A 57,671-nucleotide genomic window follows, 5' to 3' on the forward strand; every position below is an offset into this window, starting at 1 on the left:
CCCACTCCTCGTAAAGCCCAAATGAGGCAAATTTGCCGCTGATCACAATGTCCCGAACCGTTTCAGCGGGATTCAGACGCTCTTCCAGGACGGAACTGACCCAGCCAATCGCTTTTCGCACCTCGCGCAGATCACATCTTCCATACTGGTTGCCTAGAACGGTAATTCTGCCTTTAGACGGCCAGAGATAACCGGCCACCATCTGCAGCAACGTGGTTTTGCCGGAGCCGTTGAGCCCCAGGATCGCCCAGTGTTCCCCTGATTTGACCTGCCAATTGATATTTTTCAGGATATGCTGTTCCCCTCGCCACCACTCTACCTGTTCGACAAGCACAGCTGTTTGGGATGCGTTTGCCATGATTCTTTCCTCCATATATCACGAAAGATAGATAAAACTATTTTCGAGATTTGCCATTATTTCCAAAAAAGCGAAGTAAGAGCATGAAGCCCCCAGCTGAACAAACCCATCAACAGTGCGCCCCAAAATGCGCCGGCAAATCCGTCGATCTGAAAACTGGGCAAGATCCACGCAGTGATCGAAAAGGTCAACGCGTTAATGACCAATAAAAAAAGCCCAAAGGTGAGAAAAGTCAACGGGAGTGTAAGAATGACCAGCAGCGGGCGAATCAATGCATTGACGATTCCCAGAATCAAGGCTGCCAGTACGGCCGTGCCGATTCCCTGAAGATGGACACTCGGCAAAACGGATGCGACGAGAAACAGCGCCAATCCGTTCAATAGGACTTGAACCACCCATTTCAATTTGCTCCCCCCTGACACATGATGGTTTCAGTCATTTTCCTCTCTTCCTGCGGTTGGTTCTCTTAACTGATTTTAAAAGATTCATAGAGCCTGATTGACTTGAATTCCCATCGTAAGCCATACTATTCGTAAAGATTCTCATCCGAAGATTTTGTTTTTCTGCAGTCATCCAAGTAATGGTAAGGAGTGATGAGCATGGCTATCCAATTCCGAGTCGAAGAAGAATGGACGGAGTTTTACGACCCGACCAGGAATTGGGAACCGTTTTCCCGAAAGACGGAGGTTCGTTATTGCCCGCTGACAGGGGACACATCGCGCATCCTGGAATATCCGCTGGGACAGCTAAACCCGCCTGATTATCGCGAAATCGCTGAAAAAACCAGACAGATGGGCTGTCCTTTTTGTCCGGAAAATCTGTTTCAAGTCACGCCCCGGTACCCGGAAAAGATTCATGAAGATGGCCGGTTCAAACGGGGAGAGGCGGTCGTGTTTCCCAACCTGTTTCCTTACGGCAAGCATAGCGGTGTGGCCATCTTTTCCGGCCGCCATTATGTTCCCCTGGATGAATTTACAGAAGAGATGCTGACGGACGGTTTTCTCGTGGCCAAGGATTGCCTGGAAGCCATCCATCGGGTAGATCCTGCGTCGATCTATACGTCCATCAACTGGAACTATATGCCAATGGCAGGCGCCAGCATTATCCATCCACACCTTCAGGTGGTGGCTACCCCACATCCGAGCAATTATCAACGGAAAACGCTGTCGGCAGCCAGACAATTCTTGGAACATCATGGAATCCATTATTACACGACGCTGATTCAGGAAGAAAAGAAGCGGGGGCAGCGGTGGATTGGCGAGAACGAAGCTCTGGCTTGGGTACATAGCTTTGCCCCGCAAGGTCAAATGGACATCCTGGGCATCTTCAAGGAGGTGGAAACCCTGGCTCAACTGACTGAAGAAAAGATCCGGCAGATGGCAAGAGACCTCTTGGTGATTTTTAGTTACTTGAAAGAAAACCGGTTTGTCAGTTTTAACCTCGGCTTTTTTGTGCCGGTCATTCCCTCCCCTGGCTACCGCGTTCATGTCAGGATCATCCCTCGAACCACATTGGGCATGATCGGAACAAGCGAGATCAATTATTTCAAGGTGCTTCACAATGAACCGCTTTCCTTGAAAAAACCAGAGGCAACAGCCCAGGAACTGCGAAAACTGTTTGAAAAACGAGAAGCTGTCAAATGCAATCCGTGATTTAAAAAACCGTTGTCTTCCGATTGAAGGCAAGCTGGACAGGATGACATGCATAGATAGACGCCCATCGGGAGAAGAAAAAAAAGCCAGCTTGCCTGCATTCAAATGCGATGGATGTGAATGAGGGCGGATGTCACAGGGTTCGACAATATTGTCGAACAATTAACAATCTTGCGCTTGCCTGGGAAATGAGGAATAGGGAAATCATTGCCCAGGATGTTCTTCTTCCAGCCAATTATAAAACGTAAAATCTGGCGGACCCCCGCCTCGCAGCCGCCGTTCGCGGAAACGCAAGGCATGGGCTTGCGCCTCTTTGGGTGTACGGATATTGTTTCGCTGCCATTCGAAGAGAATCCGATCAATATACCGGAAGTTCAGTTTTCCGCTCAGCACAGCCTCTTTCAAGGCGGCTTTGACCAGTTCTTCCGAACAGCCGTCACGATCCAGCCAGGAGTTGAGCATTTCGCATTCCATCGGGGATAGAGGGCGGCCAAACTCCTCTTCAAAAATCGTGAAGATGGATTTTCTTTTCTCTTCTTCTGATGGTGGCGGCACCTGTTTGCCGGCTTGGTATGCCTGCCATTTTTCAAACAGGGGTTCCAGCCGGTAGGATTCGGTGGTCATGCCGCTTCCCGGATCCTGATGCCGGGAAATGGTAAGGAGCCCCTTTTGCATCAGCCGCTGAATGCGTTGCACGACCTCTTGCCGATCGCAGGAGAGACAGCTGGCCAGTTCGTCGAAGGTCGGGAAGGCGTTTCTTTCCATTTGCCGGAATGCCAGCAGCTGGATGATCAACATCATCTCCTCGTCCTGGATGCCCAGGTGCTTGTAATTCTTGAGCAAGGAACCCGGCAAGGTGACGCAGGGGTCTTGCCATGTCTGCATGAAGAAATGATTCTCCGTTTGGCGCCTGTTCATCTTCCTGCACCCCAAGTGAGGTTATCCCTGCACAAAACGTGCAATCCTCTCCATCCCTTTATCGATCTGCTCCAGACTGGTCGCGTAAGACAGCCGGATATGGTCCTTCGTGCCAAAGCCGGAACCGGGCACCACAGCCACCTTCTCCTGTTCCAGGAGCGCCTTTGCCCATTCGTCCGCATTGGCAAAGCGCCCATGTGCCGTCTGATAGGTGGACTTGATGTTGATATACACATAAAAGGCGCCCTGCGGCGGAAAGACCTTGAACCCCGGGATCCGGCCGATCCAATCCAGCATTTTCCGGCGCCGTTCTGCAAAGTGCCGTTTCATCTCTTCCAACGGTTCCTGTGTTCCGGTAATCGCTGCCAGCGCCGCGTATTGGGCGATGGAGGTGGGATTCGAGGTGCTATGGCTGGACAGCCTTTCCATCGCCTTGATGACCTCTTTCGGCCCCGCTGCATAACCGATGCGCCAGCCGGTCATGGCATACGGCTTGGAGACTCCGTTGACAACAATGGTGTTTGCCTTCAGTTCCGGACTGAGCGAGGCGATGCTGATATGGGCGGCATCGTCATAGAGCAGCTTTTCATAGATCTCGTCCGAAATGATCACGAGCCCCTTGCGCAAGCATACTTCCCCCAATGCCTCCAGTTCCTGCTTGCTGTAGATCATTCCGGTGGGGTTGCTGGGTGAGTTGAGCAAGAAGATTTTCGTCCTCGGCGTGATGGCCGCTTCCAGTTGTTCCGGCGTGATTTTAAACTGGTTTTCCTCTTTTCCTTCGATGAAAACGGGGACCGCTCCCGCAAGTTTGACCTGCTCAGGATAGCTGACCCAGTACGGGACAGGGATAATCACTTCATCCCCCGGTTCACAAAGCACTTGAAACAGGTTATACAAGGCATGCTTGGCTCCCGCCGTGACCACCACTTCATCGGCGGTGTACTTGAGCTGATTATCCTGTTCCAGTTTTTCAGCGATGGCCTGCTTCAGTTCCGGAATGCCGCCAGCCGGAGTGTATTTGGTAAATCCTTTTTGCATCGCTTCCGCCGCAGCCTGAATGATGTGATGGGGCGTGTTGAAATCCGGTTCGCCAGCGCCGAAACCCACTACATCCAGGCCTTGTTTCCTCATTTCCTTTGCCTTGGCCGTGATGGCTAATGTAGGTGAAGGCGAAATGTTTCGCACACGTTCAGATAGGTTCATGTCTGTCCCCCATTTCACGATTTAAACAGTCATCCTCTATTTTACCTGTTCTCCAGAGAAAGGAAAAGCCAGACCGGTTAACCGGCCTGGTCTGCGAGATACGCCTGGAATAATTTGCGGAACGTGGCTCCGCTTAATACTTCCTCGTCCAGGAGGATATTCAGCGCCTGCTCAAAGAGAGGGCGATGTTTCTTTAACAGATTCACCGTTTGTTCGAAAAGTTGGTTGAGAATCTGGTTGCATTCCTTGTGCAGCGTCTCTTTGGGCAGGAGGTTGACATCCACGATCCCGAGCGAGCTCAGGCCCGTGTCCACCATGCTCTTGACGATGCGGATCGCCTGTTCATAATCATTTTTGGCCCCGGTGCTGCGGTTTCCGTAAATCAGTTCCTCTGCCGCGGCTCCGGCCAGGCAAATCATGATTTGCTGTTCCAGGTGCTGCCGCGTGTAGAGGTACCGGTCCTCACCGGGCGACTGCCGGACGTATCCCAGCGCCCCGCCACGCGGGCTCAGGGCCACCTGGGATACGGAGCCGGGACGGAGAATTTCGGAAATGGCTGCGTGTCCCAATTCATGCACTGCCACTCGCCTGCGTTCTTCTTGCGTGGACTCCTTATCCGTCTGTTCGCCCAGCATCACCTTGTCAATCGCCTGCGCGATGTGTTCCGGCTGGATGGTTTCGGAGTCATCCCTCATCGCGTAAATGGCCGCTTCATTAATCAGGCTCTCGAGCTGGGCCCCCGAAAAGCCAAACGTTTCAGAGGCAATTTTTTCCAGATCAATCTGTTCAGACAGCGGCTTGTTCCGGCTGTGCAGCTTCAGGATCTGCAAACGGGCTTTTTTTTCAGGCAGATCCACTTCGATTTGCCGGTCAAAGCGCCCGGGCCGCAGCAAGGCCTCGTCGAGCATGTCTTTCCGGTTCGTGGCGGCGATCAGCAAAATCCTCGGATGATCGGAGGTGCTGATCCCGTCCATCTCCGTCAACAGCTGATTCAACGTCTGGTCATATTCGCGAGACTGTGAACCGTCCCGCTTGCCCGCCAGGACATCAATCTCGTCGATAAAAATGATGGCGCTGTCCTTGTTTTGCCTGGCCGCCTGGGTGCGAGCCTCTTTGAACAACTCACGCACCCGCTGGGCGCCGACACCGACATACATTTCGATAAATTCACTCCCTGAGGCGGCCAGAAAGACAGAATCCGTGTAATTGGCCGCAGCCTTGGCCAGGAGTGTCTTCCCGGTCCCCGGGGGTCCGCTGAGCAAAATCCCCTTGATCGGGCGGATGCCGTATTTTTTCACTTTGTCATAATGTTTGAGAAAGTCTAGCGCTTCGATCAGTTCACGCTTGACCCGTTCATTGCCGCCAATATCTTCAAAAGCGACAGAGGTGTTCTTGACCAGGTATTTCCCCCGTTCTTTCAGTCCAAGGTTCAGTTCTCCCCTGGCATGCAAAAAAAAGATGGCGGCCCCAATGAGGATTGCCAGTAAAACCAGCGGCATCACATTGACCCCCATGGCGCCGAGAAAAATCAGGAGGGCGGGGATGATACCAAGTGCCAATTCTTTACCCATGGATCTCCTCCTCTCCCGCTCTGCGTGGATATACTTTGTAGAGCCGATATTCTCCTTTTTTAAATTGAAAATAGACATAACCCGCATTGATATCTACGATGGCCTGATCCAGCTGCAGCTGTTCTTTAAAAGATTCGGCCACCTCGGGCAATTTCCGGTATTCGTGCCGGCTCAATGCCTCCTCGACGAGAAACTGGGTTTTTTGCCATGCTTCCTGCATCGGTTGGCTGGGATGATCACGAAACTGGATCGTTAGTTGGCGTTTTTTGGCGATTGGCTTGAGAATGGCCAAAGCCGTCTCATGGACCGATTTGAGTTCGGCATCTTCAGTCAACGCAAGCTCGACACGTACCTGTTCTCGTGACGTTTCAAGGTGGACTTCGCCTACTCCCTTGATCGTCGCCAGTTTATTTTCCACTGGCCGTTCAACGAACCAGGTCACATACACGAACCAAACCGCAAAAAGCAGCACCAGGGTGGAAACAAATGACGCAAGGATGAGGCTAAGCCGCAGTTTCACACATATTCCATTCCTTTGCCATTGTTTGTCACTGTCAAGTTGGCTATCGTGCGTGTCATCAGCCTAACGGCAAGACTGGTATCAGTATACCATGTCCACGCGGGTAATGAAAACGACAAAACCTGTTAACGGAGCTTCAGCTCTCGGACCACCGCTCCATCGGTCATTTGCATGTACAGATAGACATATCCTTGCGTGCGGCCTGTCTCCTTCAGGAGGGCGACCCAGACGGGACGCTGCTTGAAAAGCCCGGGAGTGATTCGCAAGAGCCGCATCTGGGGATAAAGCTGCCGTACCTTTTCCACCGCTTTCTCAGATGGAATCAGGCCTTCCACAGGGGTTTCGTACATTTCCTCCCCGTCGTACCAGATCCATTTTTCGATCCCTTGCGCATCAAGCCCCCTGGCGACATGATAGGCCTTTTCTCCAGCGAAAAACGACACTTCAGAAACGGATTTCAGCCATTGGTTCCTGGTGACCTCCTGAATAATTTGCTCCTGTTTTTCACGGATCTGATAAAGCCCTTTCAAGAGTACGGTCAGTCCTGTTCCGATAAACAAACTCAGCAAGACCGTCAGGATCAGGAAGGCCTTTTTCATGCTTCTCACCTTTCGGCACAGGCGTCTTTGTGCAAAGCGATCTGGTCTGATTGCATCATTCTGTTACTCATAAGGCTTCGGGAAACCCGCATAATAAAAATGGACTCAGGAGCAGGAGGTGTAGATTGGATAACGCACACCATTTCCCGAATCCTGAAGTGATGCATGCCGTCATTCCTGAAACAGAAAACCCTGATGAGGGAATCAAGGTGGATATTGAGTCCGAACTTCGGTCGATGCGCTACCGTCAAAGCCTGCTGCAGTTGCTTCATCAGCTGGGCGCAGAATAGAAACTTCCCCTCTATCCCCGCTTTTGCCTGCCCCGTGCAGGCCTGATTTTTTTCGCTTGATTTTTTTAAAAACGCTCACCATCGCTGAACGATCTTTTTCACTTCATGGAGAATCCGTTCCTCATCCAAAGTAAGCATCTGGCGTCCCTTCATGAGCGGCTTGCCCTGAACATAGACATCGCTGACATCTTCTGCCCGCGCGCTGTATACCAAATGAGAGATGGGATCATAAAAGGGGTGCATGTGCGGTTCCGAAACGGAGACGACGATAAAATCCGCCTCTTTTCCGGCTTCCAGCGTGCCGATCTTCTGCTCAAGCCCAAGGCTTCTCGCCCCTTCCCTGGTTGCCATGGCCAAGGCTGTTTGTGCAGGAACGGCCAGGGGATCCAGCGTGTTTCCCTTATGGATCAGGCTGGCCAAACGCATTTCTTCGAAAAGATCAAGGTTATTGTTGCTGGCCGCACTGTCGGTACCCAGGGAAACGGTGATGCCTCGCCTGATCATTTCCGGAACCGGCGCGATCCCGCTCGCCAGCTTCAGGTTGCTGCCCGGATTGTGGGAGATCGAAACCTGGCATTCGGCCAGGATATCCAGTTCCTCCGCCGTCACGTGAACGACATGCGCCGCCAGCGTCGGCCGTTCGAACAATCCAAGTTCATGCATGAGGAACACCGGCGACTTGCCGTACTGTGCCAAGCAATCCTCAACCTCTTTCTTGGTTTCCGACAGGTGGGTGTGGATCGGCAGGGAAAGCTGTGCAGAGATCTCGATGATCTGTTCGATCACGGGGAGCGGACAGGTGTAAATGGCGTGCGGGCTGACCATTGTCGTGATCCGGCCGTCTGCCGCCCCTTGGTAACTGCGTGCAAAATGTTCCATCTCCTTGATTTTTCCTTTCACCACTTCCGGTTCCCCATAACCGATCACACCCCGGGCAAGACTGGCCCGGATACCCGACTCCTCTACGACACAGGCCACCTGGTCCATGTGATCGTACATGTCCGCAAAACAGGTGGTCCCGCTTTTGATCATTTCAAGAATCGCCAGGGCGCTGCCCCAATACACTTCCCGGTTTGTAAATTGCGCCTCAATCGGCCACATTTTTTCTTTCAGCCACTGTTGCAATGGCAGATCGTCAGCATATCCACGCAGCAGTGACATGGCCGCATGGGTATGGGTATTGATGAAGCCTGGGAGGATGAGCTTCCCCTTCATGTCATGAATCTCGTCAAACGGCACCTGCTCATCCTCTGGGCGCGGGTTTCCGACGTAGCTGATCTTTCCGTCCTCGATGATCAGCCAGCCATTTTCGATCGTCTCACCGGTACCTGTGATGATCGTTGCGCCGCAAAAAAGCTGTTTCATAATCTCATCCGTCTCTCTCCAAAAAAATACATCCATAATAATACATCCATTTAAACAAATGCCTCATCGATCGTCAAGAACGGACCTTGAGGAGGTCCAGGATTGGCGTGATCGACTGGGTTGCTTCGCTCGTCAGAGGAAGGAACAGATCGCCCATTTTTTCAAGGCGGTCGTGGATATTATTGAGGTGAAATTGTTCCGGATCGATGCCCTTGTCCAATTCCGGCCAGTTGAGCGGCGCGGAAACGGGAGCGCCTGGCCGGGCCCGCGGCGAATAGGCACAGATGAGCGATTTTCCGCGCCACATCTGCAAATAGTCAAAATACACCTGTTTCCCTCTCTTTCTGACCATGCGTTCCAGAGTAAACAGCTGCGGATATTTCGACTGAAAGTATTCCGCAAAGAAGCGATTGACCTTCCTTGCCTCTTCATAGGGGCAGGGAGCGATCGGAATAAAAAGCTGCAAGCCGGTAGCACCGGAGGTTTTGACATAGCTCTTGAGTGCCAGTGACTGAAGTTCTTCACGAATAATCAAGGCGGCCTCGGCCACGCGGGAAAATTCGCATTGATTCGGATCCAGATCAAAGACCAACGCATGCAACCGGTCTTCGTGACAAAAAGAAAAAGAAACGTGAAATTCCAGACATGACTGGTTGGCCAGCCAGACCAGGGTTTCAGGGCGGTTCAACAGGATATGGCGGGTGTTTTTCCAAACGGTCCGATCCACCCATTCCGGAGCATAGGAAGGGATATTTTTCTGGTAAAAAGAGGATCCGCCTAGCCCTTCAGGAAAACGAATGGTGGTCAAGAGGCGATTCCGGGCATGGCGAATCAGATGCGGGGCCAGCCTTGTCAGATGCAGGATGTAATCCCACTTCGTCAATCCGATGTCCGGCCAGAGGACTTTGTCCGGGTGTGTTATCCGAATTACCCGCCCGTTGATTTCAACCCATCTTGAAGCGGCATCCGTGATCATCGACTGCCTCCTCCGCTTACATGGCGATCGGTGAATGAACAAGAGGTATTATGATGAGAATAAATGCGCAAGATAGCGGCAGGTGAGGAATATGACTTTGCCGTTTTTGCCGATGGAACCCATTTTGATGGAAGAACCTTTTCAAGATGCCCGGTTTCGGTATCAGGTGAAATGGGACGGGATCAGGGCCATCGTCATCCGTGACAACCACATCCTTCGCGTTTTTCTGCGCAAAGGCGGTGAAATCACTTCCCATTTCCCGGAATTACAGGGTTTGCGGCTGAAGCAAGCCGGAGATTTCATCCTGGACGGGGAGCTCATCGTGCCGGATGAGGACAACCGCCCAAGCTTTTCCCGCGTGGTGAGACGAATCCGGATCCGCAAGCCCGATCGCATTGAGAAGGCGCAAAAAACCGACCCGGCCGTCTTGATGGCGTTTGATTTGATGAAACTGGGGGAAAGGGATGTGTGCCATCTGCCATGGAGTCGCCGGCAGGAATTGCTTGAACAGGCCCTGCTGCCCTCTGAGCACGTGCAGATCGTGGAAAGTTTTGCGGATGGCCTGGGGTTGTACCAGGCGACGAAGCAATGGGGTTTGGAAGGCATCGTCGCCAAACGGATCGACAGCCAGTACCTGCCCGGGAAGCGGCATCGGGCATGGTTCAAAATCAAACACTGGCAAGAGATAGAAGCGGTGATTGGCGGACTGGAGCTGAAAGAGCAGGGAATGATCCGTTCCTTGTACCTTGGCGCGGCAAATGGCAAAGGAGGGCTGCGCTTTATCGGCCAGGCGTCCAGCGGACTGCGCCAAGCGGATTGGCATTTGATTCAGAAGGAAATCCCCAGGCTGCAACAGAAAGATTCTCCTTTCGCTGCGCTCCCCCATACGCCTCGAGATGTCATCTGGCTGAAACCCGAACTGCGTGCAACTATCCGGTTTCAATCTTGGACGGAATCTCATCTTCTCCGTTCGCCCGTGATCCTGCGGATTAAAAAATGATCCGCTAATGTGTCACCGCCGGTTCCTTTTCTTTTCGTCTCTTTCCGCTCTCCTTCCCCCGCTTCTTTTTGCCGGCGTTGCCGGCAGATTCCAGGCTGGCTTTCAATGCCTCCATCAGATCGATGACTTGTCCGGCGGCCGCGGCCGGCGGCGGCGCCTGCACATCGATTCCGTCCCGTTTCTTCTCGATTAATTCCAACAGGGCATGACGATAGTCGTCTATATACTTTTCAGGCTCAAAGGGTGTGGTCAACTGCTCCACCAACTGGACCGCCAATTGCAGTTCTTTTTCTTGCAGATTTTCCTGTTGGGGTACTCCCGGCACCTGTTCAACTGGACGTACCTCATCCGGATATAAAATGGTTTCCATCACCAAGATGTTCCGATAGACACGCAGGGCCGCTAAAGAACTTTTGTTTCGCAAAATCACCTTGGCTATGGCGATTTTTCCCGTCTGTTCCATCGCCGTACGGAGAAGTGCATATGCTTTGCCGCCTGTTTCCTGGGGAGAAAGGTAATAACTTTTGACAAAATAGATGGGGTCGATTTCCTGCAAATGGACAAAGTCCATGATCTCAATGTTTTTATTCCGTTCAGGGGATAAATTTTTTATTTCCTCATCATGAATCAAGACATACTGCCCCGGCTGGAATTCATATCCTTTGATCAGTTCTTCCGGCGGTACGGGTCGTTCGCAGGTAGGGCAATGGCGCTGGTAACGGATGGGAGTATGACAGGGTTGATGCAGCGTTTTGAAGTGAATATCCTTTTCTTCTGTTGCCGCGAACATCCGTATCGGGATGTTGACCATGCCGAAGCTGATGGCCCCTTTCCACATCGTATGCATGGGCGTTCCTCCCATTCTCGATGAGACATCTTTAATGATCATGATGTCCATCTGGATGCCCTCGCATGTTGCCATCTTCAGGGATGCCATCCATCCGGCCTCCGACGGCGGAAAACATGGTGCGATGAAGAAAAAAAGATGACCAATGGCTACTTGGTCATGACGGACACTTCATTATCCTGGTTATTGACCGTTCCGTTCAATGTGCTCACACAATCGCTTCAACTGGGGATCGGATGGATTCAGCGCGATGAGATTGCGAAGCAGGTAACCTGACTCCTTGTGCATGCCCAGGTGATGATAGCACAAGGCCAGATTGAAAATGGTTTCCTCCCTTGACGGATCCGCTTGGTAAAGTTGTTCGAATTGTTCTTTGGCCTCTTCCCACTGCCCCAATTTTGCCTTCACGCAACCCGCAAGGTGTTGGGCAAAATGGATGACTGGCGCATAATTGACGACAGGCAAAAGCAGCGTCAAATGATGGGCGGCTCTTTGGTAATCGCCTGTTTCATAACAGACTGCGGCTAAGAGGAGACGAACGAGGATGGCGTCGGGAACGTGCCGCAGGATCTCTTCCAGCCGTTCTTTGGCTTCTTGGTACATCCCCAGATCAAAAAAACCGATGACTTTTTCAAAATGCTTCCGGCTTTCCTCATGGTACTTCTGAAAAAGAGCCAACTGTTCCAGCCGTTTCTCCATGTCCAGCCATTCGGAATAAATCATGCGATGAATTTCATGAATCCAGGCCAGACGGTCTGGCTGCAGCGGCCAGGAGGCTTCGATTGCGTCCAATTTGCGGTGCAACGCGTCGTAAAGGCTGAATATTGGCACGTCCATTCCTGAAGACCACCTTTAAAATTGGTATCTTCATTGTCTCCTCTTGGCCGGAGATTATCCATTGCAGGATCTGCCGGATCCTTAAAGGATTTCCCCATGTTTTTCTTCATGGATGATTTCTTGGATGCGGTTGCCTTCGCCGATGATCGCCACCTTGGGGACGTGCCTCTTGGCTTCTTCATCGCTCATCCAGGCGTAGGCAATAATAATCACGGTATCTCCGGGCTGCACCAGCCTGGCCGCTGCGCCGTTCAGGCAGATCACCCCGCTTCCCCGTTCTCCGGGAATGACGTATGTCTCCAGGCGGGCGCCATTATTGTTGTTGACGACCTGCACTTTTTCATTCGGCAGCAGGTCGACAGCCTCCATCAATTCCTGGTCGATGGTGATGCTGCCGACATAGTGCAGATTCGCTTCTGTCACGGTGGCCCGGTGGAGCTTGCTTTTCATCATCTCGCGAAACATCTGGTCCGTCTCCTCCCATCCACGTGGTCTTCGAACGTTGTTGCCATGCATGATTTCAGTTTTTTAGATTTCGATGATCGTGTTGTCAATCAGCCGTGTTCGACCCAGCCAGGCGGCGACAGCCAAAATCACCTTGCCGCCGATCGCATCCAGCGGCTCCAGGTCCGGGTAACTGAGCAGTTCCAGGTAATCCAGCCGGAAAACTTTCGCCCGCTCAATCTGCTGCCGCACCGTCTGCAGAACCACATTGGGGTTGCGTTCGCCGCCGCGGATCAACCTTTCCCCTTCCTGCAGCGCCTGGTAGAGTGTGGGAGCGGCTTTCCGCTCTTCAGGGGTGAGATAGACATTGCGCGAACTCATGGCCAGGCCATCCGGCTCCCGGATGATGGGACAACCGACCACCTTGACGGGGATGTTCAGATCCTCTACCATGCGCTCAATGACCGCCAGCTGTTGCGCATCTTTTTGGCCAAAGTACGCCCGGTCAGGGCAGACAATGTGAAACAGCTTGCTGACTACAGTGGCGACACCATCAAAGTGACCCGGGCGCGAGCGGCCGCACAACCGCTCCGTCAGCCCGGCAACATGGACCGTGGTCAAGATGCGGCGAGGATACATCTCTTCGACGGAGGGATAAAACAGCAGATCCACCCCGGCTTCCTCCGCCATCGTTCGATCCCGTTCAAAATCACGCGGATACCGGTCAAAATCCTCGTTTTCGCCGAACTGCAGCGGGTTGACAAACAGGCTCATGACCACACAGTCGCATTCTTCCCTGGCTTTGCGGATCAGACTGAGATGCCCTGCATGGAGGTATCCCATCGTCGGAACCAGACCGATTTGTTTTCCGGCCTGCCTCTCCTGGGCGAGACGGGAGCGAAGGGCTTCAATCGTTGTGATGACTTCCATCGGCCTTCTCGCGCTCATGACCTAATCTCACTCCTTCGATGACGCAGTTGGCGAAGGACGCTTTCATCCATTGAAAAGGTGTGTTCAGGCCCGGGAAATTTCCTCTCTCTGACTTCCTGTGCATAGCTGGCGATGGCGTTGCGAATCGTCGCGCCAACCTCTGCATACGCTTTAACGAATTTCGGCGTAAGGCCTGAGGCGTACTGGAGCAGGTCATGAAACACCAGAACTTGCCCGTCGCATCCCACGCCTGCGCCGATGCCGATGGTGGGGATGGACAGGGTCTCGGAAACCAAGGAAGCAAGCGGTCCAGGCACACACTCCAAGACGAGGGCGAACACACCTGCCTCTTCCAGGGCCTTGGCATCTTCAAGCAGTTTTTCGGCAGATGCCAGCTCCTTCCCTTGCACGCGATATCCCCCGATTTGGTGAATGGACTGCGGAAGCAACCCGAGGTGCCCGACAACAGGGATGCCGGCCTGGACACAGGCGCGCACTTGCGGGAGAATCTCCTTTCCGCCTTCCATCTTGACGCCTTGCGCCAATCCCTCTTGCATCAGCCGTCCCGCAGCCTTGAGCGTCGGCTCAACGCCCAAGTGAGCTGTCAGAAAGGGCAGATCAGCGACGACAAACGCCTGTTTGGCGCCTCGTGTTACCGCTTTCGTATGATGCAGCATGTCTTCCAGTGTGACGGGCACAGTCGACTCGTAACCGAGCACGACCATGCCCAGCGAATCCCCGACCAGGATCATGTCGACGCCGGCTTCATCGGCCAGCCTGGCGCTCGGGTAATCGTAGGCGGTCACCATGACGATCGGGGTCCGTTCCTGTTTTTTCTTCTGCAGATCGGTCAGCGTGATTTTTTGCTTCATTGGAACCTCCCATCTTCTCCCTGAACCGCGCAAGCAAAAAGCCCTCCGAGATGGAGGGCGTGGCATTCTTCGCATCGATCCTCAGTCCTCTGTCTCGGTCCTTACGGCTCAGAGCAGAATGTCCTTTTTGAACTTTTCACGCTCTTAAATCTGAATAAGGAAAAAGGAAACCTGATGATTCCCGGCGAAGTATGGTTCGCAAGCGATACCATCTTCCCATAAGAGGATTATATCATGATAAACGGCGTATTGTCACGATTTTTTCACAACTTGGCGTCCAGGCCAACCCATGTCACACCAGAACATCACCGGAATGGATCATCTCCAACTGCCCGTTCGGATGGCCAAAAAGCAATGCGCCCTGTTCTGTAATCCCTTGATAGGTTCCGGAAACCAATTGGTCTTGGATATGCACCTGGATGGGCGTACCGATAGGAAAGGCCCGCTCTTCCCAGAGGCTTTTGATCGCCTGAAAACCATGCTGCTGAAAGGTTTCGTACAATGTTTCAAAACGGGCGAGAAAGGCTGTCACAAGCTTGACCCGGTTCCAGGGCGCGCCACTGGACAAAGCCAGGGAAGTGGCCTTGTGGCGCAGCTCCTCTGGAAAGTCTTGTGCTTTTTGGTTGACGTTGATTCCGATCCCGAGGATACAGTAATTGACGCGGTCAATCTCAGCGTTGACTTCCGTGAGAATGCCGCAAACTTTTTTGCGCTCTTTTGGGTTTAGGACCACATAAACGTCATTGGGCCATTTGATCCGGATTGTCTCTGGCGGCAAGGGGTGCGCATGGCGCCGGAGTTCGTGCCGAATGGCGTCCACGATCGCCACGGCGGTTACCAGGGTGATTCTGGGCAATTGTTCCAACGGCAATTTTGGCCGCAGAATCAGGCTCATCCAGATGCCGGTTCCTTCTGGCGAATGCCACGGACGGCCAAGGCGGCCCTTGCCGCCGGTCTGCTCCTCTGCAATGACCAACGTGCCTTCCTCTGCCCCTCCCTTGGCCATTTCGTGCGCTTTTAGTTGCGTGGAGGGAATGCGGGAATGATACTGGATGTGCCGGCCGGCCCAGGCGGTCGTCAACCTGGCCTGAATTTCATGCGGATAGAGCCTGTCGGGAGTGGAGAGGAGCCGATAACCCCGATTGGGAACCGCTTCAATCTGGTAACCTTCTTTTCGAAGTTCTTCAATGGTTTTCCAGATGGTTGCCCGGGTGCAGTGAAAACGGCGGCTCAATTTTTCGCCAGAAAAAAATTGCGATGGTTCCTGATAGAAGTACTGCAGCAGTTCCTTTTTCACGTTTGGCCTCCATCAAACTTCCATCAAACTTCGGAACGGCAACGGTCATACAGTCTGGTTGCTCGCGCCAGGATGGTTTGTTTGTCATTTGGGAGCTCTCCCAACGCCACTTCCTCATACAGCCGTTGCAGCAGTTTGTGAATCCAGGGACCCGGCGCCGCCTGGATGACATGCCTCAGATCATCGCCATTAACCTGCATCTGCCGCGGATCCCGGATCACGAGTTGAGAGGCCGCAACATCGACGTCGGCCACTTGTCGTTCCAATACCTGCGGCGGTATTCCCTTCACCGCACCGTACAGGCAGATGGCCTCTTTCACGCGTTGGTCTTCATGATAGAGCAACAAACGGTGAATGGATTCTCCCCGTTCCCGCGCCCGAACCAGCCGAATGGCCCCTTGGACCTCCTGAATCAGCTTGCGGGAACAGCGCAGGGCACGCAAGCCGCTGCGGGCAAACTGTTCAGGGTTCGCGTCAACGTCTGGGCGCCGGCTGTGGAGCAAAAACAGGTAGGCCCACCTGCTTGCAAGCGGCGCCAGGCGAGGCAGCGGCGCCAGCTCCTCCATCGTCCAGGGCCCCAGTTGACACAATGGTTGGATATATCCCTTCAACCCGCCTTCCTGTAACAGGAACAAGCCGTTATCCGGATGCGGGGATGCCAGGATTCGCTGCACCTCTTGTTGGATCCGCTCGACCGATATCTCCCTCAGCAGATGGGCGTGAGTGCGAATCGCCTTCCAGGTCAGGGGCTCAATCCGAAAGCCTAATTCAGCGGCAAACCGGATGGCTCGCAACATCCGCAGGGCATCCTCTTCAAAACGCCGGGCGGGATCTCCCACCGCGCGGATCGTCCGATTTTCCAGATCCTGTCGCCCGCCGAAAGGATCAATCCAGTCGCCTTGACGGGACAAGGCCATCGCATTGATGGTAAAGTCACGCCGTGCAAGATCCGTATGCAGTTGATTGACGTAGACCACCTCGGGCCAACGATGGCGGTGATAGCCCACTTCTTTGCGGAAGGTGGTGACTTCATAAGGTTCGTGTTCGATGATGACGGTTACCGTCCCGTGCTGCAGGCCAGTCGGAACCGCCGACGGGAATAACCGCATCACCTCTTCCGGCCGGGCGTCGGTCGCGATATCGTAATCGTGGACGGGCCGTCCGAGCAAGAGGTCACGAAGGCAACCGCCCACAAGATAAGCCTGGAACCCGGCCTCCTGCAAACGCGCCATGATTTGGTGCGCTTTTTCCCGCTTGCGATCGGTTTGCGGCACATGTTCACCCCGTTGCTCCATCGGTTGCCACATTTCCTTTAATCAACCTTTTTCTTCCGCCGAACGTTTGCTTCGAAGCGCCTTTGATGTTCCAATTGTGCGATGAAGGGATATAATGATACTTGAGATGCTTTACCGGCGAAACACGCGCGACATTCGTTCAGGAGGGATGAAAATGCGTTATCTGGCCACTTGCGCCGTCATCTTGTCGAAGCTGATTCAGCACATGAAGCGCATGAAGGCGCCATTGCGCTTTTAGCCGCTTAGTCCAGTTCCAGCAGGTGTTCCAGTCCGTAAACCATCCCTTGAAGCGTCATCACTTTTTTAATCGCCAGATTCACCCCTGGCATGAACGATTCCCGATTCATCGAATCGTGCCGAATGCTCAGCGTCTGACCCGGTGCGCCGAAGAGGACTTCCTGGTGCGCGACCAAACCGGGCAGACGCACGCTATGAATCCGAAACCCGTGATAATACCCGCCTCGCACGCCGTCCAGCCGTTCTTCCTCCTGAGGATGCCCTTGCCTCATTTCCTTGCGGGCCATTGAAATGAGTTCGGCTGTTTTCAAAGAAGTCCCGGAGGGCGCGTCCAGCTTTTGATCATGATGATATTCAATAATCTCCACGTGCGGAAAATATTTTGCGGCCAATGCGGCAAAATGCATCATCAACACAGCGCCAATGGCGAAATTAGGCGCGACGACCCCGCCGATCCCTTGTTGCCGGCAGCGGCTGTCCAATTGTTCGATCTCCTCAAGCTGCAAACCGGTGGTGCCGATCACCGGGCGCACGCCGGAGTCAATGGCGACCTCCGCGTTGGCCTTGACCGTATCCGGAACGGTAAAGTCGACCAACACGTCCGGTTTGGTCGCATCCAGCGCATAGGACAGTGAACGATAAAACAAAACGGGTGTTTCCAGACCGAGAACTTCAGAGACAGGAACCCCGTCCAGCTTGGAATCGATGGCTGCAACCAACGACAGTTCGGGATCATTCAGCACCATCTTCACCACTTCCTGCCCCATCCGGCCTTTTGCTCCGGCCACCGCCACCCGTATCCCTGACATGCTGATTCTCCTTTCACGTCGTCCTGAGGCTTCTCCATTCATTTCATTGTCCATGGTAAAGGATTTTAGGGAAAGATGCAATGAGATACAGTCACCGAGGAGGGATATCTTGTCCGTCAAAAATGTACTGGCCATCGCGGTCGGAGGGGCCATCGCCGGTTTTGGGGTAAATTATTTTACGATTGCCAATGAATTGGGCGAAGGCGGATTTACCGGCGTGGCGATCCTGCTGAAGTATCTTTTTAACTGGTCACCCGGAATCACATCCCTGTTGCTGAACCTCCCTCTTTTTTTGGTCGGCTGGATCTACCTGGGAAGACGAGCGATGGGATACACCATTTGGGGAACCATTTGCTTTTCCTTTTTTTTATGGCTGTTTGAAGACATGGGTTCCCCGATCGAGGGAGATTTGTTGCTGGCTTCTCTGTACGCCGGGGTGACGATCGGCCTGGGTTTGGGGATAATTTTCCGCTTTGGAGGGACAACGGGCGGTGTCGACATCCTGGCCAGATTGGCACATAAGTATCTCGGTTGGAGTATCGGCCGGACGATGTTTACCTTTGATTTGTTCGTCATCGGCGCTTCGTCCATCTATCTTGGCCGGGAAAAGGCGATGTACACGCTCATTCTGGTATTTCTGGCAGCAAGAGTGATTGACGTCGTCCAGGAAGGAATGTATGCGGCCAAGGCGGCCATCATCATTTCTGAGCGTGCCCAGGAAATCAGCCGCCTGATCGTGGAGCAAATGGATCGAGGAACCACGTTGTTGAAAGGCAAAGGGGGTTTTACGAAGGAAGAGAAAGAGGTGATTTATGTGGTCGTCTCCCGTCCAGAACTGAATCGTTTGAAAGGGATCGTCCGTCAAGTGGACCCGCACGCTTTTGTCGTGATCAGTGATGCCAGCAATGTCCTGGGTGAAGGTTTTTACCGGGAAGAGCAGCATCAATGAAAAAGGGAGGCAGGTTTGGCCGGTTTTATGTGTCCTGAAAAGCGCGGTAGCACCACGCGGCATAGGCCAAGGATAAGATGACAAAGGAGGATAAGCCCAGGATCAACTGATTCAAGGGGGTTTTCATGACCTCGGCAAAGGTGGGCCTGTCTTTGCCGGTGTAGGCTTGTTTGAAAAGATCTTCCCATTGCGTGAGAACCATCGACAGCTCCTGAGGCGCTGGTGCGTTTTGGAGATACAGCTGTTTCATGCGTGCGAAAAGCGCATCCAGTTGCGCAACCAGTTCCGGAGGTTGACTGACCAGCAAGGCGGGACGGATGTCGGTATAACGCTCCTGCAACTGTTGAAAAGATTGTCTGTCGGGATGCTGCTCGCGCATCGTTTGCACCAGCGACAACATCTGGCGGGCATGTTCTTTCCACAAAACTTGCTTTGAGGACTGTCCGGAATGGACCAACGCATCCGCCGCAATGGTGAGTTGACGCGCCGTTTTCCGGATTTTTTCCGGTTGCAACTGAACGTCGGCCAAAAGATGCTTCAGTTGAATCATGGTATCGGAAAGGGCCTGTATTCCCTCAACGGTTGTTTTCCGGTCAAACGGCAGTTGTGTAAACATTTGATTCAGTTGCATGAGCAGTTGTCTTGCCTCAAGAAAACGGTCCTTTTCCAGGAGTGACTGCAGCTGGTGGGTTTTTTCGAGAAATTGTTGTTCATGGACGGCGCCATCTGCCTGTGGCGGGGATGGCACAATGCCGGGCAACGCCGCACACGCAGGCAGGACGATACATGAGAAAGCAAACAATCCGCACAGGACATAGTGCCGCATCTTCTTCATCATGGCCTTCCCCCCTCCATACATCTCTATGAAGGAAGGACAAGTTTATGCCATGCCAAGCGGGGACAACTTTACCGCATGCTCCGCAGTTGACGCCTGTCGACGGTTAGAGAAAAGACGGTCAAGCTGAGCACACTTAACCACAGCGTAAAAAAACCCAGCTGCGCCATAAAGGGATCCAGGGAAGGGTGAACCCATGGATGAAGGTCAAAGACGTAGTCCATGAAATCATTGGCAAAAATCCAAATCGAAACCACCAGCAGGTGCCGGTACCCGAAAGTATAGTAACGCGTGAACAGCAGGGCTTCCAAGGCCATCCCGGCATGTGAGAAGACAAGCATCCAATTGGCCGCCGGAATGGTCTCGAACAACAACATCGCCCTGACAGACGGCTGCACCAGCCAGGCGCCGGCAAATATGGCCGCGACGGCCCATATCCCGTATTTGAACAGGGTCACCGCGGCAAACGCCTCCAGGTAGGGATTGCGCCTGCCCATGATGAACAAAATCAATACCGTTGTAAAAAACAGGCTGGCTGTCGGACTGTCCGGGACAAACGGCAAGTAGTAAAAAGGCGTTTCTGCGTACTGATACCGGTACCAGTAATAACCGTAGACGGTGCCTAGAAGATTGATGACGAACAGGATATGCAAAAAGGGACGGCGAAAGACGGCCTGTGCCAACCAATTCCAAGCGTTCATCAACCACTCTCTCCCTAAAAGAAAAACTGGCCTGGAGGGCCAGTTCTTCGCAATGCTTCCATTCGTTCATGCTCCATCGTTGATGTTTCCAACTTCGATTCCAGCTTATTTTTCTTCTTTTGCCTCAGGATTGGCCTTCTGTTTTGCAAGCCATTCCACCAACGTGTTCAACTCCGCATCAGAGCCGGTAAAGGCGCCGGGAGGCATTGCTCCCCGCCCGTTCTTGATCACATCGGCAATCTCTTCTGCGCTCAAGCGATCACCGACACCCAGCAGCGACGGACCCATGCCACCTTGCAAGTTGGCTCCATGACAGCCGGTACATGAGGACTGGGAGGCGAAAATCTGCGCCCCTTCACTGTCCGGCTCCACGAGTTCGACTTTGGCCTTTTCCATCGGCGTGCCGCTTCCCGTTTTCCCTGACGCAGCCTCCATGGCCTCATGCTGAGCCACTGCAGCCCATGTCAGATAGATGATGGCGGCCAGCGACAGCAGCATGACGCCACTGGCAATGGGCCGTTTCAAGGCGCGGCGATGCGGGCTGCGATCCAGCCAGGGCGCCAAAAGCAAGGCGCCAAATGCAATCCCCGGGATGATGACCGTACCGACAACCACAAAAGGCCCTGAGGCGAATGGATATTTCAGCAACTGGTAGAGAAACAGGAAATACCAGTCAGGCAAAGGCGTGTAGGCCGTATTGGTCGGATCGGCCACTTCTTCCAATGGGGCAGGGTGTAAAATCACCAACAACATGAAGCCCACCAGAAAAACGGCAGCCACCATCCATTCTTTGAGCAAGAAGTCTGGCATGAAGGCTTCCGTCTTGCCCGGATATTCATCGTAATCGCGCGGAATGTTCGGCCGGCGCTCCGCACGAACACGAGAATCTCCGACATAGACAATCTCTTTTGGTTCTCGTGCCATCAGTTCCCCCCCTTATCTCCATGGACTCCAAAGCGGGCATGAATGTGCCATCATAGCGGCCCGGAAATTCCTTGTCGGCGGATCAGCACAAAGTGGGCTCCCAGCAAGAGCAACAAAGCGGCAGGCAGGAAGAATACGTGAATCGCGAAGAAGCGCGTCAACGTGACGGCGCCGACGATATTTCCACCGGTCAGCAACGTTTTAATGAACCCGCCCAAGAAAGGCACGCTGCCGGCAATCTCCACCCCGACTTTGGTCGCAAAGTAAGCCTTGTTGTCCCAAGGCAACAGGTAACCGGTAAAGCCCAAACCCAGCATCACGAAGAAAATCAGGACGCCGACGACCCAGTTCATTTCTCTGGGTTTTTTGTAGGAACCGGTGAAAAATACGCGCAACGTGTGCAGCAGCAACATGACGATGACCACACTGGCTCCCCAGTGGTGCATCCCGCGAACGATTTGACCGAAGGCCACCTGATGTTGCAAGTAGTCCACGCTAGCATGCGCATTGACGATATCCGGCACATAATACATGGCCAGGAACATACCAGAGAGGATCATGATCATCACAACAAAAAAGGTCAACCCTCCGAAACAATAGACAAAAGCCGAAAAATGGTGAGCCGGGTTGACATGCTCCGGAACCTCATGGTCGGCCAGGTCCCGCCAAATTGGAGTGATGTCAAGCCGCTCGTCCATCCAGTCATACAATCGTTGTATCACGGTTTATCACCCCCTGACCAGGCGGTTCGGTATGATTTTTCCAAGGTACAGTTTCCCGCCCTCCACCTTCGTTTCGTACTCATCCAGCGGGGCTGGTGGCGGCGTTCCGGGAACGTTCTTCCCGCTCTTTTCGTAAAAGCCGAAGTGACATGGGCAAAAATAATGATTCGGCCTGTCGGGTGAACCGTTCCAGTTGACCGTGCAGCCCAGGTGCTTGCAAACAGGAGAAAGCGCGAGGACTTTCCCGTTTTCCACCATAATCCACGCGGACAGCACAACTTCCGATTTGTACCAGCCGTCGACCTGTTTCACCTTAAAGTCTTTCTTTTTCGGTTCCGGTCCGAATTCACTGATGTCTCCAACTGGAACCCAATCGGAATCGTCCTTGGCTTTTAAGGCGGGATCGATGGCAAAACGAACCAGTGGGGTGAGGATGGTTGCTGCCAAGAATCCTCCTGTCCCCATCAGGGAGTACATCAGGAAGGTTCGCCTCGAGATCCGTTTCCTGTCGCTCATTGCCTAACCCCCTCTTCTTTGAAATGGCTGGCCGAACTACCACATATGTACTAGGACATAATCCATCATAGCCCCTTGCATGTAGGGTGTCAAGTTATGACAAATGTGGTTCATATTTAAGGTGAGCATGGAACCTTCCAGTTATGCATGCGCTCCATTCCCGCCCGCCGGTTGGCCCTCACCTTGCCTGGGACCAGGTGCGGATCAGAAACTGATAGACATCCGCAGGCGCCAGCGGTTGGGCCAGATCGACAAGGTAGACCTCGGCATCCGGACGGAACCGGCGGAGAGGCTCCCGCTCATTCTTCCCCAATCCAGCGCCAACGAATACCAGGTAACGGAACGGCTCTTTGAGCAGCATCCTGCTCCATTGATCAAGTTGGTTTTCCCAGTCTTCTTTTGTCACCCAAAACTCCGGCAACAGAATCACCCTGCCCGTCAGGGGCTGTTCAACTTTTTGACAGAATTCCAACAGTTGTACTGACTGCTCCTGGATTTGCCGAAATTCCTGCGAAACATCCACCCAATGCAAAGGCGCCAGCAGCGTATCCAGGTACTCGGCATGTTCTTTGTACGTCTCCTGTTTCAGTTCATAATAATCCATATTTCCGGCCTCCTCCTGTCGCCATAAAAAAACGGGTTGCCAGCGTCTGAGACTGGTTCCCGAGAACAAGATAAAGGAAAATCGGGCAAACTTCAAACATACGCACCGCAAACATGCACACCGGCAGACAAGGACCCGTTGGCTTAATCGGGAGCGGCATGCGTCGGGATCGGCGTTGCCTCAAAACTCCTCACCTGTTCGAGCAGCCTCTTTCCAACTTCGCTCAGACGGATGGCCGCCCCTTCAGGTAAGGTTGCCATCTGCAGCATTCCCATGTGGACCATCATTTTGATGATCCGTTGTTCAAAAACTTGTTCCGGGGAGTCGTAATAAAAAGGAGCGATCCAAGGACGCATGACAGCAAACAAGGAAGAAAGGCTCACCCATTGGCCGTCGCATAACAACCCCACGAGGTTTGTAAGGATGGGCAGAAGCGGGATCGGATGTTTATAGATCCGGATCCATGTCCTGTATACCGGGACGAGGCTCAAAAGTTGGGGAGAGGCAAGATAAAGCTTGCCCTTCTCCGTCAGTTCGACAAATTCACGTTCCTCTTTGATCAGATGCAATATCAAACACACATCATGAATGAGGGAAAAGCGGTCAGGATAGTATCGGAAGTGGAAGCCATAGCCAAATCGCCAGCCGCTTTGGGCAGGGATCTCTTCCCGGACGGACATTTGCGTCAACATCTGTTGCAGATGCCGCTTATAAATCACCTTTTCGGCGGTGAGCCGCACTTCCGTGCGGTGAATATAGTTTAAAAACAACAGGATGTCTGACAAAAGGCTATCCCCTTCATCCCGATAAACCATCGGAGGTAGGCGAAGCGTTTCCAGGTGCCGGCCGTACTCACGACGAATTTGGGAAATCACTTCATCATTCAAATCACGGGGAATACGGAAGAGATCCTGCGTGTTGCGGCTGACGCCACGAAACAGCCAGCCGCTGGCCAGCGCTTCCGTGATGAGATGCCTGATCGGTCTGGAGGATTTTGTATGAGTCACAGACAAGGTCGCTTTGGCCGTCAATTCTTCCAAGGAGAGCCAATCTCTGCGATCGAAGGCCAGCAGCATTAAAAAAAGCAGTTCTTCTTTCGCCAGTTCATTTAGTTCGGTGCCATAGATCCCTTTTTGTTTCATCCGGATGAGAATGGATTGAATGAGTTGCTGCTTTGAATGGGTGTCGCAGACACACTCCAGCCGCTGGGCCATCCGGTTCAGTTGATGAATGTCGGCATAACTGAGCAAGTCCGCTACATTCAAATCACACAACTCCTTTGCCATCCTGATCCTCGCAGTGAAACGCACGTCTTTCTTGTTTGTTCCATGTTAGTATGTTGCAGTTGCGGCAGAGGTTATGCAAACAGGCAAAAAAAAATAGCCACTCATTTCTGAGTGGGTAGATGGATAGGAGTGGAGAGAAACCATACTGTAAGGAAAGTATAATACAGAAAACGCTTACAGTCAACGGAATTTTTGTTCCAGTTAAAAGTTTGTTGCATTAAACGTGTCCAGCAGCTGCCCCGTGCTGTTCTCAGCGGAGCAGCTGCCGAAATTGTTCGGCAAACCCGGGAAAAGAAACGTTGATCGCTTCGGCATTGCAAATCCGTGTCCTCCCTGAGGCGATCAGCCCGGCGACAAACGCCGCCATGCCGATGCGATGGTCGCCGGATGTATCAACAACCGCCCCTTTCAGCGGCGTGGGCCCATGAATGATCATGCCGTCTGCAGTGGGTTCCACATTCGCACCCATGTCTTTCAAAAAGCGGCTGACGGTGGCAATGCGATCGGTTTCTTTGACGCGCAATTCCTGCGCGTCACGGATGATGGTTGTCCCCTCTGCCTGCGTGGCCAAGACGGCGATGACAGGTATCTCGTCGATGAGCCGCGGGATCAGATTTCCTTCGATCACGGTGGCCTGCAGGTCAGATGCTTGAACGAGCAGGTCTGCCACCGGTTCATCTCCCCAGGTTTGTCGGTTCAGAATCTCTACGCTTCCTCCCATCGCCTGAAGTACATCAAGAATGCCTGTTCTCGTCGGATTGATGCCGACCTCTTTCAGGAGGAGGCTGCTTCCCTTCACCAGGCTGGCGGCCACCAGGAAATAGGCGGCGGAAGAAATATCTCCCGGTACCCGGAGTTGCACGCCTCCTTGCAGGCGCTGCATGCCGTCGACGATGGTGGTGCTTCCCTGCCTTGTCACGGTGACGCCAAAGGCAGACAACATGCGTTCCGTGTGATCGCGGGAGGGGCAGGGTTCATGCACCATCGTCTTGCCGGTGGCTTGCAGGCCTGCCAAGAGGATGGCGGATTTGACCTGCGCACTGGCCACCGGAGAGGTATATTCGATGCCGGTCAGGCTTCCGCCCCGCACGGCCAGCGGAGCGTAATTTCCTTCTTGCCGCCCATCAATATGCGCGCCCATTTCCCGCAGCGGTTTGACCACCCGTTTCATCGGCCGGCGTGCAATCGATGCATCCCCCTGAATCACGCTGTGAAAGGGCCTCCCGGCAAGGATCCCCAACAGCAGGCGAATCGTGGTTCCCGAGTTGCCTACATCCAGAACGGCATCCGGTTCGCGAAGTCCCTCCCAACCTTTTCCATCCACAACCACTTCATCCGCTGAGGGCTGACTGATCGCGACTCCCATTTTACGAAAGCAATCGACTGTCCTGAGGCAATCTTCTGCCACCAGAAAACCGTGGATGCGGGTCGGTCCGTCAGCCACTGAACCCAGCATGATGGCGCGGTGGCTGATCGATTTGTCCCCTGGCACCCGCACTGTTCCAGCGAGCGATTTGGCTGCTTCTTCGACGTGTAACTCGGTCATCGGCTTCCTCCAAAATAAAAGATCTTCTTTTGCAAACCTGCACCTGCTATCTGCGATACACTTGGAATCCTTTGCTCTGAAGCGCTTCGATCGCTTTCTCCAAATCTTCCTGTTGGCGAAAAGAAAGCCTTAAAACCCCCGGGATGTCGGCTCGGTTTTCAATGATCTGGATATTGGTCAGGTTGATTTGCCTGTCGCCGAGAATGGTCGCCACCTCACCGATGATGCCCGGACGATCGGGAATATCCACATAACATTCGTAAAGAGGGGGCAAGATTCCCTTTTTCCGTTCCGGAATCTGCTCCCGGAAGGTTCGTGCCTCGTCAAAAAAATGATAAATGGCTTTTTCATCTCTTTGTGCAAGCAAGCGCTTGATCCTGGCTATTTCCCATTGCCACTCATCCAGCAATTGCAACAAAACATGTCCATTTTGCAACAGGATATCCCGCCACATGATGGGATTGCTGGAAGCAATGCGGGTCAGATCACGGAAGCCGCCTGCGGCCAATTGGCTGTACCATTGGTTTTCTTGGTCATGACGGGCCACCTGCCGGACCAGGGCGGCGGCAATGATATGCGGCAGATGACTGATCAGGCCGACCACCTGATCATGTTCTTCCGCCGCCATTTCGACCAGTGTCGCCCGCGTGCCCGCAAGCAAGGACATGAGCCGCCTGCGGGAGGATTCCGGTGTATCGGGATGAGGCGTCAAGACGTAAAAGGCATTTTCGAAGAGCCGATCGGAAGCGGCCTCTACCCCGGAACGATGCGATCCCGCCATTGGGTGGCCGCCAATGAACCGCTCCTTCCCCAAAAGCGAGACGCCTGTTTCAACCACCTTGGTTTTCGTGCTTCCGGTATCAGAAATGATGCATCCTGGTTTAAGCGGAAGATTGGCCAGTTCCTTGAGAAGGTGAAGGATGGTGTCCACCGGGGTGCACAGAAAAATAAAATCGGCCTCTGCCGTCGCTTCGTGCAGGTTCATGGTTCCATGATGGATGATGCCCAATTGTTGGGCCAGCATCAACGTGGATGGGTCAAGGTCATACCCCGTGACCCGGATATTCTGCTTTTCATCGTGCTGCAAAGACAATGCCAGCGAGCCGCCGATCAAGCCCACTCCCAGGATGGCAACCCGGATCATATCACTCTGCCCATCACTGCAGCCATGTTGCGAACTTCATCCATCATCTGGCGGTAGGCATCGGGATTCAGGGATTGTGGGCCATCCGATAGCGCCTTTTCCGGTTGGGGATGAACCTCGACGATCAACCCGTCGGCGCCGGCGGCAACAGCAGCACGCGCCATTGGCAGCACATATCGCCACTTTCCGGTACCGTGGCTGGGATCGACGATAATCGGCAAATGGCTGAGATGTTTGATTACGGGAACGGCGCTAAGATCCAATGTATTTCGCGTATAGGTTTCAAACGTCCGGATCCCGCGCTCGCACAAAATCACCTGATGATTGCCTTCATTCAAGATGTATTCGGCGGCCATGAGCCACTCTTCAATGGTGGCGGCCAAGCCCCGTTTCAACAGGACAGGTTTGTCTGTCCGTCCGACGGCCTTCAGCAAGTGGAAGTTTTGCATGTTTCTGGCGCCGATTTGCAGGATGTCAACGTATTCGAGCAGCAAAGGGAGGTTTTCCGGATCCATCACCTCGGAGACGATTTTCAGCCCCGTTTTTTCCCGCGCTTCAGCGAGAATCTTCAATCCTTCCTCCCCCATCCCCTGAAAGGAATAGGGAGAGCTTCGCGGTTTGAATGCGCCGCCGCGCAGGATCTGCGCACCGCCTGCCTTGACAATCATGGCCGTCTCCAGCAGCTGTTCACGGCTTTCAACCGAACAAGGGCCTGCCATCACAACCAGCTGTTCCCCCCCGATTTGGATGTCGCCCACCGTGATCACCGTGGGTTCGGGGTGGAACTGTTTGTTGGCCAGCTTGAAGGGGGCTTCGATATGGACGATTTTTTCCACATCATCCATGACCTCAATGGCCTGGATGTTTACTTTTCGCTTGTCGCCAAGCACGCCGATAATGGTCCGGTTTTCCCCAGTGGAAATATGTACGCCAAGCCCAGCCGCCTCCAAACGCTCTTTTACCTTTTCAATCGACTCTTGTCTAGCCTGCGGGCTCATCACGACAATCATCTTTCTCTCCTCCCATCCGTTTCTCGCATCCCCCAGACCGGTTTGATGTCAGGACAAAGGGCGAGCCTCAAGAACCGATTCCAGCGCTTCCAGAAACCGCAGGTTTTCCTCTCTGGTGCCAATGGTCACGCGAATGGTCGTGGGAATGCCCAAGGCCTCACCGGAACGGACGATGATTCCTTGCCGGAGCAGCGCTTCAAACACGGGACCTGCTGGCCGTTTCAGGTCGATCAGGAGAAAATTGGCTTCCGAAGGGTACGCTGTCAGGTTCATTTTCTGGATCCGCTCTTGAATCAGCTGCATTCCCTCCCGGTTTTGCGCCCGGCAATGGCGGACAAAGTCCTGATCGCTCAATGCCGCCAGCGCAGCCACCTGTGCCAGGTGGTTGACGTTAAACGGTTCGCGCACCCGGTGCAATGGATCCAACACTTCAGGGTGTGCGATCGCATATCCGACACGCAGTGCCGCCAGCCCGTAGATTTTGGAAAAGGTTCGCAAAACGATCAGATTTGGATATTCCCTGAGCAAGGACAAGGAGTCCGGATATGCCTCATCCACGACATATTCGTAATAGGCTTCATCGGCCACCACCAGGACGTGGGCCGGTACCTGCGAGAGGAACGCGCTGAATTCCGCTTTTGTCACGATGCAACCGGTCGGATTGTTCGGATTGCAGATCCAGATGACGCGGGTTTTGTCAGTGATGGCTTTCAGCATCTCCGTCAGATCATGACGGCCTTCGCGGGAAGGAATTTCAATCACGTCGGCCCCTTCAATCTGAGCGTTGGTTTTATACCGGGGAAAGGTGATGTCTGCCATGATCGTCTCAGTGCCCGGTTGCAGATAGGCCCGCGCGATCAGTTCGACAATCTCGTCTGATCCGTTGCCCACAATGACCTGCTCTTCGCCGATCTGATAAAATTGCGCAAGGGCCTGTTTCAGTTCCCGAAAGGCGCCGTCCGGATAGACAGGCAGGTGATCCAGAGCCTGCTGGATTGCCTCTTTCACCTTCGGCGAACAGCCGAAGGGATTTTCATTCGAAGCCAGCTTGATCACGTCACGAAGTCCGTACTCCCGTTGCACCTCTTTGATCGGTTTGCCGGGCTGATACATCGGTAGGCCAATGACAGTAGGTTTGGGTCGAATCGATAGGGTCATCCAAATCACCTGATCCTAGTTTGATATGTTTTTATCATTGAATCATGTTCTCAAAAAGATTTCAACGGGTTGAAATCACGATTTATCTGCCGGTCAGTTGCCTGACAAACGCGGTGATTTCCGCTTCAGCGCGCAACTGGTCCGCGGGCGATTCGGAAAGCAATGCGCAGGAATGACGATCGATTTCCCGGACGATGGCGCTCCCCACGACCACGCCGTCACAGAGGCCGGCCAGTTCCTGGTATTGACGGGCACTGGAAACGCCGAAGCCGACCACCAGCGGAAGCTTTGTGCGTTGCCGCAGGGACTGGATGAGGTGTGTGAGCGCGGCGTGAAACTGCTGCCTTTCGCCCGTTACGCCCAAAGAGGAAACGCAATAAATCATCCCTCTTGCCTCCTGGACGATCCGATCCAGACGCGGCAGCGAGGTGGGGGCAGCCAATGGGATCAGGTGAATTCCTCCCTGTTCCGCCAACTCCCCCAGCTGCCGGCTTTCTTCCACCGGCAGGTCCGGGACGATCAATCCGTCGATGCCGATCCCTTTCATCGTCTCAATCAGCCGTGGCACACCATACTGGAGCAGAGGATTGAAGTAACTGAAGAGGATCAGGCCCGCTTGCAGGCCTTCCGCCCTGGCCTGGGCCGCGACCTCCAAGACATCCTTAAGACGCGTGCCGGCGGCCAGAGCCCGCTGGGACGCCTGTTGAATGACCGGACCGTCTGCCAAAGGATCGGAATAGGGAACGCCCAGTTCAATCAAGTCGGCGCCGTTTTTTTCCAACAGGTGAAGGAGCCTGCGGCTAGCCGCCAGACTGGGGTGGCCGCAAGTGAGATAGGGGATGAAAGCCGCTTTGTCCCGCGGCTCGGCGAAGAGCTGATCAATGCGGTTCATGCTCCCCCTCCTTCAGGGCCTGCATCACCGTGGCCATGTCTTTGTCCCCTCGTCCGGAAAGGCAGATCACCAGTACCTCAGTCGGCTTCATCCGGGGCGCCATCTTGATCGCCTCGGCCACCGCATGCGCGCTTTCCAAAGCCGGGATGATCCCTTCCAGTCGGCTTAACATTTGCAGCGCGGAAAGAGCTTCATCATCACGAATCGCCGTATAGCGTGCCCGTCCTGTCTCCATCAGCCAGGCGTGTTCCGGCCCGACTCCCGGATAATCCAGTCCCGCCGAAATGGAATGGGCCTCCTGAATTTGCCCATCCTCATCCTGCAGCAGATAGGTAAAGGCGCCATGTATGACCCCAGGGCGCCCCTTGCTCAAGCTGGCGGCATGAAAGCCGGAGTCCAGCCCTTTTCCGGCCGCTTCCACGCCGACCAGCCGGACCGCTTCCTCTTCAATAAAGGGATAAAACAGCCCCATCGCGTTGCTGCCGCCGCCAACTGCCGCTACCAGGACATCTGGCAGACGGCCAAGCTGCTCCAGACATTGCTGTTTGGTTTCATCACCAATGACGCGCTGAAAATCCCGTACCATTTGCGGATACGGGTGAGGCCCGCCGACGGAACCCAGCACATAAAACGCCTCTTCCACGTGGGCCACCCAGTACCGGATGGCCTCATTCATCGCGTCTTTCAGGGTGCGGCTGCCGGATGTGACCGGGATGACTTCCGCACCCAACAAGTTCATCCGGAACACATTTAACGCTTGCCGCTTCGTGTCCTCTTCGCCCATGAACACCTTGCATTCCATCCCGAGCAATGCGGCGACGGTCGCCGTAGCCACACCATGCTGCCCGGCGCCGGTCTCTGCCAGCAATTTCCGCTTGCCCATCCGCTGGGCCAGCAACGCCTGTCCCAGCGTGTTGTTGATCTTGTGGGCGCCGGTGTGGTTGAGGTCTTCCCGCTTCAAGTAAATTTGTGCCCCGCCCAGATGCTGGCTGAGGCGACGGGCATAGGTCAGCGGTGTCGGACGACCGGAATAAAGGCGCCGCAGCTCATCCAGCGCGCGGTGAAACGCCGGATCGGACATCGCGTCCAGATAAGCCTCTTCCAACTGGTGCAAGGCCATCATCAATGTCTCCGGCACGTATTGGCCGCCGTATCTTCCAAACCTGCCTCGGGCAGCCGGTTCAGTTGGTTGCGTCATGCATTCTCACCTTTTCTACAAACTGAGCAATCTTATGGATGTCTTTGCTGCCGTTGGTCTCCACTCCGCTCGATACGTCTACGCCGTAAGGACGGTACATCCGCAACAAATCCCCGACATTCTCCGGGTTCAAGCCGCCGGCAATCCAATAAGGGGTTTCTCCGATCAGAAATTGAATCTGCGGAATCAGGTCCCAGGAAAACCGCCTCCCGGTTCCACCGCTCTGCGACGGATGAAATGTGTCAAAAAGAAAACCGTCGACGGTCCCCTTGTATCTGGAAATATCCGCCTCCAGCTCAGAAAGGTTTTTGACCGGCAACGCTTTAATCACTTTCACCCTGTACCGGCAAGACAGTTCCGCGCAAAACGCCGGAGCTTCTTGGCCATGAAGCTGGAGATGGGTCAGAGGCACTTCAGCCAGGATGGCATCCAGCTCATCACGCGTCGGGTTGACAAAGACGCCCACCTTGCCCATCGAGGAGGGAACCTCTCTCACCAGCATCCTGGCCTGTTTCAGCGTGACCTGCCGGCGGCTTGCGGCAAAAACAAATCCGATCAGATCGATTGGCAACGCTTGTATAGATTTTAGCACTTCAACGCTTTGCAGTCCACAAATTTTTATCTTTGTCACAGCGCACGCATCAGCTCCCGAATGGCTGCCGCCAGATCCTGTTGGCGCATCAGGTGTTCACCAACCAGCACGGCCCGCACTCCCAGTTCGGAAAGCCAGCGGATATGTTCAGGGGTGGAAATGCCGCTTTCGCTGACCACCAAAATATCATCAGGGATATACGGGAGAAGCCGGGCTGTGGTCGCCAGATCGGTGTGGAAGGTCCGCAAGTCCCGGTTGTTGATGCCGATGATTTTCGGTGCCAGGGGGAGCACCCGCTCCAGTTCTTCCTTGCTGTGGACTTCAATCAGCGCCTGCATCCCCAAACCCTGCGTCAGTTGATAGAGTTCGCTCAGCTGTTCGTCAGACAAAATGGCTGCGATCAAAAGCAGCGCGTCCGCTCCTGCGGCGCGGGCCTGGTATACCTGCAGTTTATCAATGATAAAATCTTTGCGAAAGACCGGGACACTCACCTGCTTCTTGATGGCGGTCAGGTACTGAAGGTCGCCTTGAAAAAATTGCTGATCGGTGAGGACGGAAATCGCGTCGGCTCCTCCCTTTTCATAAGCTTGGGCGACGGCTACGGGATCAAACTCCTGCCGGATGACGCCTTTTGAGGGAGAAGCTTTTTTGACTTCAGCAATCACAGCCATGCGGTGATTGGGATTGCGAAGCGCCGCAATAAAATCAAGGCAGGCGGAAGCCTGCTCGGCCTGCCGCCGCACTTCTGGTTCGATCGCATAGAGTGCCGCCAATTCCTGTTTTTTTGTCTCCACAATCTTATCGAGAATCATCTGCCAAAGCCTCCGTCACTTCTCTAATCTCCTGCAACTTTTGATAGGCGCATCCCGAATCCAGCAATTCTCTGGCCAGTTGAACCCCTTCCTGCCAGGTGCGGGCTTTTCCTGCCACATACAGGGCCGCCCCCGCATTGGCCAACACAATGTCGCGCGGTCCGCCTTGAACCCCTTTAAAAACCTCCACAATGATCCGGGCATTTTCTTCAGGACGGCCGCCGGCGACGCTGCTGATGGGAAAACGGTCCAATCCCAAGTCTTCCGGGGACATCGCGTAGTACCGGATATGGCCATCCTGCAATTCCGCGACATGGGTTTTCGCACTCACGGACACTTCGTCCAGGCCGTCTTCACTGGCCACCACGAGCGCCCTGCGGACACCAAGATTGGCCAGCACTTTCGGCAACGTTTGGAGCAGCCGGGAATCGTAGACGCCCAAGATCTGCGCTTCGGCGCCGGCCGGGTTGGTCAACGGGCCCAGGAGGTTGAACACGGTCCTGATCCGGATCTCTCGTCTGGGCCCGATGGCATGTTTCATCGCCGGGTGAAAATGCGGTGCGAAGAAAAAGGCAAAACCCGTCTGCTCCAGGCATTGACTTACCTTTTGCGGCGGGAGATGGGTCCGAATCCGCAATGCCTCCAACACATCGGCGCTGCCGCTTTGGCCAGAGACCGCACGATTCCCGTGCTTGGCCACTTTGGCTCCCCCGGCAGCGGCCACAATGGCTGCTGCGGTGGAAATGTTAAAGGTGCGGCCTCCGTCACCACCTGTCCCGCAGGTATCCAACAAGCCTTGACGGGCTGCCGGGCGATGCTGAATGCGCTCGCGCATCGCCAACGCAAAGCCGGTCACCTCTTCGACTGTCTCGCCTTTCATCCGCAAGGCTGTGATAAAACTGGAAATTTGCGCTGGCGAAGCTTCGCCATCCATAATCTGCCCCATCACATGGAATGCCTCTTGACATGTCAGCGCCTGCCCTTCCACAACCTTGCGGATCCCGTCGATGATACTGAAAGTTTGAACAAGGCTCATACGTGCACACCCTCCCTGATTTCTTCCGCCATTTGGATAGCCAGAAGCTTCACCGCATCCGTTGCCGGAGGAGATCGAAAACGCGTCTGCAGTCTGGCAAGATCATTATGAAAATCCGGAAATGAAAATCCGGAAAATTCGGCCCGTCGTTCAAAACAAAAAAACCAAAGCCGAAGCTTTGGTTTTGGGTACACACGTGTCCCATCCCTAACGCTCCGCTCAACTCAACTCTTCTCCGCTTGACTCAGACTCGTCTCAGCTCAACTGAAAAAAGGGATGATCGAGGATATTTGAATTCTGTTGGATTTGATCTGCTGGATTTGGTTTTTAGGATAGATGAACAGTCCGCGTCTGTCAAGAGGACGGGGCAACATTTTGGCTCAAATCCGGACGCAGCGTGACCGCGTCGTTTAGAAAAATATGCCGTATCTCTTGTTGCGGCTTGTCGGTATGTGCCAGCAACATCACCCGAATGCATCGGGGGAGTGAACCGGGAACGGGAATCTCCTGGGCGCACATCAGAGGAACCCACTGCCATCCCGGAATTTGGCGGACAGCTTTCGCGGGAAAAGCAGCATTTAAATCTTCCGTCGTCGTCAACCATACTGCGGCAACATCTTCCGCCACCAGTTGGTTTTCCCGGATGAGGGCTTCCATCAAAGTTTTGGTCGCTTCGAGGATCGCCTCCGCCGAATTCTCGGTCACCGTAGTGGCTCCCCTAAACCCGCGCAAGAAAGTCATCTGCTGCTTTCCCCCTCTTGTGCATAGATCTCATCGACCGGGTCACTTAAGCCCTGCGGATTTTCCTCCTGCAATTCCTGCATGGCCTGGATGAGGAGTTCCGGCGGAACCACTTGATCAATCTGGACCTGTCCGATCTTGGTTGGCAGGACCATGTGGATATGGCCATGATGGACTTTTTTATCGTGATAGATGAGCTCCAGAATCTTGTTCAGATCGGCATCTGCAGGAATGCGGACGGGCAACTCAAAACGCATCAGCAGTTCCGTCAGCGCCTCTTCGACGGCCTTCACTTCCGGATTAAGTTTGCCGCCAATTCGCGAGGCCACAACCATGCCGATGGCTACACCTTCCCCGTGCGCCAATCGCCGGTAACCATAGTAGGATTCCAGGGCATGGCCGACCGTGTGGCCAAAGTTGAGCACTTTGCGCAACCCCGCTTCACGCTCATCCTCGGAAACGACATGGGCTTTGATCTGGCAGGAACGGAAAAGCGCATCCTCCAGCAGGTCATTGCGCAACTGGAGCAATAAATGGGCTTGTTCAGAAAGCCATTGGAAAAATTCCGCATCCCAAATCGCGGCGTGTTTGATCACTTCCGCAAACCCTGAAAGAATTTCCCGCTTGGGCAGGGTGCGCAGGGCCTTCAAATCGTAAATGACCATTTTGGGCTGATGGAAGGCGCCGATCATGTTTTTTCCCAGAACGTGGTTGACGGCCACTTTCCCGCCCACACTGCTGTCATGGGCGAGCAACGTCGTCGGCAGCTGGACATAGGCGATGCCACGCATGTAAGTGGCCGCTACAAAGCCGGCCAAATCGCCGACCACGCCTCCTCCCAGCGCGACGATGACGGATTGCCGATCCAGGTCGTATTCGAGGGCCTGGGTGATCACCTGTTCATAAATCTTCAGGCTTTTCGACTGCTCTCCTGCGGGCACAATACTGGAATAAACGCGATACCCGTGACTTTGCAACTGTTCCATAACCGTTTGCAGGTAAAAAGAGGCCACATGTTGATCGGTGACGACGAGAATTTTCCGTCTCCGATCGATGCCGGCGTTTCGGAAGAGATCGCCCAGTGACTTCAACAGCGATTCGCCGATCAGAATCGGGTAGGAACGTTTTCCAAGCGAAACGGTGAGCTGTCTCATGGCTAAAATCCCCTTACATACGTCTGATAAGATTTATAATTTTGCTCCATTTCCTCCAGAGAGTCACCGGCAAACTTTTCGCGAAAAGCGACCCCGAGCTCCCAAGCAACTACCGCTTCGGCGACCACGCTGGCCGCAGGAACGGCACAATTGTCGGACCGTTCAATACTGGCGAAAAAAGGTTCTTTGGTGTCAATATCGACGCTCTGCAGAGGCTTATAGAGCGTGGGAATGGGTTTCATCGCACCACGAACGACCACCCGCTCACCCGTTGTCATTCCTCCCTCAAATCCTCCCGCATGGTTGGTCTGCCTGTAAAATCCGCGTTCTTTCGACCAATAAATCGGATCGTGCACCTTTGAACCGCGCATTTGCCCTGCTCTGAAACCTTCGCCGATTTCTACCCCTTTAAACGCCTGAATGCTCATGATCGCTTGCGCCAGGCGGCCATCCAGCTTGCGATCCCAGTGGACATGGCTGCCCAGGCCAACCGGCAAGCCATCGGCCAATACCTCGACAATCCCTCCGAGGGAATCCCCCTCTTTTTTGGCCAAATCGATCTCAGCGATCATCGCTTGTTCCGTTTTTTTACAGATGCAGCGAACGGGAGAAAGTTCGGTGATCGACTGAAGTTCTTCAAGCGGCATCGTCAGCGCGTTTTGATGGTCACGATCGCTAATCCGGGCGGATCCAATCTGGATGACATGTCCGGCAATCTTAATATCAAAACATTCCAACATTTGCCGAATAAGCGCGCCACATGCGACACGCGCAGCGGTTTCCCTTGCGCTGGATCGTTCCAAAATATTCCGAATATCTGATTGCCGATACTTGATTGCTCCGTTTAAATCGGCATGGCCAGGCCTGGGTCTTGATACGCGCCGCTTATCCCGCACCTCCTCGGGGGGCGGCTCCACACCCATCAACTCCTGCCAATGGGCCCAGTCTTTATTTTCGATGACCATGCAAACCGGCGCGCCTGTCGTCTTGCCGTGGCGGACGCCTGCTGTGATATGAACGGTATCCTGTTCAATTTTCATTCGCAATCCGCGTCCGTATCCCTTTTGCCTTCGGGCCAGCTGCTCGTTGATTTTATCGACGTCGACAGGGACATTACTCGGCATGCCCTCGACGATCACCGTCAACTGGGGACCGTGAGATTCACCAGCGGTTAAATATCGCATGTACTCCCTCCTTCACTCCTATCCGCTTCCTCATCAAACCGTCTATCCATTCTCTGTAATATAACATATTGATCATTATAGTATAGCTGTTTCCTAGCAGCAACGGGAAACCCGTTCAAGGCGGATGGCCCTATGTATGGACATCCTGCTTTTGATAAAAAAAGGGTGCGACCGAGTGCAATCCGTACTGATGAGGGTGGAAGATCTGTTCCGTGCTTCCGACGAAGAGGATCCCTTTGGGAACCAGCGCGTCAGACAATTTCCGGTACAGGCGATCTTTCGCTTCATCGGTGAAATAAATCACCACATTCCGGCAAAGGATCAAATGAAACTCCCTTGGGAACAGATCATGGAGCAAATCCAGTTTGCGGAAAAAAATCTTCCCCCTGAATTGTTCTTTTCGCAAGAGATAGGTTTCTCCTTTTTGAGTGAAGTAAGTCTGTCTTTTTTCCGGGGGCAGGTTTCTGATCGCCTGGGCGGGATAGACGGCCTCTTTTGCACGTTCCAGGACAAAAGGATCGATGTCTGTGGCCAGAATCTCATACTGACGGACACCCGCTTCCTCCAGGACCATGGCCAGGGTGTACGGCTCTTCTCCTGTGGAACAGGCCGAACTCCAGCAGACAAGCCGTTTGTTTTCAGGATAAATCCGCGGCAGAATGGTCGTGCGGAGCGTGTTCCACTGTTCCGGATTTCGATAAAATTCGGTGACATTGATGGTGATGCGCTTGAGCACCACATCCTGCAGCGCGCTGGAATGCCGGAGGTCGGCGAGAAAACTCTGGAAATCAGTGTAGCCTAACTTGTCGCGAAGCGAAGTGAGCCGCCGTTTCATCTGTTTTTCTTTGTAAAAGTTGAGATCAATACGCAAAATTTGCTTCAACCCTTGGACAAACAATTGGTAATCATTTGCCGATGTCACGCTTATTCTTGGCCTCCATTTTGTCAAGAAAAAAGACTGGGCGATACATGTCACTGAAAAAGAAGCCCTTCCGGGCTTCTTTTTATCCTTATGTAAGTGGGTCTACCGAATCCAGGATTGAATGGTTTTTTCGTATGACAGCAGCTCCTCCGGCTTAAAAAACAGCTGGATTTCCCGTTCGGCGCTTTCCGGTGAATCGGAACCGTGGATAATGTTCATTCCGACCGTAATCCCGTAATCGCCCCGGATGGTTCCTGGCTCGGCCTCCAAGGGATTGGTTTTGCCCAGCATTTTCCTGGCAGTGGCAATCACCTGTTCACCTTGCCAAACCATTGCAAATACGGGTCCGGAGGTGATAAAATCCACCAATTCCCTGAAGAAAGGCTTCTCTTTGTGCTCAGCGTAGTGCTGTTCCGCCAATTCGGGGGAAATCTGCATCAGTTTGGCGGCTACCAGTTGATAACCTTTTTTTTCAAAACGCGTGACAATCTCGCCAATCAGATTGCGCTGTACCCCATCCGGTTTCACCATGACAAATGTACGTTCCATTCCAATTCCTCCATCCTCTGCTTTTATCCAAACGGGATAAATTTTACCAATCCGCAACGGAAGTTGCAAGGCAATCAATATTGGCGCCTGGCAATCGCGTCAGCAACATGGATCAGGCGCTCCCTTTCACGCGAAGGCGGAAAGCTGCTCAGGGCATTTTTGGCTTTGATCAAATAGCGGTTGGCCAATGTTTCGGCATACTGGATGCCACCGGCTTCTTTTACGATCTGGATCAGTCGCCGCGTCAGATGATCCAGTTGATGGGCGCTCTCAGCGCGTGAAGGGGAAGATGAGGTGATCTCCTGTATCTGCCGGATCAGCGGCAAAACCTGTGATCGCGACTCTGACTGGTTGAGGGCATAGATTAACGGAAGCGTGATGTTTCCCTGCCGGACGTCACTGCCATGCGGTTTGCCCGTCGTTTTCCGATCGCCGATCAGATCCAGCAAGTCATCTGTGATCTGGAACGCCATGCCTGCGTAATAGCCAAACAGGTAAAGCTTCTGGACGGCATGGGCTGGCAGCTGGCTGACCTGGCCGCCGAGCTGGCAACTGACAGAAATGAGCAAGGCGGTTTTCCGCTTAATCCGCTGCAAGTATTGACGCAGGTGCTGGTTCACGTTAAAAAAATCGCGGAGCTGGTAAATTTCTCCAAGCCCCATTTGAACCAGCGCCTGGGAAAGGATTTGATGCACACGCGCTTCTTTCAGTTGAGATATGTACTGAAGGGCCTGGGCCAGAATAAAGTCGCCTGTGTACAGGGCAATCTGGTTATCCCATTTCGCCCGGACGGTGGGCTGGCCGCGGCGGAGATCCGCATCATCAATGATGTCATCATGGACCAGCGTAGCCATGTGGATGAGTTCCAACGGAACGGCCACCAGTTTGAGATGCTCCAACCGGTAATTCCCCAGGCAACCGCTGAGCAACACAAACAAAGGGCGGAGACGTTTCCCCCCGGCTTTGAGCAAATGAAGAGCGGGTTCTGCAAGGCTGGAATTACTCCGTTCAATGGCTTGATACAACTCCTTTTCGATCAGGAGCATGTCGTCTCGCATTTCCTGGTAAATCTCATGCAATTCCATCTGTCCACCGACTTTCAGCGATCAAGTTTCCTTCCGATATGCAGTGCAGCAATTCCACCCGTCAGGGAATAAACCTCCACCTGATGACAGCCTGCCTCTTTGAACCAATCAGCCAATTCGTGCCGTTCAGGGAATGTTTTCAGTGATTCAGGAAGCCACCGGTATTGGTCATACTTACCTGTCAACCACTTGGCGATGAGGGGCAGGATGCGTTGAAAATAAAGCCAGTACAACTGCCGGAACACCGGCCAGGTAGGGTGAGACAGCTCCAGTGAGACCACCTGGCCGCCAGGTTTGGTCACCCGAACCATTTCTCTTAATACCTGTTTTACATCCGGCACATTGCGCAATGCAAACCCGATGGTCACCGCATCGAAACAGTGATCGGGAAAAGGGAGCTTCATCGCGTTGCCCTCAACCAGGGTCACCTGGTCGGCAAGACGGTAATGCTCCAGTTTTTGTTTTCCGATTTCCAGCATCTTTGGGCTAAAATCAAGGCCGACCACGCGGCCCGTGCTGCCCACCGCCTGCGCCAGGCTGATGGTCCAATCACCCGTTCCGCAACAAAGATCCAGGGCATGTTGTCCAGGCTGGAGGTTCATTTTCTTCATGGCAAATCGCCGCCAGTATTTATGCATGCGAAAACTGAGCACCGAATTCATCATGTCGTATTTCGGCGCGATGCTTTCGAACACCTGATACACAAACTTTTCTTTGGAGTGCGGTTCCATGACCGCACGCTGCTGCTCCCTTTCCCCGCTCATCCCTGTACCTCCATCACAAAACCGGGCAATTGGCGACGGGCATGAAGAACACGCTCCTGAAGACGGCTGGCAATGGCCGCATCTGTTGTAGCCTGGCGGATCACCCTTTCCGCATCATGCAGCCAGGATGTGAGCAGCGTCTCCCATTCCGGACGCAGAAAACGCTCTCTTTCGGTGCCGGCAAACAGCTCAAAGATCTTTTCAGTCACGATCAGCCGTTCAATCAGCATTTTCCACCATTGTCCCCGCTGGGGGTTCAATGGGGTAAAGCTGGAATACAGTGCGCACTGAAGCACGGTAAACTCCTGAAGGAATTGAGAAAAATGATGCTGGTTCCATCCTGTTTGGTACAACCGCATTTTGGAATGATTGATCTCGGAGACCGCCTGGGCGATAATCGGGATGACACTTAGATCACCAGAACTGGCAAGCAACCAGTAAAACTTGCTGCTAAAAAAATCGCCAGCGAGAATGGACAACTGCCGATTTCTTTTTTTCTTCTCGTCCAAGGGATTCATACAGCCAATGTTCTCATGGATATCTAAGCCCAGTTGAGCCAGTGCCGTAGCGGTGCACACCCGCTTGCGCTGTTCCTCGTCCCAGCCAAGATCCTTCAGAAACCAGTTGAGCAACTCCAGTTTTTGAATATCCACTTGGGGATATTCCAGTTCTTGCAAAAGATCGGATGTGCGGATCACTTCCTTGATTTGCTGTTCCACATCGTGTAGCACATCTTGTGCCCGTTCCATGTTCTGCCCCATCTTGCGACCTCCAGAAATCGCCTTGTACACATCGTTTACCAGTATATCATACTTTCTTCGTCGATCACACAGAAACTTGTCGTTTCGTGCACGACGATGCACGGATCTAAAGGCGGGACGATTCAGAAAAACGGTGGTGCCAAGAAGCGGTTTTGGAAAATTGAAAAAGGTGGGATAGGTATAGATCCAGATCCAGCTGCTGAGGGTTGCTCATTCGCGAATCTTTTGCCAAGTCAGTTCGGTGGGCGACAAGGGAGGCTAGCAGCAAAGGCGGGTCATCGGGTTGCTCCGACAGAACGCGAATCAGGAGCTCCTCTACATTTGTCGTGCCGACCAATGCATGCGAAGCGAGGTGATAAAGCGCACGGTATATGTCATCGGGGCCTGTGGAAGATTGCGCTTCGACCATCAGGTCAATTTCCAGCGCCTTTTCCCGCCAGGTCACACGATGAATGCGAGGCTGAATGGGAACTTCAGCGAGAAAATCCACCAAATTCCCTTTCTCCAGCGTGAACCCGGAACGATGGGCAAACACCTGCTCTTCGGAAGACAACTGGATGACCGGGATGATCGAAATGAGCAAAGCGATCGCCAGCGAGCCACCAATCGCGGTTAACAGTCCTTTCGCGGCATTCATCGGGGACCCCTTTCTTTTCTTCTCTGCTTTTTTTGCCTATTTCATTCATACAAAAAAAAGAGGTGGACTATGCCATCTCTCGAATGCCGCGCTTGTTCACTGGCGGTATGTTCATTTTTGATACGGTTCCGTATGGACCTCCCCATAACGGGAATAGATCGTTGCCTGGCCACGGATTTTAATGGCTGACGTATGCTCCGTAAATTGGGCGATCATGACCTCTCCCTTGTCCAGTTTTTCCGTGTGATGAAAGCGCGTGGTTTCACCGCGGGTCAATCCGATGACCTGAACGCCATTTTGTTCCGCCTTGATAATGACATAATCGTTATTGTGATCCATCGGGTGATCCTCCTTTAGTTTAAAAAAAACCGCAACATGTGGCATGTTGCGGTTCCTGTCAGATGAAATATGTACTGGTCGGAACGACAGGATTTGAACCTGCGACCTCACCCACCCCAAGGGTGCGCGCTACCAGGCTGCGCCACGTCCCGACACACCCCAATTATAGTAAAAGAGCACAATGATGTCAAGTTGTGTCACGATCGGATCAGCTGAAACGCTTCTGCCCGGGCCATCGGGTCGGTCGCAAATATGCCGCGTACCGCGGAAGTGACCGTCTTGGCGCCTGGCTTCTTGACCCCCCGCATGGTCATGCACATGTGCTCTGCCTCGATGACGACAACCACGCCATGGGGCTGCAGCGCGTTGACAATCGCATCGGCCACCGTAGAAGTGATCCGCTCTTGCAGTTGCGGCCTTTTCGCGACGGCTTCAACGGCTCGAGCCAGTTTGCTGAGGCCGACAACACGTCCTCCCTTTGGAATATACCCGACGTGGGCGACGCCGTAAAAAGGAACCAGGTGGTGTTCACATATGGAATAAAAAGGGATGTCCTTGACCAAGACCAGTTCCTCGTGATCCTCGCTGAAGATCACTTTAAAATATTCTTCCGGATCTTCTTGCATCCCGGAAAAAACTTCGGCATACATCCTCGCCACCCGATCCGGCGTTTCGACCAGTCCTTCCCGCTCCGGATCTTCGCCGATGGCTTCCAGGATCATGCGAACGGCTTGTCTTATTTTTTGTTGATCAATCGGCATCTTTTTCCCTCCAAATAAATAGATAAAACCTGCTCTTACTTGAGATTGGCTTTATCGTAACACAAGTGAAGAGAGGAAAAAAGAAAAGGACTGCACAAAGGCAGCCCTCTGTTTGTATGTATGAGCAGATTTACTTCACTTCTTCTTTTAAAGCCTTCCCTGGCTTGAAAGCAGGCACGCGGCTGGCTGCGATTTCGATTTCTGCCCCGGTTTGCGGGTTGCGCCCTTTGCGAGCGGCACGCTCCCGAACCTCAAAGTTTCCAAATCCGATCAGTTGAACCTTATCTCCATTTTTCAGCGCTTGGGTAATCGCTTCAAAAACCGCATCCACCGCCTTGGCAGCATCCTTTTTGGAGAGGCTGGTCATTTCTGCTACTTGGGAAATCAGTTCTGTCTTGTTCATGCTCTCACCTCCTTATTCGGTCCATTTGCCCGGTAATACTTGTCTTGACGGATTTGTTAAAAAGCATACCTTCTTTGTGGAAAGTCGATCCTATCTTAATACACGCCCCGCAAAAATTCAAGACAAACATAAAAAAAGCACTCAAAAAGAGTGCTGTCAGGTTGGGTCATTACAAGATGATGGCGATCATCCCGCCTGATCCTTCATTGACGATTTTCTCCAGCGTTTCTTGAAACTTGTAGCGGGCATACTCCGGCATCATCGATAACTTGGCCTGAATGCCCTCCTGGACGATGGAATGCAGCGAACGGCCAAACATGTCGGTCTCCCAGACTTTGGACGGATTTTCTTCAAAGTCCTGCATCAGGTAACGAATCAGTTCCTCGCTTTGCTTTTCCGTGCCGATAATGGGTGAAAACTCAGATTCGACATCGACGCGGATCATATGGATGGCGGCTGCCGTCGCTTTCAATTGAACGCCAAACCTGGAACCCTGGCGGATCAGTTTTGGTTCTTCCAGCCGCATCTCTTCCAAGGTCGGCGGAACAATGCCGTAACCCGTGCTGCGCACCATCGCCAGCCCTTCCTTAATCTGATCATATTCCCGCTTCGCGATGGCAAAGTCCTGCATCAATTGCAGCAAGTGATCTTTGCCCTGGATCTCCACGCCCACAATTTCCGTCAGAACCTGATCGTACAATTCGTCGGGCGCATATAGATCGATGTCGGCGATCCCCTGGCCCATATTGATTTCGGACAGTGAAGCCTTGACAATGAATTCATATTCTGCAAACTTGCCGACCACCCGATCCACATCCCGCAGCCGCTGAATATCTTCCACCGTTTCTCGAATGGCCGTTTCAAAATTGTTGCGCAGCCAGTGGTCTTCCTTCAGCACCATGACCCAGCTGGGCAGGTTGACGTTGACTTCGTTGACCGGAAACTCAAACAACACTTCCCTGAACACGGAAAGGATGTCTTGTTCGGTCAGCGTGGCGACGCTTAGCGCCAAAACGGGAACGTCGTACTTCTCAGCCAGTTCCGCTCGCAGTTGCAGGGTTTCCGGATCATTGGGGTGGATGGAATTGAGAATCACGATAAACGGTTTTCCCACTTCCTTCAGTTCCTGGACAATCCGTTCCTCCGGTTCCACATACTCTTCACGCGGAATTTCGGTAATGGAACCGTCCGTGGTGACAACCACTCCCAAAGTGGAATGTTCCTGGATGACCTTGCGCGTTCCTATCTCAGCCGCCTCCTGAAAAGGGATGGCTTCTTCAAACCAGGGCGTTTGGATCATCCGGGGGCCATTTTCATCTTCGTACCCTTTGGCGCCCTTCACCGCATAACCGACGCAGTCAACCAACCTGACATTGACAGACAGGCTCTCATCGACGAAAATTTCCACCGCCTGATTGGGGATGAACTTGGGTTCCGTCGTCATGATGGTCCTCCCGGCGGCGCTTTGAGGCAATTCATCAATGGCCCGGACCCGCTCTGCTTCATTGGGTATGTTTGGAATAACCAATTGTTCCATGAATCGTTTGATAAATGTCGATTTCCCTGTGCGCACCGCGCCGACAACCCCCAGATACACATCGCCGTTGGTGCGTTCAGCAATATCCTTAAACAGGGCCAGTTTTTCCACATGATTCCCTCCTTGCGGAATGAGAATGGCAGTTTCTATATCAAATGTTCGTACATTTGGACGGTATAAATATATGACAGTGTTTTTGAACTATGTCTAAAATCTTCCCTGCCAGCCGCTTTCGCCGATAAAAAAACCATGTCTGTTTGGCCAGACATGGAAAGATGATGCACCATCCAACTTACTGTTTGTCACCCTGTTTGCCATCCTTGGATTTTTCCTGGGATGATTGTTGTGAGGAGAGAAGCTGCGGCGTGGGCTTTCCGTCGACCAGCCGGTAAGGAAAGGATTTGACTGGCACAAAAAGGGATTGTTCCACCAACAACTCCCGCAAATCCCGGTCCTGCCATTTTTCCGGATCCGTTTTTTCCAGAAACATGGCGATATCTTGCGCGTAGTCGACACCAATGTGGCCCACCTGATCCATGATCAGCGGCAAATAATGGCCGGTAAAGGGGCTCTGGATGAGAATGTCCTGCATCCCGAGTTTTTCAAACTCGACATTAAAAAATTGCGGAAAATAGCGCACCTCCGTCGCAGGAAGCCGATGGTTTTTTATCCAGTAAAGATCGGTTGCCTTCTGGACGTCAGCGACGATTTGCGCCGTTTGAACGTCAAGCAGCCGGACTTTCGGGTCGTTTTCAGGATCAACCAGAACGTATAAGTGCGTTCCTCCCTGCTCGAAAGCATCTCCCGGTATGTAAGGAAGGTATTTGGGCACCAACTTGCCAAAGTCGATCGGGTATTTCTCGTAAATGGGGGTATTCGCTTCCCTGGTCTGAATCGGCAACACGCCTGTCTGCTTGCGATACGCGTCAACGGCCTCCTGGACCCATTTGACGCGCTCGGGGACAGGCATCTGATTTTCGATTCGCTTCTCTTGCGGATAAAGGCAGCCTGAAAGAAGGAACAGGAAGGCCGGAATCAATGCAAACAGCAGTGCTTTTTTCATCTATCAACGCCCCTTCGCGTAAACACCTTCTGCCTAAACATCATCATGCTTTTGCGACGTCCGTTAAAGCAACGCGATGAGGGCAAAAAGAAAAATCGGGGGGAGCAGCAAATAAGCGCAGACCGACATCAGCGTGCGCACCCAGCCTTTTTCCCGGCGGCGCGCGGAGGTGATCAGCAAATTGGCTAGAAACATCAGGGCAATGGCCAGCAGTGCATAGAGCATCGAAATCATCGGCAAGACACCTCAACTTCTAACCATTCTCGATTCATTATACCAATTACCCAGGAAAATAAAAAAGAGGGACGTATTCCTCCCTCTTATCCGTGCGTGACTGTATCCCCGTTTGGGTCTCTTTTGACATCAGTTTATGTGATTCTGCGGAAAGGTGTGATCTCATCTAATAACTCAATTTCATGGCGGCGAAGTCGGCTCATCAGGGATTCCACGGCTTCCCGGGGTGAACGCGCTGCGAAAAGCACCTGGTGCAACTGGCTTGTAATCGGCATGTCGATGTTGTAGTGCCGGGCCAACTGGTAAGCCACCTGCGTCGTCTTGACGCCTTCCGCCACCATTCCCAGTTCGTCCAGCACCTGTTGCAGGCTCTTCCCCTGAGCCAAAAGGAAACCAGCCCGCCAGTTGCGGCTGAGCCTGCTTGTACAAGTAACCACCAAATCTCCCACCCCGGCCAGCCCGGAAAAGGTGGCTTGCGATGCTCCCATCGCCACCCCAAGGCGCGTGATTTCGGCTAACCCTCTGGTGATCAGAGCCGCCTTGGCATTGTCCCCAAAGGCCAGGCCATCCGACAAGCCCGCAGCGATGGCGATGACGTTTTTCAAGGCACCACTGACCTCCACACCAATCGGGTCCAGGTTGACATACACGCGAAAAGAGGTGTTGATGAGCAAATCCTGCGCCTTTTCGGCAACGTGGACATCATCGCTGGCGACGACGACGGTGGTCGGCAATCGACGGGCCACTTCCTCGGCATGGCTGGGACCTGACAACACGGCAATCGCTTTGGTTTCGCCCAGCTCCTCCCGCAGCACAGTAGAAATTCGCTTGCGGCTGGACAGTTCAAACCCCTTGACGGCATGCACCAAGAGGGCATCGGGATGCAGATAGGGCGCCACGTCCCGGCTCACGGAACGCACCGATTGGGAAGGGACAACCAAAAAAACGGCTTCTGCATCCTGGATGGCGACAGCCATTTCGCTGGTCGCTGTGATACCCGGCGGCAAGCTGATTCCGGGCAGGTAGCGCTGATTGGTCCGTTTGGTGTTAATCTCTTCTACCCGCTCTCTGTTTCGCGCATAAAGATAAATCTGATGGCCATTGGATGCCAGTACGGTGGCCAAGGCGGTTCCCCAACTCCCCGCGCCGATGACAGCGATTTTCCCCATGGTGCCACCCCACTTTTTTTACTCTCGGCGGCCGAGCGGATCGGCGACGAATCGCTTCAACCAAGTACGGCCGTCATTGTACCCGTTTGCCAAATTTGTGCTCCCGGCCCTGCAGGAGACGTTGAATGTTTTCCCGATGTTTCCAGAAAACAAGCGCCATCAACAGCAGGGAAAGGAAAAAAACGGCCAATCCCTTTCCCAAGGCAAGGAGCAGCCAAGGCAGCAGGAAAACCAGCAACAAAGAGCCCAGCGAGACATAACGCGTAATGGCGATGACAAGCAAGGTAATCGCCCCGGCAATCAGCGTCGCCCAGAAGGAGATTCCCAACATCACCCCGATCGTGGTGGCCACGCCCTTTCCGCCGCGAAAGCCAAAATAAATCGGCCAGATGTGCCCGATGATGGCGGCAATCCCCACCAACATCGCGGCGGTCAGATGACCATCGGTGAAAGCCAGCGCGAGGAGCACGGGCAAATACCCTTTCAATCCGTCCAGGAGCAATACGACGAGGCCTGGACCCGTGCCCAGCACGCGGGAGATATTGGTTGCGCCGGCATTGCCGCTCCCATGTTGCCGGACGTCTATCCCGGAAAACCATTTGCCGATCAGCAGCCCGAAACTGACCGAACCGAGCAGATAAGCCACAAGACTCATCATGACAACCGTGAAAATAAACATGGCGGCTTCTCCCCTCCACAATGGGTAAATATACAATTCAACAGGGCATTAGGAACGCTTGCGGATGAGGAACCTCAGCGGCGTCCCGGTAAACTGGAACGCTTCGCGGAAGCGGTTTTCAAAATATCGCTGGTAGGAAAAGTGGAACAATTCCGGATCATTGACGAAAAAGACAAATGTCGGCGGTTTCACAGATACCTGTGTCACGTAATGGATCCGCAACTTTCTTCCTCTTCTGCTGGGAGGGGGGGTGCTGATCAGCGCATCTGCCACCACATCGTTAAGCAGCGAAGTGGGAATGCGGCGGCTGTGCTGTTCTGCCACGTGATTGACGTGCGGAAGAATGGTGTGCACGCGTTGTCCGGTCTTGGCGGAAATGAAAAGAATGGGAGCGTAGTCCAGGAAAGGGATATGGATACGAATCTGCTCCGTATATCGCTGGGCCGTCACCGTTTCCTTTTCAATCGCGTCCCATTTGTTGACCACCACCAGGCTCCCGCATCCTGCTTCATGGGCGAAACTGGCGATGCGCTTGTCCTGCTCCACCACACCCTCCTGCGCGTCGATGACCAGAAGGGCCACATCCGAACGTTCAATCGCTTTCAGGGCGCGCAGCACGCTGTACCTTTCCGTCGATTCATAAATTTTTCCTCTCTTTCTCATCCCCGCCGTGTCAATCAGAACGTAGGATTGTCCATCCACCTCAAACGGCGTGTCAACGGCGTCTCTCGTGGTGCCGGCGATCGGGCTGACAATCACGCGCTCCTCGCCGAGGATGGCATTGACCAGCGAAGACTTCCCCACATTGGGACGGCCAATGACGCAAATCCGGATCGTATCGCCGGGATATTCCTCCTCCTCCTGCTCCGGAAAAGAGGCCATCAACCGGTCCAGGAGTTCGCCCAACCCCCTGGAATGCTCAGCTGAAATGGGAACGGGCTCTCCCAATCCCAACTCGTAAAATTCGTACATCTGGCTTAACTGATTCTGGTGATCCACCTTGTTCACGGCGAGAATGACCGGCTTCTTGGTGCGGTAGAGCATCGCTGCCACATCCTGATCGGCAGGTGTCATTCCGGCTTTGCCATCGACCAGAAACAGAATGACATCCGCCTCATCCATTGCCAGCTCCGCCTGTTGGCGAATTTGTTCCGCCATTTCATGCTCGCTGCCCAGTTCAATTCCCCCAGTGTCTATCAAAAGAAACTCTCGCCCCCGCCATTCGGCGTTGCTGTAAATGCGATCCCGTGTAATCCCTGGTTTGTCTTCGACGATGGCGATCCGTTCGCCAACGAGCCGGTTAAATAACGTGGATTTTCCCACATTGGGTCGGCCAACTATGGCCACTGTCGGTTTCGCCATGTTCCTGAATCCTTTCCGTGTCGACAATAAAATGCTTGTGTTACTGCTTGGCAAATCAATCCTACCGCAATTGTGTACCCGTTTCAAGCGTGTTTGACAACGATAAACATCCCTTCTTCCAACTCATGAACCATTGCATCCAAGATCACTTCCAGATGGGTGCCGATAACCTCCATTTCCTCCCGGTTGTCGACATAAAAAATGGGCACGCCACCCCCCACCCGATTGGGGTCGGTGGTGATCACCGCCAGTATGGTTTTTTCCAGGCTGGCCATTGTCCTCCCCTTTCATACCAGGATTGGGTCACCGTTCATCGCCGCTGGTTGACTGCTGCCTGAGAGGGGCGCCGGACTGCACTTTCCAAAATCGGAACCCGCTTAATCAGTTGAACCGCTTTTTCGATGTTTTTATCTTGCGGCAAGAGGAAAATGCCGACACGGCCGTCTTCCAGGTCCAGCTTGGCCATGGGAACCAGCGCGGGGGTCCCGGCGTCGCGGTAAACGCCGAGAATGGTGGTGGCATCGTGGAGGATGGCCTGTCTTTGCCCGAGGTGGGAAAGCGTGATCCGGGCATCCTGATTTTTGGGTTTCAGAATCAGGCCAAGTCCTTTTTCCAGGATCAGATTCTGATTGGCAGAAAGGCCCACATTCATGATCACGATGTCACCAACGTACAGCAATGCCCCTTTGAAATGCACCGGAGCCTCCTGGATTTCCGCAATATGTCCAATCGATTTTCCAGACATGAAGATCCGATCCAGGAGAAGGCAAAAGAATCCCACGACCACCCCCATCCATGGATGGAACAAGTACGTGAACATGGAAACGAGCAATGCTGTCAGGATGACCAAATAGTTCCTTCCCTCAAATACCATGGCGATCCCCTCGATATACGAAGCGCCTCTGGGAACCAGCTCATCCCGATCCATTTTGCTAAGCATTTCTCTTTCCATGTTCCGCACATCGCGAAATTGTTGCGCGGCCAACGTCAGAAAGGTGACCGCTGTAAAATCCCTTTCGGCCAGAGCGGGGACCGCAACCGCTCCGAGGCTTGCGGCAATAAAACCCAGAGCCAAATGGATGATTCGGCCGTGCGGGTAGGTCGGATATTGGCGGTAATCGGTCCGCAACATGTAAACCCGTGCCAGGAATCCCAGGACAATCCCGAGCAAAACGGCTTGCTGGTAAGGCGCCATCATATCCCTCGTTTCTGACAAGTACATCTGTTTGATTAAAGAGGCTTGCGGAGAGTCGCCTTTCGAAGCAGCGCAAGCGCCGGAAAACTGTACTTCCGGTTGAACCGCAAATTGACATGCAACAGGTAATGAAACAAGGCGCTGCCTGTAGTGCCAACCCAAAAGGCACACCACCACAGCCGCTGAAACCAGCCGTCAGCGACAATGAAAACGCCCAGTTGTCCTGCATGAAGACTGAGAAAAGCCATTTCCGAAAGCAGCAGGCTTCCGGTTAGAAACAGCCAGCGTTCCGCCGGCTGGCGTCCCGTCGCAAACGAAAGCAGAACGGCCAGCATGGCCACACCCCAAGCTTCATCCATGATCCAAAAGACAGGGCTGTAACGGATAAATTCCCTGACAAACAACAAAGTGACCGTGTTCAACAAGATCGCGGAAGCGGGATAGAGAAAACCGCGCACATCGTGTGAAAAAAACAACGCAAAAAGGGCAGGTGCCAGCAGTCCGCCGAGATTGGCCCCGATGCCCGGAGAAAGATTCACTGTAAAAAAACTGGCAACCAGTTGAAGTCCGAAAAACCAGCATATGTACATGCGAAGCGAGGGCCTGACCAGGCGGGACCATGATTGAAACCATCCGGAAGCCAAGAGGATGAGAGTGACCATCTGTACAATCAGCGTTTGTGGTATCGAAAACACAGTACCCCTCCCGTATCTCTTCATCCCAGTATGTCTCATTCGCGATCGGTTTAATCGACACGGGAGCCAATCGCAATAAAAAAAGCCAGATCTTCACGATCTGGCAATCATCTACACGTGCATCCGGCGAGAGATTATGGCTTCAGTTGCCGGAGCTGGTCACCAATCACTTCGCCCAGGGTGACATTCAAGCCGGTATTCGGCTCGGACGGCGGAGTGTTTTTCTGGACTTTCGGTGACTCCTGTGCCTCTTTGATGCTCAAGCTGATCCGCTGTGCATCGAAGTTCAAATCCAGGATCTTTACTTTTACCTTCTGGCCTTCTTGCAGTTCCTCTTCTGGCGTGCCAATGTGCCGGCGGGAAATCTGTGAAATGTGCACCAGCCCTTCCACGCCTGGGAGCAGCTCGACAAACGCGCCGAAGGGAACTAGGCGCTTGACGGTGCCCTCCACAATATCCCCGACAGCATACCTGGCTTTCGCCTCGTCCCATGGACCGGGAGTGGTTTCCTTGATACTCAGGCTAATCCGCTCGTTTTCTTTGTCCACATTCAGGATCTTGACCTTGACGACGTCCCCTTCCTTGAGCACATCCGCAGGTTTGTCGACGTGATGCCAGGCAATTTCCGAAACGTGAACCAGCCCGTCTACTCCACCGACATCGACAAAGGCGCCAAAATCGGTCAAGCGTTGGACCTTCCCTTCAATGACATCCCCCACGCGCAATTTCTCCAGCACTTCCTGCTTCTTTTTCGCCAATTCCTCCTCGAGGACGGCACGATGAGAAAGAATGACCTTGTTCTGTTCCTTATCCAGTTCAACCACTTTCAGGCGGAGCGTTCGCCCTTTATAGTCCGAAAAATCCTCGACATAATGGCGTTCCACCATGGATGCAGGGATGAAGCCCCGCACCCCGACATCAACCACTAGGCCTCCCTTGACGACGTTGGCTACAGTGGCCTCAAACACCTCGCCGTTCTGGAACTTTTGTTCCAGGTCCTCCCAGGCCCGTTCGCGGTCGACGGCCCGCTTGGAAAGAAACACCTTATCTTCTTCATCATCAATGCGCAATACGCGGACATCGATTTCATCGCCTTCTTTCAGCACGTCACCAACGGTGTCAATGTGCACGTTGGACACTTCACCGATGGTGAGAATGCCTTCGTTTTTATAACCGATGTCGACAAGCGCGACCTTATCTTCGACCTTGACCACCCTCCCCTTGACAGTGTCACCTGGCTGAATGACTTGAACAGCTGCCATTTCCGTATTCATTTCTTCCACCATACATAAACCTCCTCTTCACTTGACACATCAGCATTATATCAAAGCGCAATCAGAGATTGGCTTGAGAACGAAAATCAGGTACTGCGGCTGGTCGGCGGGGATGTGGTTTGAGCGAGTGCCTGCGCATTCCGGATCGGCTCCATCATCAGCTCTGCCACTTCCTCCAGTTGTTTTGAGCCGGCTCTGCCCGCGGAAAGCGAAGAGACATCAACCGGCGGCAAGACCGTTACTTTCACTTTGCCGAACAGACGGTATGTACCAGAGAGTAGGACTGGAACCGGCGTAACCTCTGTTTTTAGAGCGAACAATGCCGCTCCCGGAAACGGCTTCCCCAGTTTCCCCGTCTTGCTGCGATGGCCTTCCGGAAACAGGATAAACACGCCACCGTCGCGCAATATCTGCAGGCCACGTTTTACGGCGCCGACATCAGCTGTGCCGCGCTTGACAGGAAAAGCGCCGAATGCTCGGATTAACATGGCAAGGAGGGGATTGCGAAACAGCTCCTCTTTGGCCATAAAATGCACCCTTCTCGGCACGATCACCGCCAGGATGGGCGGATCCCAATTGCTGAGGTGATTGGCATACAACAGGACAGGACCTTTCCGGGGAATGTGGTGGCGCCCGTGTACCTCAAGGCGAAAAATCACTTTAAAAAAAAGCCATGCCAGCCAGCGCATCAGGTGATACAACGCGGCTCGCCTCGCTTTGCCTGACGGATAATCCGAATCACTTGCTCCACCACCTCCGAAAGGGCCATGCCAGAGGTGTCCAGGATAATGGCGTCTGGCGCCGGTTTGAGAGGAGCGATCGCGCGTCCGCTGTCTGACTGATCGCGTTTGATCATCTCCTGTTTCACCTCTTCATAATCAGCCGGGTACCCCCGTTCCAAAAGTTCCCGGTAGCGCCGCAGCGCGCGCTCTTCAGGAGATGCGGTAATAAAGAGCTTGACGTCTGCATCCGGGAAGACGACCGTGCCGATGTCCCGGCCGTCCATTACCACAGATCCTTTTTTTGCTAATTCACGCTGCAACTGGACCAAGCGCTCCCGGACAGCCGGGTGGGCTGCGACCGAGGAGACTTGACTCGTCACCTCCGGAGAACGGATCTGCTCGCTGATCTCTTTGCCGTTCAACCAGACCCGCTGCTTGCCATCTGCGTCATCATGCACATGAAGCTGGAGCTGCCGCAAATACTGCTGCAGCTGTTGTTCATCGCGAAGGTTGATCTGATCGGCAATAATTCCCCAGGTTACCGCACGGTACATCGCACCGCTATCCACATACAACATGCCAAGCGCTTCGGCCACCTTTTTGGCCACTGTACTTTTGCCAGCACCCGCCGGACCGTCGATGGCAACCCGGATGTTCCCCATGATTCATCTACCTTTCCCCAAATAAGAAGAAAGCAGGCGGCTTGCCTGCTTAATTGTTGGTATTCGATTCAAGCGATCGAAGACAGGACTCAACCAGCAACACACAGACAGCGCGACTCAGCCATCGATATCACTACCGTGATTCGACTTTGATTATCCTATTCAGCTCCATTCCAGTTTAACACGGATGCAGGGATTTGTACAATTCTTTTCCGCTACACCTGCTTTTTTCGCAATTCCAGTTGACGGTTAAAACAGTAACGGACAATCACCTCGCGATCCGACTCCTTGATCTCGGTAAACATCAAGGCAATCGCGGTACGCGCTTTCTCTTCGTCATGTTTGACGTACACCACTTGCGCCGTGTACGGGATGTCGAAAACTTTTTCTTTTTCTTCAATCTGGATGTTTCCCTCGACGCGGCTGCCCTCACCCAGCCCCCAATTTTGTTGCTCCGCTTCCGGGAGGACAATGGACAATCCTCCTCCGCTGAGATCAAGAAGCGGAACGTCCGTCTTCCGTCCATCCCCCAATGTCACCCTGGTGTGGAGATGGACAGGGACACGCAAGTACTCGCGCCGCTGGATTTTCCTGATTTGATCGGCAGACGGCTTGCGGAGCACCAGCAAGGGCTCGTTATCCTGGTATTGATCGAGCACTTCGGTTTGAAACGCGTAAAGGCTCTCATTGTGGACAAAAGAAATTTCCACCAATGTCCCCCTGGCTAAAGCCTTACCAGAGAGGTGGGAGTCAATGGGAGACTGAATCGTAAATCGGTCTCCTTTGACATCCACCACTTTCAAAGAATAGACCCGCTTTTCCCGGGTATGGTTATCCCCATCTTGGCCATCATCCTCGATGGTCAGGCGAACGGTCTGCAACTGCTCGGGAAACATCCTCGCTACTCTCCCATTTCATGGATTATCTCATTGGTTTCATTATATCATGCTTGAAGAAAGATGGCAGTGTTTTTCATGCACCGCTACTCTTTCTTGTGAGCTATCTAAATCTTCTCTGCGTCAATGTTCTTAATCCCTTCCACGAGGATTTCTTCCCCATTGATGGCATCGATGTAAATTCTGTAGGTATGCCCATTTAATTCACCTTGGAACTGGTAAGCGAGCCGTTCATTGCCGATGTCATCCTCCACCAAAGTCAGCTCCGCTTCCGGTGTACGCAGATCGGCATGCACTCTTTTCCGCGCCTCTGCTTCGGTCAACTTCGGCTTTGGAAGTTCCCTTTTCTTGTGGTGGTAAACATATTCCTCCGCTTGAAACCCGGTGATCTCTCCCCGATCCAGTGCCACTTTGACAGTTACGGTATCGGTCATCAGCTTGACGCCGTCCTGAACCGGGACGAACAGAAAAATCCGCGTGTCGTCATAAGGCTGGACATTAATCAGGGTCATGCGCTTCAATCCGCGTTTCTCCAAAAAGTCAATCGCGATTTGCAGAGCCTGCTCTTCGGAAATCGTCGGTTTGGCAATTTTGCGCTCGTTCATCATCCAGATGACGTGCCCGCCTTTTTTTGTCACGTCCAGATAGATGCTGTCCTTGCTGCCTTGCGGGGTGGCCGTCACACTGTAAGCGGCATAATCGATCCCTTTGCCCGTTTCTGTAACCTCGATTTTGCTCAAGGGCTGCCCGATAAACCGCCGGGCAATTTCCTTGGCTTCCTGTTTCGTGATGGCTTTCCCCCTCAGGTTGATATACCGGTGTTTGCTTTTTTCGCTGAGCGCTTTGACCGTTCCCCAGTCAACCTCCGGAAATCCTTGCACCGTTTTGTCGATCGTTTTAAACCCGTCGATGATCGTGTTGTCGGATTGCATCTTTTCACTGGCCAATGCCGCCTCGACATCCATCCAGCGAAGTTGGTTATCGATAATTTTGCTCTGTACGCCGTTCAATTCTTTCTTCACTTTTTCCGAATGCTGATAAAGCGCCTGCAGCGTCTGGCGTTCCTTGCGGTTCAGCGGTTCGCGTTCCAAATCGCGGAGCGCGACCCGGTAGGCAAACTCACCCACATTGGACAGGAATTCTTCCGTATGGCTGAACGGAACCAGGGCAAGCGGCAGTTGTCCGAGATCCGACTGGGCGGCATATGCCAGGCGCCAAACGGTGGCCATGCGGGGCGCCAATTGCTTGCGAGAATTGGTGACCAATGCCTTGCCCAATTCCTGATTCAAACTGTCAATGTGAAAATTCAAGTTATGAAAGGCGGATTGATACTGGTTTTCCGCTTTAAGCAATATCGAGTTCTTGTCACGATTTTCCTGATACCCCCAGATGCCGAGTCCGACGACGATCAGGGCAAACACAGGAAAAAGGATCCCTGCCACACGACGGTACATTTGCTCTCATCTCCTTTTATGGCTTTCCAGCTACCCGTATTTTGGGAAGAAAGAGAAGAAAGTATGTACCTTTGGATCCCCCGCTGCCAACAAAAAAACCAGGGTGTTCCCCTGGTCAGTCGCTTTGCTCGATGATCCGGAAATCATTGTCATTATTGCAGATGCAACGCTTGAAACCGGTCGTGATTTTGCCATCCTGGCTTTTCTTTCCCCGCAAGGTGTAGCGCTCTCCGCAGACATTACAGAAGATGGTTACCTTGACGCGATGGCTCCTCAAAAGTCATCCCCCCGGTGTCTAGTATGCCTCTTCGCTTACCGGGTATCGACTTTTCGGGCTGGTAATTCCGGTCATCAACGAAAATAATGGGTCAATGTCACGACAGCCGTATCCTGCGCAATTCGTTTTGCATATTCTTCCAATACATAGGGTGTCAGGGTAGAAGCCTCCCCGTACTCGGACAGGATGGCAACCATGGCGTGCAGGTACTCCTCGTTCAGTTCATCACCCGGTGCATAAAAGTAATAGTTTTCCTGATATGCGTAGACTGACCCGCCATGATATCCCAATTTCCGGAGATGATGGAGGGCAGCAATCAAGTTTTCGAAGTCGCGAAAACGGTATACAATCCAATCGTTTTCCTCTAGCGTCACTTCCATCTCGTAAAGTTCCTCTTCAATCAGGGTATCCTGTTCCGCTTCCGCCTCTTCCGGCAATTGGTCCCGATGACCGCGTGTCACGATCACCACCATTCCCTGCGCAGGGAGGGCGAATACTTCAACTGCAACCGGTCCATTGATTTCAAAGCCGACCTCATCATAAGCTTGTTCCATCATCTCATTGAACAGTTCATGGACCTTGGGAATATCCCGCCACATATCCTCTTTTTCGATTCCCCGTTCCATCAGGTCATCAAAGGTAAGAAAAATGCGAATTTTATCCTGCCCCAGTCGCTCCACACGCATCGCGATCTCCTCCTTGCCTATCCACTACCATATTATATATGATTCGTATGTTTTTTGCGTCTGCTCCAGCTTATTTTCGATGATCTATTTAGAACCCGATAAACAAGGTCAACGCTTGCTTCCGTCACAGAATTTCCACCACGAGATATCAACGAACTTTGAATCATTGTAGTCTAAATCGAAACCTTTTTCAACATCTGGTTCTCCCGAAAAGTGTCATCCTGAGCACCGGGTTGTTGCCATGCGGATGGCGTCATTTCAGACGATTTAATTTTACATGATGATTTTATTTTACATGAGACCACATTTTGTTATAATACGTGTGGTTGTACTAGGCGTTAAGCTAGGAGGTCGTGCGATGTCTGGGTTAATCGTGGATGCATTTATTGAGATTCCCACAGGCAGTCAGAACAAGTACGAATACGACAAGGAAAAAGGTGTATTCCGCCTGGATCGTGTGCTGTATTCGCCATTGTATTATCCGACGGAATATGGATATTTGGAAAACACGTTGGCTCTTG

At 53.2% G+C, this 57,671-nt stretch carries 63 protein-coding genes and 1 tRNA gene (2 of these 64 cut by a window edge); 4 read left to right on the forward strand and 60 right to left on the reverse strand.

What is annotated here, in order from left to right; all coding sequences use genetic code 11:
- Nucleotides 1-358, reverse strand: the 5' portion of a protein-coding gene (locus tag BAA01_02580) for a molybdenum ABC transporter ATP-binding protein (GenBank protein OUM89668.1). The gene continues 443 nt to the left of window position 1, outside the view; only the first 358 of its 801 coding nucleotides appear in the window; its start codon is at nt 356-358; its stop codon lies off the left edge, out of view.
- Nucleotides 359-414: 56 nt separating this feature from the next.
- On the reverse strand, nt 415-762 hold the full coding sequence (locus BAA01_02585; protein OUM89669.1) for a hypothetical protein: 348 nt from the start codon (nt 760-762) through the stop codon (nt 415-417).
- A 195-nt stretch (nt 763-957) separates the two neighbouring features.
- Between BAA01_02585 and BAA01_02590 the strand changes: the two genes are divergently transcribed.
- Complete coding sequence (locus BAA01_02590; protein OUM89670.1) at nt 958-2,010, forward strand: hypothetical protein; 1,053 nt, start codon at nt 958-960, stop codon at nt 2,008-2,010.
- A 204-nt stretch (nt 2,011-2,214) separates the two neighbouring features.
- On the opposite strand, the gene BAA01_02595 is transcribed toward BAA01_02590, so the two are convergent.
- The 7 genes from BAA01_02595 to BAA01_02625 form a co-directional block, all read right to left on the reverse strand.
- A complete protein-coding gene (locus tag BAA01_02595; protein OUM89671.1) occupies nt 2,215-2,928 on the reverse strand; it encodes a hypothetical protein in 714 nt (237 codons plus the stop codon).
- 21 nt (nt 2,929-2,949) lie between these two features.
- On the reverse strand, nt 2,950-4,131 hold the full coding sequence (locus tag BAA01_02600; GenBank protein OUM89672.1) for an aspartate aminotransferase: 1,182 nt from the start codon (nt 4,129-4,131) through the stop codon (nt 2,950-2,952).
- A gap of 77 nt (nt 4,132-4,208) precedes the next feature.
- Nucleotides 4,209-5,702, reverse strand: coding sequence for an ATPase (locus tag BAA01_02605; protein ID OUM89673.1), 1,494 nt, complete (start codon nt 5,700-5,702; stop codon nt 4,209-4,211).
- Complete coding sequence (locus BAA01_02610) at nt 5,695-6,222, reverse strand: hypothetical protein (protein ID OUM89674.1); 528 nt, start codon at nt 6,220-6,222, stop codon at nt 5,695-5,697. The genes BAA01_02605 and BAA01_02610 overlap by 8 nt, the downstream gene beginning before the upstream one ends.
- A gap of 125 nt (nt 6,223-6,347) precedes the next feature.
- Entirely contained in the window at nt 6,348-6,821 is a 474-nt protein-coding gene (locus tag BAA01_02615; GenBank protein ID OUM89675.1) for a hypothetical protein, read from the reverse strand.
- 365 nt (nt 6,822-7,186) lie between these two features.
- On the reverse strand, nt 7,187-8,512 hold the full coding sequence (locus tag BAA01_02620) for an N-ethylammeline chlorohydrolase (GenBank protein ID OUM89676.1): 1,326 nt from the start codon (nt 8,510-8,512) through the stop codon (nt 7,187-7,189).
- Between the two features lie 37 nt (nt 8,513-8,549).
- A complete protein-coding gene (locus tag BAA01_02625; GenBank protein ID OUM89749.1) occupies nt 8,550-9,449 on the reverse strand; it encodes a hypothetical protein in 900 nt (299 codons plus the stop codon).
- A 94-nt stretch (nt 9,450-9,543) separates the two neighbouring features.
- On the opposite strand from BAA01_02625, the gene BAA01_02630 reads away from it, so the two are divergent.
- Complete coding sequence (locus BAA01_02630) at nt 9,544-10,452, forward strand: hypothetical protein (GenBank protein ID OUM89677.1); 909 nt, start codon at nt 9,544-9,546, stop codon at nt 10,450-10,452.
- A 4-nt stretch (nt 10,453-10,456) separates the two neighbouring features.
- Here the strand turns inward: BAA01_02630 and BAA01_02635 are convergent, their stop codons facing one another.
- The 8 genes from BAA01_02635 to BAA01_02670 all read right to left on the reverse strand — a co-directional run bounded on the left by BAA01_02635 (nt 10,457) and on the right by BAA01_02670 (nt 18,020).
- Nucleotides 10,457-11,299 (reverse strand): Ku protein, encoded by an 843-nt coding sequence (locus BAA01_02635; GenBank protein ID OUM89678.1) that lies wholly within the window; start codon nt 11,297-11,299, stop codon nt 10,457-10,459.
- A gap of 183 nt (nt 11,300-11,482) precedes the next feature.
- A complete protein-coding gene (locus BAA01_02640; GenBank protein OUM89679.1) occupies nt 11,483-12,136 on the reverse strand; it encodes a hypothetical protein in 654 nt (217 codons plus the stop codon).
- An 81-nt stretch (nt 12,137-12,217) separates the two neighbouring features.
- Nucleotides 12,218-12,601 (reverse strand): aspartate 1-decarboxylase, encoded by a 384-nt coding sequence (locus tag BAA01_02645; GenBank protein OUM89680.1) that lies wholly within the window; start codon nt 12,599-12,601, stop codon nt 12,218-12,220.
- A gap of 63 nt (nt 12,602-12,664) precedes the next feature.
- The gene (locus BAA01_02650) at nt 12,665-13,528 is read right to left on the reverse strand and encodes a pantoate--beta-alanine ligase (GenBank protein OUM89681.1); all 864 of its coding nucleotides are present in this window, start codon (nt 13,526-13,528) and stop codon (nt 12,665-12,667) included.
- Nucleotides 13,525-14,382 (reverse strand): 3-methyl-2-oxobutanoate hydroxymethyltransferase, encoded by an 858-nt coding sequence (locus BAA01_02655; GenBank protein ID OUM89682.1) that lies wholly within the window; start codon nt 14,380-14,382, stop codon nt 13,525-13,527. The genes BAA01_02650 and BAA01_02655 overlap by 4 nt, the downstream gene beginning before the upstream one ends.
- Before the next feature lie 292 nt (nt 14,383-14,674).
- Nucleotides 14,675-15,679 (reverse strand): biotin--[acetyl-CoA-carboxylase] ligase, encoded by a 1,005-nt coding sequence (locus tag BAA01_02660; protein OUM89683.1) that lies wholly within the window; start codon nt 15,677-15,679, stop codon nt 14,675-14,677.
- A gap of 23 nt (nt 15,680-15,702) precedes the next feature.
- Complete coding sequence (locus BAA01_02665; protein ID OUM89684.1) at nt 15,703-16,974, reverse strand: hypothetical protein; 1,272 nt, start codon at nt 16,972-16,974, stop codon at nt 15,703-15,705.
- Between the two features lie 242 nt (nt 16,975-17,216).
- Entirely contained in the window at nt 17,217-18,020 is an 804-nt protein-coding gene (locus BAA01_02670) for a 4-hydroxy-tetrahydrodipicolinate reductase (GenBank protein ID OUM89685.1), read from the reverse strand.
- Between the two features lie 52 nt (nt 18,021-18,072).
- Between BAA01_02670 and BAA01_02675 the strand changes: the two genes are divergently transcribed.
- Entirely contained in the window at nt 18,073-18,969 is an 897-nt protein-coding gene (locus tag BAA01_02675; GenBank protein OUM89686.1) for a hypothetical protein, read from the forward strand.
- 25 nt (nt 18,970-18,994) lie between these two features.
- Here BAA01_02675 and BAA01_02680 read toward each other — a convergent pair whose 3' ends face one another.
- The 43 genes from BAA01_02680 to BAA01_02890 form a co-directional block, all read right to left on the reverse strand.
- Nucleotides 18,995-19,807 (reverse strand): hypothetical protein, encoded by an 813-nt coding sequence (locus BAA01_02680; GenBank protein OUM89687.1) that lies wholly within the window; start codon nt 19,805-19,807, stop codon nt 18,995-18,997.
- Between the two features lie 68 nt (nt 19,808-19,875).
- On the reverse strand, nt 19,876-20,508 hold the full coding sequence (locus tag BAA01_02685; protein OUM89688.1) for a hypothetical protein: 633 nt from the start codon (nt 20,506-20,508) through the stop codon (nt 19,876-19,878).
- 102 nt (nt 20,509-20,610) lie between these two features.
- Nucleotides 20,611-21,429 (reverse strand): cytochrome C oxidase Cbb3, encoded by an 819-nt coding sequence (locus BAA01_02690; GenBank protein OUM89689.1) that lies wholly within the window; start codon nt 21,427-21,429, stop codon nt 20,611-20,613.
- Nucleotides 21,430-21,479: 50 nt separating this feature from the next.
- Entirely contained in the window at nt 21,480-22,151 is a 672-nt protein-coding gene (locus BAA01_02695) for a cytochrome b6 (protein OUM89690.1), read from the reverse strand.
- A gap of 6 nt (nt 22,152-22,157) precedes the next feature.
- Nucleotides 22,158-22,667, reverse strand: a complete 510-nt coding sequence (locus tag BAA01_02700) for a menaquinol-cytochrome C reductase (GenBank protein ID OUM89691.1) — start codon at nt 22,665-22,667, stop codon at nt 22,158-22,160.
- Nucleotides 22,668-22,845: 178 nt separating this feature from the next.
- Nucleotides 22,846-23,271: a hypothetical protein gene (locus BAA01_02705; protein OUM89692.1), complete on the reverse strand. Its 426-nt coding sequence runs from the start codon at nt 23,269-23,271 to the stop codon at nt 22,846-22,848.
- 143 nt (nt 23,272-23,414) lie between these two features.
- Nucleotides 23,415-24,536, reverse strand: a complete 1,122-nt coding sequence (locus BAA01_02710; protein OUM89693.1) for a hypothetical protein — start codon at nt 24,534-24,536, stop codon at nt 23,415-23,417.
- Nucleotides 24,537-24,807: 271 nt separating this feature from the next.
- On the reverse strand, nt 24,808-26,103 hold the full coding sequence (locus BAA01_02715) for a 3-phosphoshikimate 1-carboxyvinyltransferase (GenBank protein OUM89694.1): 1,296 nt from the start codon (nt 26,101-26,103) through the stop codon (nt 24,808-24,810).
- Between the two features lie 46 nt (nt 26,104-26,149).
- Entirely contained in the window at nt 26,150-27,247 is a 1,098-nt protein-coding gene (locus BAA01_02720; protein ID OUM89695.1) for a prephenate dehydrogenase, read from the reverse strand.
- Nucleotides 27,244-28,257, reverse strand: a complete 1,014-nt coding sequence (locus BAA01_02725; protein ID OUM89696.1) for a 3-deoxy-7-phosphoheptulonate synthase — start codon at nt 28,255-28,257, stop codon at nt 27,244-27,246. Before BAA01_02725 ends, BAA01_02720 begins: the two co-directional genes overlap by 4 nt.
- Nucleotides 28,258-28,305: 48 nt before the next feature.
- Complete coding sequence (locus BAA01_02730; protein OUM89750.1) at nt 28,306-29,403, reverse strand: histidinol-phosphate transaminase; 1,098 nt, start codon at nt 29,401-29,403, stop codon at nt 28,306-28,308.
- Between the two features lie 94 nt (nt 29,404-29,497).
- A complete protein-coding gene (locus BAA01_02735; GenBank protein OUM89697.1) occupies nt 29,498-30,307 on the reverse strand; it encodes a tryptophan synthase subunit alpha in 810 nt (269 codons plus the stop codon).
- Nucleotides 30,294-31,505, reverse strand: a complete 1,212-nt coding sequence (locus BAA01_02740) for a tryptophan synthase subunit beta (protein OUM89698.1) — start codon at nt 31,503-31,505, stop codon at nt 30,294-30,296. The genes BAA01_02735 and BAA01_02740 overlap by 14 nt, the downstream gene beginning before the upstream one ends.
- Complete coding sequence (locus BAA01_02745) at nt 31,489-32,136, reverse strand: hypothetical protein (protein OUM89699.1); 648 nt, start codon at nt 32,134-32,136, stop codon at nt 31,489-31,491. Before BAA01_02745 ends, BAA01_02740 begins: the two co-directional genes overlap by 17 nt.
- Nucleotides 32,133-32,909 (reverse strand): indole-3-glycerol phosphate synthase, encoded by a 777-nt coding sequence (locus BAA01_02750; protein OUM89700.1) that lies wholly within the window; start codon nt 32,907-32,909, stop codon nt 32,133-32,135. The genes BAA01_02745 and BAA01_02750 overlap by 4 nt, the downstream gene beginning before the upstream one ends.
- Complete coding sequence (locus BAA01_02755; GenBank protein ID OUM89701.1) at nt 32,896-33,945, reverse strand: anthranilate phosphoribosyltransferase; 1,050 nt, start codon at nt 33,943-33,945, stop codon at nt 32,896-32,898. Before BAA01_02755 ends, BAA01_02750 begins: the two co-directional genes overlap by 14 nt.
- A 354-nt stretch (nt 33,946-34,299) precedes the next feature.
- A complete protein-coding gene (locus BAA01_02760) occupies nt 34,300-34,686 on the reverse strand; it encodes a chorismate mutase (protein ID OUM89702.1) in 387 nt (128 codons plus the stop codon).
- A complete protein-coding gene (locus BAA01_02765) occupies nt 34,683-35,840 on the reverse strand; it encodes a 3-dehydroquinate synthase (GenBank protein ID OUM89703.1) in 1,158 nt (385 codons plus the stop codon). The genes BAA01_02760 and BAA01_02765 overlap by 4 nt, the downstream gene beginning before the upstream one ends.
- A gap of 2 nt (nt 35,841-35,842) precedes the next feature.
- Nucleotides 35,843-37,024: a chorismate synthase gene (locus BAA01_02770; GenBank protein ID OUM89704.1), complete on the reverse strand. Its 1,182-nt coding sequence runs from the start codon at nt 37,022-37,024 to the stop codon at nt 35,843-35,845.
- Nucleotides 37,025-37,154: 130 nt separating this feature from the next.
- A complete protein-coding gene (locus tag BAA01_02775) occupies nt 37,155-37,946 on the reverse strand; it encodes a hypothetical protein (protein OUM89705.1) in 792 nt (263 codons plus the stop codon).
- A gap of 102 nt (nt 37,947-38,048) precedes the next feature.
- Nucleotides 38,049-38,495: a nucleoside-diphosphate kinase gene (locus BAA01_02780; GenBank protein ID OUM89751.1), complete on the reverse strand. Its 447-nt coding sequence runs from the start codon at nt 38,493-38,495 to the stop codon at nt 38,049-38,051.
- 74 nt (nt 38,496-38,569) lie between these two features.
- The gene (locus tag BAA01_02785) at nt 38,570-39,580 is read right to left on the reverse strand and encodes a heptaprenyl diphosphate synthase (protein OUM89706.1); all 1,011 of its coding nucleotides are present in this window, start codon (nt 39,578-39,580) and stop codon (nt 38,570-38,572) included.
- Nucleotides 39,581-39,594: 14 nt separating this feature from the next.
- Entirely contained in the window at nt 39,595-40,311 is a 717-nt protein-coding gene (locus BAA01_02790) for a bifunctional demethylmenaquinone methyltransferase/2-methoxy-6-polyprenyl-1,4-benzoquinol methylase (GenBank protein OUM89752.1), read from the reverse strand.
- A 29-nt stretch (nt 40,312-40,340) separates the two neighbouring features.
- A complete protein-coding gene (locus BAA01_02795; protein ID OUM89707.1) occupies nt 40,341-41,105 on the reverse strand; it encodes a hypothetical protein in 765 nt (254 codons plus the stop codon).
- A gap of 106 nt (nt 41,106-41,211) precedes the next feature.
- Nucleotides 41,212-41,742 (reverse strand): hypothetical protein, encoded by a 531-nt coding sequence (locus tag BAA01_02800; protein ID OUM89708.1) that lies wholly within the window; start codon nt 41,740-41,742, stop codon nt 41,212-41,214.
- 111 nt (nt 41,743-41,853) lie between these two features.
- Nucleotides 41,854-42,081, reverse strand: coding sequence for a hypothetical protein (locus BAA01_02805; protein ID OUM89709.1), 228 nt, complete (start codon nt 42,079-42,081; stop codon nt 41,854-41,856).
- A 75-nt stretch (nt 42,082-42,156) separates the two neighbouring features.
- Nucleotides 42,157-42,233: transfer RNA gene (locus tag BAA01_02810), tRNA-Pro, on the reverse strand.
- Nucleotides 42,234-42,278: 45 nt separating this feature from the next.
- Nucleotides 42,279-42,842, reverse strand: coding sequence for a GTP cyclohydrolase I FolE (locus BAA01_02815; protein OUM89710.1), 564 nt, complete (start codon nt 42,840-42,842; stop codon nt 42,279-42,281).
- Nucleotides 42,843-42,972: 130 nt separating this feature from the next.
- Nucleotides 42,973-43,245: a DNA-binding protein gene (locus tag BAA01_02820; protein ID OUM89711.1), complete on the reverse strand. Its 273-nt coding sequence runs from the start codon at nt 43,243-43,245 to the stop codon at nt 42,973-42,975.
- A gap of 169 nt (nt 43,246-43,414) precedes the next feature.
- Nucleotides 43,415-44,893: a stage IV sporulation protein A gene (locus BAA01_02825; protein ID OUM89712.1), complete on the reverse strand. Its 1,479-nt coding sequence runs from the start codon at nt 44,891-44,893 to the stop codon at nt 43,415-43,417.
- A 181-nt stretch (nt 44,894-45,074) separates the two neighbouring features.
- Nucleotides 45,075-45,845, reverse strand: a complete 771-nt coding sequence (locus BAA01_02830) for a hypothetical protein (protein ID OUM89713.1) — start codon at nt 45,843-45,845, stop codon at nt 45,075-45,077.
- A 368-nt stretch (nt 45,846-46,213) separates the two neighbouring features.
- Nucleotides 46,214-47,248 carry a glycerol-3-phosphate dehydrogenase gene (locus BAA01_02835; GenBank protein OUM89714.1) on the reverse strand — a complete coding sequence of 345 codons (1,035 nt, stop codon included), beginning with the start codon at nt 47,246-47,248 and terminating at the stop codon, nt 46,214-46,216.
- A gap of 73 nt (nt 47,249-47,321) precedes the next feature.
- Nucleotides 47,322-47,906, reverse strand: coding sequence for an acyl-phosphate glycerol 3-phosphate acyltransferase (locus BAA01_02840; protein OUM89753.1), 585 nt, complete (start codon nt 47,904-47,906; stop codon nt 47,322-47,324).
- Between the two features lie 69 nt (nt 47,907-47,975).
- Complete coding sequence (locus BAA01_02845) at nt 47,976-49,289, reverse strand: ribosome biogenesis GTPase Der (protein ID OUM89715.1); 1,314 nt, start codon at nt 49,287-49,289, stop codon at nt 47,976-47,978.
- 83 nt (nt 49,290-49,372) lie between these two features.
- A complete protein-coding gene (locus BAA01_02850) occupies nt 49,373-49,564 on the reverse strand; it encodes a hypothetical protein (protein OUM89716.1) in 192 nt (63 codons plus the stop codon).
- 35 nt (nt 49,565-49,599) lie between these two features.
- The gene (locus BAA01_02855) at nt 49,600-50,484 is read right to left on the reverse strand and encodes a hypothetical protein (protein OUM89717.1); all 885 of its coding nucleotides are present in this window, start codon (nt 50,482-50,484) and stop codon (nt 49,600-49,602) included.
- Nucleotides 50,485-50,519: 35 nt separating this feature from the next.
- Nucleotides 50,520-51,179 (reverse strand): hypothetical protein, encoded by a 660-nt coding sequence (locus BAA01_02860; GenBank protein OUM89718.1) that lies wholly within the window; start codon nt 51,177-51,179, stop codon nt 50,520-50,522.
- Nucleotides 51,180-51,313: 134 nt separating this feature from the next.
- Entirely contained in the window at nt 51,314-52,465 is a 1,152-nt protein-coding gene (locus BAA01_02865; GenBank protein ID OUM89719.1) for a 30S ribosomal protein S1, read from the reverse strand.
- Nucleotides 52,466-52,539: 74 nt separating this feature from the next.
- Nucleotides 52,540-53,142: a hypothetical protein gene (locus BAA01_02870; protein ID OUM89754.1), complete on the reverse strand. Its 603-nt coding sequence runs from the start codon at nt 53,140-53,142 to the stop codon at nt 52,540-52,542.
- Nucleotides 53,142-53,837 (reverse strand): cytidylate kinase, encoded by a 696-nt coding sequence (locus BAA01_02875; GenBank protein ID OUM89720.1) that lies wholly within the window; start codon nt 53,835-53,837, stop codon nt 53,142-53,144. The genes BAA01_02870 and BAA01_02875 overlap by 1 nt, the downstream gene beginning before the upstream one ends.
- A gap of 215 nt (nt 53,838-54,052) precedes the next feature.
- Nucleotides 54,053-54,733, reverse strand: coding sequence for a hypothetical protein (locus BAA01_02880; protein OUM89721.1), 681 nt, complete (start codon nt 54,731-54,733; stop codon nt 54,053-54,055).
- Between the two features lie 107 nt (nt 54,734-54,840).
- Nucleotides 54,841-56,187, reverse strand: a complete 1,347-nt coding sequence (locus BAA01_02885) for a germination protein YpeB (GenBank protein OUM89722.1) — start codon at nt 56,185-56,187, stop codon at nt 54,841-54,843.
- Between the two features lie 351 nt (nt 56,188-56,538).
- Nucleotides 56,539-57,150, reverse strand: a complete 612-nt coding sequence (locus tag BAA01_02890; GenBank protein ID OUM89723.1) for an adaptor protein — start codon at nt 57,148-57,150, stop codon at nt 56,539-56,541.
- A 358-nt stretch (nt 57,151-57,508) separates the two neighbouring features.
- Between BAA01_02890 and BAA01_02895 the strand changes: the two genes are divergently transcribed.
- Nucleotides 57,509-57,671, forward strand: the start of a protein-coding gene (locus tag BAA01_02895; GenBank protein OUM89724.1) for an inorganic diphosphatase. 329 nt of this gene lie beyond the right edge of the window; the window shows 163 of its 492 coding nt (coding positions 1-163); it begins with the start codon at nt 57,509-57,511; its stop codon lies off the right edge, out of view.

Origin of the sequence: Bacillus thermozeamaize, assembly GCA_002159075.1 — a bacterium.
In the GTDB taxonomy this organism is placed as follows: domain Bacteria; phylum Bacillota; class Bacilli; order ZCTH02-B2; family ZCTH02-B2; genus Bacillus_BB; species Bacillus_BB thermozeamaize.

Coding starts and splice junctions, on each gene's coding strand:
- BAA01_02715 (OUM89694.1), bottom strand. CDS start 26,103: ATGACCGAGTTACACGTCGAAGAAGCAGCCAAATCGCTCGCTGGAACA.
- BAA01_02680 (OUM89687.1), bottom strand. CDS start 19,807: ATGATGAAGAAGATGCGGCACTATGTCCTGTGCGGATTGTTTGCTTTC.
- BAA01_02820 (OUM89711.1), bottom strand. CDS start 43,245: ATGAACAAGACAGAACTGATTTCCCAAGTAGCAGAAATGACCAGCCTC.
- BAA01_02770 (OUM89704.1), bottom strand. CDS start 37,024: ATGCGATATTTAACCGCTGGTGAATCTCACGGTCCCCAGTTGACGGTG.
- BAA01_02705 (OUM89692.1), bottom strand. CDS start 23,271: ATGGATTATTATGAACTGAAACAGGAGACGTACAAAGAACATGCCGAG.
- BAA01_02815 (OUM89710.1), bottom strand. CDS start 42,842: ATGCCGATTGATCAACAAAAAATAAGACAAGCCGTTCGCATGATCCTG.
- BAA01_02840 (OUM89753.1), bottom strand. CDS start 47,906: ATGATGAGTCTTGTGGCTTATCTGCTCGGTTCGGTCAGTTTCGGGCTG.
- BAA01_02785 (OUM89706.1), bottom strand. CDS start 39,580: ATGGAATTGCATGAGATTTACCAGGAAATGCGAGACGACATGCTCCTG.
- BAA01_02845 (OUM89715.1), bottom strand. CDS start 49,289: ATGGCGAAACCGACAGTGGCCATAGTTGGCCGACCCAATGTGGGAAAA.
- BAA01_02655 (OUM89682.1), bottom strand. CDS start 14,382: ATGAAGCAAAAAATCACGCTGACCGATCTGCAGAAGAAAAAACAGGAA.
- BAA01_02615 (OUM89675.1), bottom strand. CDS start 6,821: ATGAAAAAGGCCTTCCTGATCCTGACGGTCTTGCTGAGTTTGTTTATC.
- BAA01_02635 (OUM89678.1), bottom strand. CDS start 11,299: ATGCATACGATGTGGAAAGGGGCCATCAGCTTCGGCATGGTCAACATC.
- BAA01_02760 (OUM89702.1), bottom strand. CDS start 34,686: ATGACTTTCTTGCGCGGGTTTAGGGGAGCCACTACGGTGACCGAGAAT.
- BAA01_02880 (OUM89721.1), bottom strand. CDS start 54,733: ATGTTTCCCGAGCAGTTGCAGACCGTTCGCCTGACCATCGAGGATGAT.
- BAA01_02640 (OUM89679.1), bottom strand. CDS start 12,136: ATGGACGTGCCAATATTCAGCCTTTACGACGCGTTGCACCGCAAATTG.
- BAA01_02780 (OUM89751.1), bottom strand. CDS start 38,495: ATGGAACGTACATTTGTCATGGTGAAACCGGATGGGGTACAGCGCAAT.
- BAA01_02875 (OUM89720.1), bottom strand. CDS start 53,837: ATGGGGAACATCCGGGTTGCCATCGACGGTCCGGCGGGTGCTGGCAAA.
- BAA01_02755 (OUM89701.1), bottom strand. CDS start 33,945: ATGAGCCTTGTTCAAACTTTCAGTATCATCGACGGGATCCGCAAGGTT.
- BAA01_02595 (OUM89671.1), bottom strand. CDS start 2,928: ATGAACAGGCGCCAAACGGAGAATCATTTCTTCATGCAGACATGGCAA.
- BAA01_02725 (OUM89696.1), bottom strand. CDS start 28,257: ATGATTGTCGTGATGAGCCCGCAGGCTAGACAAGAGTCGATTGAAAAG.
- BAA01_02605 (OUM89673.1), bottom strand. CDS start 5,702: ATGGGTAAAGAATTGGCACTTGGTATCATCCCCGCCCTCCTGATTTTT.
- BAA01_02740 (OUM89698.1), bottom strand. CDS start 31,505: ATGACGCAACCAACTGAACCGGCTGCCCGAGGCAGGTTTGGAAGATAC.
- BAA01_02800 (OUM89708.1), bottom strand. CDS start 41,742: ATGAATGCCGCGAAAGGACTGTTAACCGCGATTGGTGGCTCGCTGGCG.
- BAA01_02690 (OUM89689.1), bottom strand. CDS start 21,429: ATGGCACGAGAACCAAAAGAGATTGTCTATGTCGGAGATTCTCGTGTT.
- BAA01_02835 (OUM89714.1), bottom strand. CDS start 47,248: ATGGGGAAAATCGCTGTCATCGGCGCGGGGAGTTGGGGAACCGCCTTG.
- BAA01_02790 (OUM89752.1), bottom strand. CDS start 40,311: ATGGAACCGCACTCCAAAGAAAAGTTTGTGTATCAGGTGTTCGAAAGC.
- BAA01_02720 (OUM89695.1), bottom strand. CDS start 27,247: ATGATCCGGGTTGCCATCCTGGGAGTGGGCTTGATCGGCGGCTCGCTG.
- BAA01_02650 (OUM89681.1), bottom strand. CDS start 13,528: ATGAGCGCGAGAAGGCCGATGGAAGTCATCACAACGATTGAAGCCCTT.
- BAA01_02865 (OUM89719.1), bottom strand. CDS start 52,465: ATGGTGGAAGAAATGAATACGGAAATGGCAGCTGTTCAAGTCATTCAG.
- BAA01_02850 (OUM89716.1), bottom strand. CDS start 49,564: ATGGCCAGCCTGGAAAAAACCATACTGGCGGTGATCACCACCGACCCC.
- BAA01_02805 (OUM89709.1), bottom strand. CDS start 42,081: ATGGATCACAATAACGATTATGTCATTATCAAGGCGGAACAAAATGGC.
- BAA01_02665 (OUM89684.1), bottom strand. CDS start 16,974: ATGGAGCAACGGGGTGAACATGTGCCGCAAACCGATCGCAAGCGGGAA.
- BAA01_02750 (OUM89700.1), bottom strand. CDS start 32,909: ATGATTCTCGATAAGATTGTGGAGACAAAAAAACAGGAATTGGCGGCA.
- BAA01_02855 (OUM89717.1), bottom strand. CDS start 50,484: ATGGCGCCTTACCAGCAAGCCGTTTTGCTCGGGATTGTCCTGGGATTC.
- BAA01_02885 (OUM89722.1), bottom strand. CDS start 56,187: ATGTACCGTCGTGTGGCAGGGATCCTTTTTCCTGTGTTTGCCCTGATC.
- BAA01_02645 (OUM89680.1), bottom strand. CDS start 12,601: ATGTTTCGCGAGATGATGAAAAGCAAGCTCCACCGGGCCACCGTGACA.
- BAA01_02700 (OUM89691.1), bottom strand. CDS start 22,667: ATGAGCGACAGGAAACGGATCTCGAGGCGAACCTTCCTGATGTACTCC.
- BAA01_02735 (OUM89697.1), bottom strand. CDS start 30,307: ATGAACCGCATTGATCAGCTCTTCGCCGAGCCGCGGGACAAAGCGGCT.
- BAA01_02590 (OUM89670.1), top strand. CDS start 958: ATGGCTATCCAATTCCGAGTCGAAGAAGAATGGACGGAGTTTTACGAC.
- BAA01_02620 (OUM89676.1), bottom strand. CDS start 8,512: ATGGATGTATTTTTTTGGAGAGAGACGGATGAGATTATGAAACAGCTT.
- BAA01_02830 (OUM89713.1), bottom strand. CDS start 45,845: ATGAAAAAAGCACTGCTGTTTGCATTGATTCCGGCCTTCCTGTTCCTT.
- BAA01_02765 (OUM89703.1), bottom strand. CDS start 35,840: ATGAGACAGCTCACCGTTTCGCTTGGAAAACGTTCCTACCCGATTCTG.
- BAA01_02675 (OUM89686.1), top strand. CDS start 18,073: ATGGTAAAGGATTTTAGGGAAAGATGCAATGAGATACAGTCACCGAGG.
- BAA01_02870 (OUM89754.1), bottom strand. CDS start 53,142: ATGCGCTGGCTGGCATGGCTTTTTTTTAAAGTGATTTTTCGCCTTGAG.
- BAA01_02600 (OUM89672.1), bottom strand. CDS start 4,131: ATGAACCTATCTGAACGTGTGCGAAACATTTCGCCTTCACCTACATTA.
- BAA01_02670 (OUM89685.1), bottom strand. CDS start 18,020: ATGTCAGGGATACGGGTGGCGGTGGCCGGAGCAAAAGGCCGGATGGGG.
- BAA01_02630 (OUM89677.1), top strand. CDS start 9,544: ATGACTTTGCCGTTTTTGCCGATGGAACCCATTTTGATGGAAGAACCT.
- BAA01_02890 (OUM89723.1), bottom strand. CDS start 57,150: ATGCGTGTGGAGCGACTGGGGCAGGATAAAATTCGCATTTTTCTTACC.
- BAA01_02795 (OUM89707.1), bottom strand. CDS start 41,105: ATGGGGCAGAACATGGAACGGGCACAAGATGTGCTACACGATGTGGAA.